The sequence below is a fragment of the Pseudomonas sp. FBCC-B35 genome, assembly GCF_059133755.1.
On the sequence record NZ_CP101439.1, the window covers coordinates 573,857 to 629,677 of the forward strand.

Here is a 55,821-nt window from a genome sequence, read left to right on the forward strand (position 1 = left end):
GGGCGACAGCAGCCTGCGCTTGACCCCCTGGCAGAGCCTGGTGCTGCCCAACCTGGCGCCCGGCGGCCTCGACCAGGCGCAGCGCAGCCTGATGACGGTCGGGCTGCTCTGCCACGCGGCCGAGCCCCTGGTGCGCATCAGCGCCTGCACCGGCGCCAGCGGCTGTGCCAAGGCCTTGAGCGAGACGAAGGCCGACGCCGCGGCATTGGCCGCATTATTGGGCCCCGGGGCGCCTGCCAGCGTGCATCTCACTGGCTGCCCCCGGTCCTGTGCCCTGGCCCATACCGCCCCGGCCACGCTGCTGGCCCGCGCGCCCGGGCGCTACGATCTTTACCAGCGTGATCCCCGCCTGCCGGGGTTCGGCGCCCTGCGCGCCACTGACATTACCTTGAATGAAGCAGGCGCCATGCTCGACCTGCCGACGGAGCACCTTGATGATTGACTACATCCGCGATGGTCAGGAGATCTATCGCAATTCCTTCCGGATCATTCGTGAGGAAGCCCGACTTGAGCGGATTCCCGCAGACCTCGAAAAGCTTGCGGTGCGCGTGATCCATGCCTGCGGCATGGTCGATGCGATCGATGGCCTGCAATTCTCCGAAGGCGCCGGCCAGGCGGGCCGCCAGGCCTTGCTACGTGGCGCACCGATCCTGTGCGATGCGCACATGGTCGCCGAGGGCATCACCCAGGCACGACTGCCGGCGAACAACCCGGTGATCTGCACCTTGCGCGACCCGAGCGTACCAGACCTTGCCAAGGCCGCTGGCAACACCCGCTCCGCCGTTGCCCTGGAGCTGTGGCGCCCACACCTTGAAGGCAGCGTGGTGGTGATCGGCAACGCGCCGACGGCGTTGTTCTACCTGTTGGAAATGCTCGATGCCGGCGCGCCGCGTCCAGCGCTCATCCTGGGGTTTCCCGTCGGCTTCGTTGGCGCTGCCGAATCCAAGGCCATGCTGGCGGCCGACAGCCGTGGCGTGCCCTTCGTGATCATGCAGGGGCGGCTGGGCGGTAGTGCCATGGCCGCCGCGGCCGTGAATGCCCTGGCCACGGAGGTGGAGTGATGGCCCCGCGTGGACGCCTGATCGGCCTTGGCGTAGGGCCGGGTGACCCTGAACTGATCACGCTCAAAGCCCTGCGCCTGCTGCGCGAGTCGCCCGTGGTCGGCTACTTCGTCGCCAAGGGCAAGCGCGGCAACGCATTCGGCATCATCGAAGCGCACCTGCAACCCGAGCAGACGCTGCTGCCGCTGGTCTATCCGGTGACCACCGAAGCCTTGCCCGCCCCCCTGTCCTACGAGCAGGTGATCAGCGATTTCTATGACGAAGCCAGCGTACAGGTGGCCGAACACCTGGACGCAGGGCGTGATGTGGCGGTGATCTGCGAGGGTGACCCGTTCTTCTATGGCTCCTACATGTACCTGCACGACCGCCTGGCACAGCGCTATGAAGCGCAGGTGATTCCTGGCGTGTGCTCCATGCTCGGTGGAGCCTCGGTGCTGGGTGCACCGCTGGTCTATCGCAACCAGAGCCTGTCGGTGCTCTCTGGCGTCTTGCCGGCCGAAGAACTCAAGCGCCGCCTGGCCGACGCCGATGCGGCCGTCATCATGAAACTGGGGCGCAATTTCCCCAAGGTGCGGCAGGTGCTCGGTGAGCTGGGCCTGCACGCGCGTGCGCTGTATGTGGAACGCGCCACCATGGCCAACCAGAAAATCGTACCGCTGGACCAGGTTGACCCACAGTCCTCGCCGTATTTTTCGCTGATCATCGTGCCGGGGGAAAAATGGCAGGGCTGAACACGCAGGTAGCACCGGCCATCGTCATCCTGGGACAGGGCAGCCTGGCCACTGCCCGTTGCCTTCAGCAGGTCTACGCCCAGGCCACGATTCACGGCCTGCAAGGGCGCGTTCAGGGTGCAGACCAGGATTACAACGCCTTTGGCGATCTGCTGCGCAGCCTTTACCAGCGCGGTACGCCAATCATCGCCTTGTGCGCTGCGGGTATCGTGATCCGCAGCCTGGCCAGCCTGTTGGGGGAGAAGGGCAGCGAGCCGCCGGTGCTGGCCGTGGCAGAAGACGGCAGCGCCGTGGTGCCCCTGCTCGGTGGCCTCAGTGGCGTCAACCAGATGGCACGGGACATGGCCTCGGCGCTGGGTGTGTCAGCGGCCATCACCACCAGCGGCGAGTTGCGCTTTGGTACGTGCCTGCTCAACCCGCCCCAGGGTTACGCTTTGGCGGACCTGGAACAAGGCAAGCGCTTCGTTTCCGACCTGCTGGCCGGGGAGCCGGTTCGCATCGAGGGTCAGGCGCCGTGGCTGGCGCAGGCACAGTTGCCTGCCAGTGATGCCGCGCAGCGCACCATCCATGTAGGCCATCTGGCGCGTCCCGCCAGCCGAGACGAGCTGTTGATTCATCCCCGCTCCGTCGTGGTCGGTGTCGCAAGCGGCGATCTGCAGATGATTCGTGACGCGCTGCAGCAGGCCGGTATTGCGCAGGCGTCACTGGCCTGCGTGCTGGCCGATGAGCGGGCCATGGCGGACACCCGGTTGCAGGCTGCCGCGCAGGCGCTGGGTGTCGAATTGCGCTTTGCCGCAAGGCCCGACGATGTGGCTGGCATGGTGGGCGCTGCACTGCCCGATGCGCGGTTGCAGTGCCAGGGTGAGGTGGTCATCGCCGTGGCACCTGCGCCGATCGAAGTGGCTCAGGTTGGCCGTCGCCGCGGGCGGCTGGCGGTCATCGGTCTGGGGCCAGGCGCAGCGGAGCTGATGGTGCCAGCGGTCAAGGCTGAGCTGGCCCGGGCCGAGGATGTGCTGGGCTACGAAACCTATGTACGAATGGCAGGGCCGTTCCGGGACGATCAGGTGCTGCACTGCACCGACAACCGTGAGGAGATGCAGCGCGCCCGGCACGCATTCGAACTGGCCGCGCGTGGCCGTTCGGTGGTGGTGGTGTCATCGGGGGACCCAGGCGTATTCGCCATGGCCGCTGCGGTGCTCGAGGCGTTGCACGCGTCCACGGACGCTGCCTGGCACGCTGTCGACCTGGAGATACTGCCTGGTGTATCGGCCTCCTTGGCAACGGCTGCACAGGCTGGCGCGCCGCTGGGGCATGACTTCTGCGTGATGTCGCTGTCGGACAATCTCAAGCCCTGGTCGATCATCGAGAAACGCCTGGACCTCGCTGCCCAGGCCGATCTGGTGCTGGCCTTCTACAACCCGATTTCCAAAGCACGGCCGCACCAACTTGGGACCGCGCTGGACGTCGTACGCCGGCACCGTGGTGCTGATACACCTGTAGTCCTTGGCCGTGACATTGGTAGGCCGGGGCAGACTTTGCGCGTCGTCTCTTTGGCCCAACTGGTGCCAGAAATGGTCGATATGCGCACCATGGTGCTGGTGGGCTCATCGACCACGTGCACGTTCGAACGCCCAAATGGTGGGCAGTGGGTCTACACGCCGCGGTGGTATGGCGCCAAGCCCTGAAGCACGGTAGCTCGATCCGAGGGGGAAGCGTTTCGGCGCAGGATGAGCAGCGTCGAGCGGTTAGGTTCAAGGCCGAAGCCACCTGGTTTCGACCGGACCTAACTGGAGCCTTTGACATGACCACCAACAAAGAAAACCTTGAACTGCAAGTCTTGCCTGACATGAACCTGTTCGTGTTCCCCGACACCATGAGCGAGGCCAACCGTACTGCGGCCAAGGCCTGCCACGCCCTGGCTACCCAAGGCGCCAACAAGCAGCACCACCCGATCCAGGAAACCCAGGCCTGGTTCAACCAGTACGTGTTCCTGATGTCGAAGATGGGCTGGACACCCACGCGCGTTGATGTTCAGCGCATTACCCAGAGCGACAGGCACCTGGAAATCAGCAACCTGGTTGGCAAGGGGCTGCAAGCTGCCTATGGCGCCTTTACTGGTGACGTGGCCTCGGCGCTGGAAGGGTTGGGCAAGACCGTCGTTTCCGCACTGGCTGCCAGCACCAAGAATGTCGAACTGCTGGACCGCAAGTCCGTGGAGGATGACCGCAACAGCCTGAGCCTGAACAAGTGTGAGCAGACCGGTGCTGGCCAAGTCGCCATGATGGTGAGCGCAGTCCAGACCGATGCCAAGCCTGACAAGAAAGCCAACTACCTGTTGGCCAAATGGGAGAGCAGCGGCACCACCAACTATGCCTGCGGTGCCGTGCTGAACCTTGATCAGCGCCAGTACGAGAAAGTACGCGCCGTTGTTGAAACCAAGCTCGACGACAACGCCCTGGAAGTGTTGCTGGCCCTCGAAATCTAACCTGTCGGTATGGCTCACCGGAGCCTTGGCTTCGGTGAGCCTGGAGGGTGCATCAATGTCAAATAACTACAGCGTGTGGCGCAATGGCAACAGCCTGGTGCTCGTCGACAAGACCATCAGCGAGTCCTGCAGGCTCGACATGCTCAATATCCAGCTGGCGGCCTACCTCGCCGCGTGCAATGGCGGGGTCTCAGGGGTTGATGGGGACAGCTGGCTCAAGGAATACATACGTGTGCAGAGCGGTTTCGGCTGCACGCTAGCCACGCTACGGTCGCAAACGACATCCATGGTGCCGGTTGCCGCTTTCAGGCCTTGGACCATGCTTTGCGACAGCCTTCTCCAGGCTACGCCTCACCACCTTCGCGAAGCTGTCGCGCAGTGTCTGGAAGCCTGCGCAAGCAGTGAAACATGTGATAACCGGATAGGGGGGCGCTGTGACCTTGGCAATCCCCTTGGCGACACCTGCCTGAACCACGCGCATGCCGAGGTTCGGCTGGTGCTGCCTGACTATTCCATCATCAGCACTCAATTGAACCTTGGAAGTCGAGCGCCGCTTGATACTGACTGGCTCTGGCAATCGTTCGACCCTCCGGCGGTGCAGGCGTGCTGGCAGTTCCAAGGGCAGTATTTGATCGATTCCAGGCGTATGAACCTCATCGGGCCGGGGCTTGCAAAAAAACTTCAGGCCAAGCTGGCCCTTCATCGCAGCGAAGTCAGCGTGCAGGAGCCGAACCATGACTAACACCGACGCATCATCTATCGCCGGCCAGCTGGTACACAGCAGTGTGCTGGTCTTTTTGCCAGGCGTATGCCCGCAAGCACGTTCAGACATACTGCTGGCCAACGCCTTTGCTCAGCAGGTGGCATGGGGGGATTTGAAAGACGGTCTCGAACCTGACTGGTTCAGGAATTACTGGCGCAACCTCGCTGCCCTGGGCTTCGATGGCAAGCTGGCGCCAGCAGGGCGGCGGCCGGGGCCTGACCGGGGCAGCCTCGCTGCGCAGGCAATCGAGCACATCAGCCAAGCGGGCTCTGCCCGGCTGGGCGAAGCGGCCAACCAGGCGCTGGAGGCCTTACGTCGTGATGACAAGGCGCTGAAACTGTTCAGCGCTCATTCGATCGTGGGCACTCAAGCGCGTGTGCAGTTGTTGCCCTGCGCCCAGCAATCCAATGGCTTCATCGACATGGTGCTGCTGCACATGGATGTCTCGATGGAAAAAAGCACCAGCGACTTCCTGTTCATGGGCGCGAGCAATGGCATCAGTGTGAGAGACCTGCGACTGGAAGTGATCCATTTCAATCTGCAAGGGTTTCGAGAGGATTATCGGCGCCGGGCAGAGGCCAGTGTTGCGCGAACGGCCGAGCGCGTCATCAGGGATTTGGTGCTCTAGTTGCGCGGCGAGCTGCCGTCCGGACCCAGGCCCTGATCGGCATTGGCCGGCTGCTGGCTGGCCCAGTATTGAATCAACTCTCGCAGTTGCGACAATTCGACGGGCTTGGCCATGTGGCCGTCCATGCCGGCTTGCTTGGCGCGGTCCTTGTGCTCGGCAAGGATATGCGCGGTCAGCGCAACGACGGGCGTGTGCGCGCGCTGGTTGGCGGCTTCCCATTCGCGCAGGCGCCTGGTTGCCGAGAAACCATCCAGAACTGGCATTTCGCAATCCATGAGCACCAAGTCATAGCGCTTGGCTTTCATCGCTTCAAGAGCTTCTTCGCCGTTGGACGCGGTATCGGGCTGCAGGCTCAGCTTGCCGAGCATACCGCGGATGACCTTGGTCGAAATGGTGTTGTCCTCTGCGACCAGCACGCTGAAATGCGGGGGCAGGTCGAGCGCCTGGGGCTGGCCGGGTGCAGCCGCCGGCAGCGCCTGCTCGCGGCCGCGTTGAGCCAGTTCTTCGGCCAGGGTGGTCTTGAGTGTGTAGCCAGCCACCGGTTTGGCCAAGATCCGCTTGATCCCGGCGTTGCGCGCGATGATCTTGCTGGGCGCGTTGCTGATACCGGTCAGCATGACCACCAGAATGTCGTGATTGAGGCTGGGGTCTTCCTTGATCTTGGCGGCCAGTTGCATGCCGGTCATGCCGGGCATGTTCTGGTCCAGGAGCACCGCGTCGAAGTAATCGCGAAGATGAGCCTTGGTACGCAATAGGGCCAGGGCCTCCTTGCCCGAAGGCACTGCGCTGACATTCATGCCCCAGGCGCTGCACTGTTGGACCAGCACCTTGCGGCACGTGTCGTTGTCGTCCACCACCAGTACCCGCGCGTCGCGCAGCGGTCCGTCCAGGTCGGTCGGAGGTTGCTCGAGGCAGGCTGGGTCCAGCGGCAAGGTCAGCCACAAGGTATTGCCGGTGCCGGTGCTGCTCTTGATGCCGAATTCCCCATGCATAAGGCCAATCAGCTGCTTGGCGATCACCAGCCCCAAGTGGCCGCCCAGCCGATTGCTGGACAGGAAATGCCTGCTGTGCAGTTCTGCCTGCAACAGCGCCTCGCGATCGGCTGCCGGCAAGGGGTCGCCGCTGTCCTGTACGGCGATGCGCAAGCGGGGCACCTCGCCGCGCTGGTCCAGTGCTACGACGAGCAGGATTTCCCCCTGGTCGGTGTTCTTCAGTGCGTTTTCCATCAGGCTCGACAGCGCCTGACGCAAGCGGGTGGGGTCGCCACTGACCACGCGGGGCACCTGGGGCTGGGTGAAGCTGATCAGCTCGATGTTCTGCTGCTCGGCCTTGGCCCGGAAGATGTTCAAACAGTCTTCGATCAGCGCGTTGAGGTCGAACTGGACGTCGTCGAGTTCGATCTGGCGGGACTCGAGCTTGGAGATATCGAGTATCTCGTTGATCAATGTGAGCAACTCGTTGCCCGCGCTGTGAATGGTCTGGACGTAATCGCGCTGCTTGACCGATAACGGCGTGCCCAGCAGCAGTTCGGTCATGCCCAGCACGCCATTCATGGGGGTACGTATTTCGTGGCTGATCTTGGCCAGAAACTCGGCCTTGGCGTTGATTTCGGCGTCACTGGCCGCCAAGGCGCGGCTGACACTGAAGCGCTCTTCGTTGATACGCCGCAGCCGGTCGCTGACCGCCAGGTTCAACAGCAGCCCGCTCGCCACCGCCAGCCCCAACAGAATGCACAGCAACCAAGGCGTGGAGGTGCGGGTAAGCCCAAGCAAGGCAGGCAGCAGCACCAGCCCGCCAACGTTGAAGATGATCATCGCCAGACCGAACAAACGGGCCGGTGCGTAACCTCGGTACCAATGGTAGCTGCTGACCACCAGCATCGTGACGCTGCCCAGTGCCATCAAGGCATAGGTCATGAGATTGAGCGGCAAGGTATCGATGAACAGCAGCACGATCCCGCTCACTCCCACCAGCAGCATCTCGCCGCTCAACAGCCGGTTAAGGCGCGGCGTGTTGCGCGGTGCGAAGAAGTGCTGGGTGAAATACAGCCCAGCCAGCCCCGCCAGTACCAGCGTAAGGTACGCCGCTGGCGTCTGGGCGCTGTACCACACATGCCACCATGGGCCGCTGAGGTTCAGCAGGATCAGGCCACTGAGCAACATCAGGCCATGGTAGAACGCCAGGATCAGCGCAGTGCTCGAGCGGCTGTAGATGAAGCGAATCAGGTTATGCAGGATCAGCATCACCAGGCCACCGAACAGCATGCCGAACAGCAACGGCTGGGTCTGGTTGGCGGCGGCTCGCGCAGCAGGCTCCAGGCTGATGGCCGGGCGCAGTTGGTGTTCCGATACCAGGCGCAGGTAGATATCCAGGCCTTGCTTGCTGTTGGGCAACGGCAGCACGTGGTCGCTGCCGCGCAATGTGGGGTTGGCACTGCCGGCTTGGCGGCCGTGATGCAGGTGGCGTATCAGCTTGTCGCCTTGCAGCGCATACAGGTCCAGACCCGACAGATCAGGTGCGAAGACGCGCAGCAATTGTTCCTGCTCACCAGGCTCTAGCCGATAATGCAGCCACAGGGCCTGGTCGGGGGGCGCCGCATCGAGTTCTGCCAGCTCCAGCGGGCTGAACTGGTTGCGATAACGGTCCGAGCGCACGTCGCTCAGTTGCAGGTTGCCTTGTTCGTCGAGCAGCAGGGCCCAGCCACTGTCATGTTCCGCCATCGCGGGGAGCATGCAGATCAGGGTCAGCAAGCTGACGATCAACGCTGAGGCAATCCGGAGCCGGCGCACTACGAAATCCCTTCTTGGCCCATGTGCGGGGTGCTAACTATGCGCGGCGTGCCGAGTTGAAGGCAAGGCCCGCGGGCACGCCGACAAGACGGTTGCCGTGCGCCCGGCTGCACGGGCCCGGGCGCCTCGACATTACAGCGGTGAAGCGGTTATTGCTCGCCACGTTCCCGGGCAATGGCCCGGTAGCCGATATCGGTACGGTAGAAGCTGCCGTCCCAGGTGATCTGCTCGGCCAGGCGATAGGCTTGCTGCTGGGCGGACTCGACGGTTTCACCCATGGCGGTGGCGCACAGCACGCGACCCCCAGCGGTCACCACGTCACCGTCCTTCAAGGCAGTGCCTGCATGGAACACCTTGCCTTCGAGCTTCGCAGCCGCCTCCAGGCCCGAAATGGCTGCGCCCTTGGCGTAGTCACCCGGGTAGCCGCCTGCGGCCAGCACCACGCCCAGGCTCGGGCGTGGGTCCCACTGCGCTTCGACCTTGTCCAGGGCCTTGGCGAAGGCCGCTTCGATGAGCAGCACCAGGCTCGATTCCAGGCGCAGCATGATCGGCTGGGTTTCCGGGTCGCCGAAGCGGCAGTTGAATTCGATGACCTTGGGGTTGCCCGCCTTGTCGATCATCAGGCCAGCATACAGGAACCCGGTGTAGACATTGCCTTCCTCGGCCATGCCGCGCACGGTCGGCCAGATCACCTGGTCCATGACCCGCTGGTGCACGTCGTCAGTGACTACCGGGGCAGGGGAGTAGGCACCCATGCCGCCCGTGTTCGGGCCGCTGTCCTGGTTGCCGACGCGCTTGTGGTCCTGGCTGGTGGCCATGGGCAGCACGTTGTGGCCGTCGACCATGACGATGAAGCTGGCTTCCTCGCCATCGAGAAATTCCTCGATGACCACGCGTGAACCCGCTTCCCCAAAGGCATTGCCCGCGAGCATGTCACGCACGGCGGCTTCGGCTTCTGCCAAGGTCATGGCGACGATCACGCCCTTGCCAGCGGCCAGGCCATCGGCCTTGATGACGATCGGCGCGCCTTTTTCCTGCAGGTACGCCAGGGCCGGTTCGATTTCGGTGAAGTTCTGGTAGTCGGCCGTCGGGATCTTGTGGCGGGCCAGGAAATCCTTGGTGAACGCCTTGGACCCTTCCAGCTGGGCAGCGCCCTGGGTCGGGCCGAAGCAGTCCAGGCCACGGCTGCGGAACAGGTCGACCACACCGATGACCAGGGGCGCTTCCGGGCCGACGATGGTCAGGTCGACGTTCTTCTCGGCAAAATCAGCCAGTTGCTCCAGGGCGCAGACGTCGATCGCGACGTTCTCGCACTTGGCCTCGATGGCGGTGCCAGCGTTGCCCGGGGCCACGAAGACTTTTTCGACGCGTGGGTCCTGGGCGACTTTCCAGGCCAGGGCGTGCTCACGGCCGCCGCTGCCGATGATCAAAACTTTCATGTCAAAACCTCTAGATCTGTCGAGCGAGAGGCCCTGCCTCTCGCTGTGCCAGGTCGCACCGCGGCAGTTGCCTGCCTGGGTGCGGCCGATTGCCGTGAATCAGTGGCGGAAGTGGCGCATGCCGGTGAACACCATGGCGATACCGGCTTCATCAGCGGCAGCGATCACCTCGGCGTCACGCATCGAGCCACCTGGCTGGATGACCGCGCTGATGCCGACCTTGGCCGCATTGTCGATGCCGTCACGGAACGGGAAGAAGGCGTCCGAAGCCATGACGGCACCCTGCACCTGCAAGCCGGCATGCTCGGCCTTGATGGCGGCGATACGGGCGGAGTTGACCCGGCTCATCTGGCCCGCGCCCACGCCGATGGTCTGGCGCTGCTTGGCATAGACGATGGCGTTGGATTTGACGAACTTGGCCACTTTCCAGGCGAACACCAGGTCGTGGATCTCTTGCTCGGTCGGTGCACGCTGGGTGACGATCTTCAGGTCATCGGCCGTGATCATGCCGATGTCACGGCTCTGGACCAGCAGCCCGCCGTTGACTCGCTTGAAGTCCCAGCCGGCAGCCCGCTCAGCTGGCCACTCGCCACATTCGAGCAGGCGCACGTTCTGCTTGGCTGCAACCACATCGCGGGCAGCCTGGGAGATCTTCGGTGCGATGATCACCTCGACGAACTGGCGCTCGACGATGGCCTTGGCGGTTTCGCCGTCCAACTCGCGGTTGAAGGCAATGATGCCGCCGAAGGCCGATTCGGTGTCGGTGGCGTAGGCCAGGTCGTAGGCTTTGCGGATACCGCCTTCGTCTTCAGGCACCACGGCCACGCCACACGGGTTGGCATGCTTGACGATGACGCAGGCCGGCTTTACGAAGCTCTTGACGCACTCGAGCGCCGCGTCGGTGTCGGCCACGTTGTTGAAGGACAGCTCCTTGCCTTGCAGCTGCACGGCAGTGGAAATGCTGGCTTCGCCTTTCTTGGCTTCCACGTAGAACGCCGCACGCTGGTGCGGGTTCTCGCCGTAGCGCATTTCCTGGGCCTTGACGAACTGGGTGTTGAAGGTGCGCGGGAAGTCGCCGCGTGCTTCGGTGCTCAGGGTTTCCTTGGCCTGGTCCACGGTGCCCATGTAGTTGGCGATCATGCCGTCATAGGCTGCGGTGTGCTCGAAGGCCTTGAGCATCAGGTCGAAGCGCTGGGCGTAGGTCAGGCCGCCGGCCTTCAGGCCCTCGACGACGCTGGCGTAGTCACCGGCGTTGACCACGATGGCCACGTCCTTGTGGTTCTTGGCAGCCGAGCGGACCATGGTCGGGCCGCCGATGTCGATGTTCTCGATGGCGGTCGGCAGGTCGCAGCCAGGCTTGGAGATCGTGGCTTCGAAGGGGTACAGGTTGACCGCCACCAGGTCGATGGGCTTGATCCCGTGCTCGTTCATGATCGCGTCGTCGGTGCCGCGGCGACCGAGGATGCCGCCATGGATCATCGGGTGCAGGGTCTTGACCCGGCCATCCATCATTTCGGCGAAGCCGGTGTAGTCGGCCACTTCCACCGCGTTGACACCGTTGTCCTTGAGCAGCTTGTAGGTGCCGCCGGTGGACAGTATCTCGACGCCGAGCTGTTGCAGCTCACGGGCAAATTCGAGGATACCGGTCTTGTCGGAGACGCTGATCAGGGCGCGGCGGACTGGCAGGCGGGTAGTCTGGTCGGTCATTTCGGGTTCCAATAACGCGGTGGAGTCAGCAAAAAAGGCGTCTGTGTTGAGACAGGCGCCTTTTTCGATCGGGATTCTGGCTTACAGCAAGTCGTATTGCTTGAGCTTCTTGCGCAGCGTGCCTCGGTTCAAGCCGAGCATCTCGCTGGCTTTGGTCTGGTTGCCCTTCACATAGCTCATCACGCTTTCAAGCAGCGGCGCCTCGACTTCGGAGAGCACCAGGTTGTACACGTCCGTGACGGTCGCGCCTTCGAGGTGGGCGAAGTAGTTGTGCAGCGCCTTCTCGACGCTGTCGCGAAGGGTCTGGCCCTCTTCGCTCGGCGTGTTCAGGTGCTGTTTCAGGTTGGCGTTGTCGCTCACGGGCGTTGTTCCACTCACAAATGTTTCGGTCATCATCGTCATGCGGCCACCCCTTGTCCGTCCTCTGTCTCAAGGCTCTGTCGACGTTCACTGAAAAACGCGCGAACGTTGGCGCACTGCGCTTGTGTGTCTTCCAAAGCGTTGAACCGGGAGCGAAACTCCTTGCCGCCGGGTCGTGTCGCCAGGTACCAGCCCACGTGCTTGCGGGCGATCCGCACACCCATGACATCGCCGTAGAAGGCGTGCAGGGCGGCCAGGTGCTCCAGCAGGATGCGTTCCACCTCGTCCAGCTGCGGCGCTGGCAACTGCTCGCCAGTGCGCAGGTAATGCTCGATCTCGCGAAAGATCCAGGGCCGGCCTTGAGCGGCCCGGCCGATCAGCAGGCCATCGACGCCCGTGGCGTCGAGCACTGCCTTGGCCTTTTGCGGCGAGGTAATGTCGCCGTTGGCGAAGACCGGAATGGACACCGCTTGCTTGATAGCGGCGATGGTGTCGTATTCGGCTTCACCGGTGTACAGGTCGGCGCGTGTGCGGCCATGCACCGCAAGCGCCTGGATGCCAGCCTGTTCGGCTATTTTCGCCACGTTCAGGCCATTCTTGTTGGCCCGGTCCCAGCCGGTGCGGATCTTCAGCGTCACCGGAACATCCACGGCGCCCACGACGGCCCGCAGAATGTCGCTGACCAAGGCTTCATCTCTCAATAAAGCAGAGCCTGCCGCCTTGTTGCAGACTTTTTTTGCCGGGCAGCCCATGTTGATATCGATGATCTGGGCGCCCGCGGCGACATTGGCCTGTGCAGCCGCCGCCATCATCTGTGCGTCGCCCCCGGCGATCTGGACCGAGCGCGGCTCGGGATCGCCTTCGTGGATGCGGCGCAGGCTCGACTTGCGGCTGTTCCACAGGGACAGGTCGCTGGAGACCATTTCCGACACCACCATGCCTGCGCCCATGCGCTGGCAAAGTGTTCGGAACGGCTGGTCCGTGACCCCAGCCATGGGTGCGAGGATCAGGTTATTGCGCAGTGTATAAGGGCCGATGCGTACCGCCGACATAGGTGTTCCCTGTTGTGGGGCCGAATCTTGAGGTTCGAAAAAGGGTTGGCATGATACCCGCTCTGGATGACCGGATAAAGATGGATTTGGATAAAATCTGAACAACTGAGGGTTGCCGCCCCTGCACCCTGGGCTCCGGGTCGTCAGACCCCGGACAAGCGGCATCATGGCCGGCGCAGCGGCAGCGTACCGGGTTGGCCGTCAGGGTTTATTCCGGCGAGCGGAAGCTCAGGCTGTAGTTCACCGCTCGCTGACCTGGGTCAAGAATATCCAGCGCGATGTGGATTGGCGTCTGGCTGGGCATTTCGCCGCGTCCGGCCAGCTCCCCGGACAGGTATTCGGCCGGCTTGAAACGGCGACTGGCGATCAGCTGGCCATTGAGGTCCGAGAAGCGCAGTTCGAGCAGTGGAAAGGGTTGGGCGAAGGGGGCACGGTTATAGATGATGGCGTCCACGATCAGCGCACCTTTGAAGTCCGGATGGCTGCGCACCACCAGGTTGCTGCTCTTGATCCGGTTCACATCGACACGAGAGGGGACCTGGCAGCCCACGGCCGGACACACCTGCTCGAACAGCGGGCGGTACTGGTCCTGTCGGGACAGCTCGTCGAAATGGAACCAGACGTACTGCAAGGCGAGCATGGCAGCAGCGATCAGCGTCAACCCACCCCACAGCAGGCGCTTGCCCCAGGCCGGGGCCGGCTTCTCCCAGCCCAGTTGCAGCGGGTCGTCCACCACATCCACCAAGGGTTCCTTGCGCCTTGGGCGTTCGGCCTTGTCAGTGACCTCAGGCTCCATGCGCCCCATGGGCAACGGCGCTTCGTCGTGTTCATCGTCGGCGCGCAGGCTGGTTGCCAAGGGTTCGTCGTCGTGCGCGGTGAGGCCGGCAATCGACACCTCGTCATCGTCTTCGGGTCGCAGTGACGCTCCCAGTTTTGGCTCATCCTCATCCGTCACGATGCTGCCCAGCGGCGGCTCATCTTCTGCGTCTGCGTCCAGGCCGGCGGTGAAGGTCGGCTCGGTACGCGCCTCGCGCCGCGAATCTGCCTGGGGAGCAGGCTCGAGTACGGGGGCAGCAGCAGCCTGTTCCGGTTCAAACGGCTCGCCTGCTGCAGTGCCGAACACTTCGTCCAGGTGTTCGTCCGCGTCCTCCTCGTGACGCCGTGCCTGCAGCATGGACGCCTGATCGGCCTCACGCACCTGTACGGGCGCGTGGCGGCGCTCCAGGCGCTCCAGTTCCTTGTCCAGGTCGAGCTCGTCCAAGGCCTGGGCGGTCTGGGCCCAGGCCTCGTCGTCCGGCGCGATGGGGTGCACGTGCGCGGGGGTGGGCGCGGCAGGCGCCGGCGCTGCCTCGGTGGCCGGCAGCGGGCTCGGCGGGAGGGGGGCGCTGCGGTTCTGCTCCAGTAGCTGCTTGGCGGCATTGAACACTTGCAGGCACTGGCCGCAACGCACCACGCCACGGGCCACGCTCAACTGGTGGTGGGTGACACGAAAGCTGGTCTGGCAATGCGGGCACTGGGTGACGAAACTGTCGGTCATGCGGCAATCCGGAGGCTGTGCTGAGGGCTATTCTAGGTTCGACTAGCGGCGGCGACCACTGATTCGCACCCAGCCATCGCGAACGACGATAGGGTCCAGGTCGAAATCGGCAGCGTAGGCGGCGGCCACTTCTTCGCCTTGTTCAGCGAGAATGCCCGACAACGCCAGCAGACCGCCCGGGCGGACCAGGCCGCTGAGCTGCGGTGCCAGCGACACCAGTGGCCCGGCCAGGATGTTGGCCACCAGCACGTCGGCCTGCATGGCAGGCATGTGCTCGGGCAGATACAGCGCGAACAGCTCGTCGGCAATGCCGTTGCGTTGGGCATTGTCGCGAGAGGCTTCGATCGCCTGCACGTCGATGTCCGTGCCTACCGCTTCGCGCGCGCCCAGCAACAGTGCAGCGATCGCCAGAATGCCCGAGCCACAGCCAAAGTCCAGTACCTGGGTGCCCTGCAACTGCTGACCGTCGAGCCACTCAAGGCACAGCGCCGTGGTGGGGTGCGTGCCCGTGCCGAACGCCAGCCCAGGATCGAGCAACAGGTTCACGGCGTCCTTTTCCGGAGCATCGTGCCAGCTCGGCACGATCCACAGCCGGCGGCCGAAACGCATCGGCTGGAAATTGTCCATCCAGCTGCGTTCCCAGTCCTGGTCTTCGATCACTTCGGCCTGGTGCTGGGGCAGCTCGACGCCCGTCAGCAGGCGCAGGTGCGCGAACACCTGTTCAGGGTTGGTGTCAGCCTCGAACAGGGCCAGCAGGTGGGTGTGCGACCACAGCGGCGTGGTATTGAGGTCTGGCTCGAAGATGGGTTGATCTTCGGCGTCCATGAAGGTGACCGACACCGCGCCGACTTCCAGCAGCGCGTCTTCGTAGGTTTCGGCTTGTTCCGGGCTGATGGCCAGACGTACTTGCAGCCAGGGCATGGCGTGTACCTTTGATAGATCCAGAAGGGCAGCCCAAGGCTGCGCGGAGCCTGGCAGTTTACGCGAGTGCGTAGGGTTTGTAGAGACGCCTGCGCCTGTCAGGTGCCGGTGCCTAGACAAAGCACAGGGACAGGGATTCAGCCCGGTAGGCGGGCTTGTCCTCGTCTTTTATCTCCAGCGTGGCGATGGCCTTGAGCAACCATTGGCCGGGGCGCTTTTGCTGCACATCGGCCAGCTCGACATGCAGGCGCACCTGGCTGTCGACCTTCACCGGCTGAATGAAGCGCACGCTGTCCAGGCCGTAGTTGACGACCATCTTCAGCCCCTGCGGCAAGACCAGGATGTCCTCGATCAGCGCAGGAATCAGGGACAGGGTCAGGAAGCCATGGGCGATGGTGCCGCCGAACGCGGTTTGCGCAGCTCGCTGCGGGTCAACGTGGATGAACTGATGATCGCCAGTCGCCTCGGCGAAACGATCGATACGCTGCTGGTCGATGGTCAGCCAGGCCGAGTGGCCGAGGGACTTGCCGACGTATTGGGTAAGCGCGGTGGCCGGCACTAGCGGCATGGTAATCCTCCTGGGTATGAAATGGCACGCGCGTGCAAGATCAGCATGCTTGGCCAGGCCGGTCAAGTTGCGCTCGGCGCGGGCAGCCTGCCCATGCTTATAATGAGCCGCACGCCTGAAGGAGAACGTTATGCTGTTGCGGGGTTTGACCTGGCTGGTGCTGTTCCAGCTGTTGGGGACGGCAGTCAATCATCTGTTGGTTCCCGTCCTGCCGGGGCCGATCATCGGCCTGTTGCTATTGCTGGGTTTTCTGATGGTGCGCGGCGAGGTGGGTGCGCCCCTCAACGAAGCTGCCGGCAGCCTGCTGCGCTACTTGCCGCTGTTGCTGGTGCCTCCGGCCGTGGGGGTGATGGTGTATGCCCGTGACATCGCCGCCGACTTCTGGGCCATCGTCGGTGCGCTGTTGATTTCCTGCCTGCTGACGCTGGTGGTGGTGGGCGTGCTGATGCAGAAACTCATTCATCGTCAGGCCCGGCGCGAGGACCAGCCATGATGCTCGATTGGCAAGGCGCATTGGATGCAGTGGTCCACCACCCATTGTTCGGCATTGGCGTGACCCTGGGGGCCTACCAGCTGGTGCTGGCCGGGTATGAGAAGACCCGCTGGATCTTCCTGCAGCCGGTGCTGGTGTCGATGGCCCTGGTGATCGGCGTGCTGCTGCTGTGCGGCATCGACTACGCCGAATACCGCAAGAGCACCGAAATCATGAACATCCTGCTGGGCCCTGCCACCGTGGCCTTGGCGGTGCCGCTGTTCCTGAACCTGCGGCGCATTCGCCAGTTGTTCTGGCCGACCTTGACTACGCTGGTACTCGGAGGCCTGTTCGCCACGGTGTGCTGCCTGTTGCTGGGATGGTGGTTTGGCGCCGAGCACATGATCCTGATGACCATGGCGCCCAAGTCCGTCACCTCGCCCATCGCGATGCTGGTAGCCGAGCAGATCGGTGGCGTGGCGGCGCTGGCTGCGGTCTTCGTGCTGATTACCGGGGTGATCGGGGCCATTTTCGGGCCTGCCTTGTTGAGCCGCTGCGGTGTGCTCAGCCCCGAAGCGCGGGGCATGTCCCTGGGCATCACGGCCCACGCGGTCGGCACCTCGGTGGCCTTGCAGGAAAGTGACGAATGCGGCGCCTTCGCCGCGCTGGCGATGAGCCTGATGGGCGTGGCAACGGCAGTGTTCCTGCCGCTGGCCGTCAGCCTGGTGGCTTGAGGAGTGATGATGATGCTACCGCTGTTTCCCCTCGACACCGTGCTGTTCCCAGGGTGTTTTCTCGACCTGCAGATTTTCGAAGCCCGCTACCTGGACATGATCGGGCGTTGCATGAAACAAGGCGAAGGCTTTGGCGTGGTCTGCATCGTGGAGGGCGAGCAGGTCGGCAAGGCGCCGCCCGTGGTGGCGTCCATTGGCTGCGAAGCGGTGATCCGCGATTTCGTCCAGCAGGACAATGGCCTGTTGGGTATTCGCGTCGAAGGGGTGCGGCGTTTCGATCTGCAGGCCACCGAGGTGCAAAAGGATCAACTGCTGATGGGGCAGGTGCAGTGGCTGCCTGAGCTTGACGACAGCCCCTTGCAGGAAGCGGACGACGACTTGCTGGCCCTGCTGCTGGCCTTGGGCGAGCACCCGATGGTCGAGGCGCTCGACATGCCCCGGCCTGTGGACGGGCGTCAGGCGCTGGCCAACCAACTGGCCTACCTGCTGCCCTTCGCCGAGCAAGACAAGCTGGACTTGCTGGCCCAGGACTCGCCCGAGCAGCGCCTGGGCGAGATCCACAGGTTGCTCGAGCGCATCCAGGGTGAGCTGTTTGCCTGAATAGCGCCTGGCGTCAGTACTGGTACCTGAGCAGGGCGTGGGGCAGAGCGTGGGTGGCAAAGAAGGCCAGCAAGGCGATGCAGGCCGGCAACACCAGCCACCAGACCTTCAGGGGCAGGGCCGGCAGGGTCTGACGGTACTGGGACAACGTCAGGCTGATCGCGCAGACGCAGCAGGCCAGCAGGGCGCCGGCCAGGATGTCGGTGGGCCAGTGTGCACCCAGGTACACTCGCGACAGGGCAATGGCCAATGCCGGAATGCAACCTAGCATGATCCAGGTCAGGCGCATGCGCGGTGGCTGGCCGCGGCCGGCGAGCACCGCTAGCACCAGAAAGAACGCAAACGACGCCGAACTGTGGCCGCTGGGCATACTGTAGCTGGTCAGCGGGTCGGTCAGCACTTCCGGCCGGGCCCGGGCGAACAGCCACTTGAGCGTGCCATTGGCGATGGCGGTGCCCATCAGCGCCCCAGCTGCGAAGAAAGCGTGCCGCCACTGGCGTACCACCAGCAGCAAGCCTGTCAGCAGCCCGCCGAGGAAGAACTGGGTGCGAAAATCCCCGAGCCGCGTCACCACCACCACGGCGCCGTCGATGGCCTGGCTGCGATGCTCCTGGACCAGCGTCATCACCCCGTCGTCGAAGGCGTGCAGGTAGGGCCAGCCAAGAAATACCCCGGCCAAGGCCAGCAGGCACAGGGCACCAATCAGCCGTGTGCCGTGGCGACGGTCGCGGATGCTGGTGCTCAGGCTAAGGCCGATGATCACCGCCAGCGTGCCGAAAATGATCCCGGCCTGGGGCCAGAAGCCTTCGGGCAGGGGCAGGCGCATGGCCGCACCGGTGGCCCAACCGGGCAGCAGGTAGGCGATCGACCACCCTGCGGCTGCCACCAGGCTCACGGCGATGAACCGCAGTAGCGGCATGTCGAACATGCCGGCGACCATTGGCAGCATGGGCCGCAACGGGCCGATGAAACGGCCTACGAGCAGGCTGGCGATGCCATAGCGCTTGAAGTAGGTTTCGGCGCTGCCGATCCATTCCGGGTGGTGCCGCAACACCGGCAGGCGGCGAATGTTCTGGTGGAAATGCTTGCCGATCATGTAGGACAGCGCGTCACCCAGTAACCCGCCCAAAAAGCCCAGCAGCAAGGTTTCGCCAAGGCCCAGCACACCGCTACCTGCCAGCACGGCTACCGCAAACAGCAGCACCGTGCCTGGAACGATGATGCCGGCGATGGCCAGGCATTCGATGCACGCGACCAGGAAGATTGCGACGCCAAGCCACTGTGGGTTGGCACCCAGCCAACCGGTCAGGCCGTCGAGCCATTGTTCCATGGTTCAGCTCTCTTGTTCGATGATGGAGAAGTCACGGCCTTCGACCTGGCCGCGCCGCAATGGGTTGCGTGTGCAGAACCGGGCGTATGCGGCGTCGACGAAGCGGTACGGCAGGTGCTCGTCACGCCCGTGGGGAATGCCCAGACGGGCTGCCTGGATCACCCGCGGCACCGGGTTGGCGCAGTCGTCCACATACAGCCGCTGCGGGTCGAAGCGCTGCGCATCCCAATGTGGCACCTTGAGGCCCAGCGCCCGGCACAACAGCGTCTGCCCCGCGCACAGGCGCTCGGCGGAGCGCAGGTTGCCGCTGGCGTCGGGGTTGTTCAGGTGCATCTGCGCCAGGCTGTCGGGCCCTGAGAGGGCGTCCTGCCACGGGTAGGCGGACTTGATGAGCACCGCATTGCCGGGGCCCTGGGCGCTGAAGTTCAGGGAGTCGCCGCCGCGGGCGTAGTACATATAGATGTGCCCGCCATCGAGAAACAGCGCCTTGCGCTTCTCGGTGTAGCCCAGCGACGCATGGCTACCCTTGTCGGTGAGGTAATAGGCCTCGGTCTCGATGATGCGGGCGGCAAGCCACAAGTTGCCCTGGCGGTGGCGAATGACCTTGCCCAGCAGGGCTTTGGCCAAGGTTTGGGCGTCGCGGTCGAAAAAGCTGTCTGGCAGTGCTGGCATGCAAGGGCTTCGCAGGCTAAAGGCATGAGGGTAACAGGCGCTACCTTAACCGAATCTGAAACCTTCGAACATGTGACGGCGCAGGGCAGAGATTTCCACAGAGTTCTGCTTCCTTATGGATAAGACCGGTTACATCTTTCCTACAGATTTGCCACAGCTTTTTCTACCATCCGCCACCCACCGCTGGGCGTACACCTGCGCGACAGTTATAATCAGCCGTTTCCCCACCGCCAAGACACCGAGCCCATGACTGAGTCCGTTCTTGACTACATGACCCGCCTGGGTCGCGCAGCCCGTGAAGCCTCCCGGGTAATCGGCCGTGCCAGCACCGCGCAGAAGAACCGTGCCCTGCACGCTGCCGCCGACGCGCTGGATGCAGGCCGTGACGCGCTGATCGCAGCCAACGAGCAGGACTTGGCCCATGGCCGTGCCTCTGGGCTGGAAGCCGCGTTGCTCGACCGCCTGGCCCTGACCCCGGCGCGCATCGACGGCATGATCACCGGCCTGCGGCAGGTCGCCAGCCTGCCGGACCCGGTCGGCGCCATTCGCGACATGAGCTACCGCCCATCGGGTATCCAGGTCGGCAAGATGCGCACGCCGCTGGGCGTCATCGGCATCATTTACGAATCACGCCCGAACGTCACCATCGACGCAGCCAGCCTGTGCCTGAAGTCAGGCAATGCCACGATTCTGCGCGGCGGCTCCGAAGCCATCCACTCCAACCGCGCGATTGCCGCCTGTATCCAGCGCGGCCTGGCGGCGGCGGGCTTGCCCGCCGCCGTGGTTCAGGTGGTGGAAACCACCGACCGCGAGGCGGTGGGCGCGCTGATCAGCATGCCCGAGTTCGTCGATGTCATCGTACCGCGCGGTGGCCGGGGCCTGATCGAGCGCATCAGCCGCGACGCACGGGTACCGGTCATCAAGCACCTCGACGGTATCTGCCATGTCCATGTCAGCCAGCATGCCGACCTGGACAAGGCCTGGCGCGTGGCGTTCAACGCCAAGACCTACCGCTACGGTATCTGCGGGGCGATGGAAACGCTGCTGGTGGACCAGCTGGTCGCCGAGCGCTTCCTGCCCGAAATGGCGCGCCGTTTCCAGGAGAAAGGCGTTGAGCTGCGCGGTTGCGAGCGTACCTGTGCGCTGATCGACGCGCACGCGGCCAGCGAGGACGACTGGCACACCGAGTACCTCGATGCCGTACTGTCCATCCGTGTGGTGGACAGCCTGGATCAGGCCATCGAGCACATCAACCATTATGGTTCGCATCACACCGACTCGATCATCACCGAGCATCAGGGGGAGGCGCGCCAGTTCATGGCTGAAGTGGACTCGGCCTCCGTCATGCTCAACACCCCGACGTGCTTCGCCGACGGGTTCGAATATGGCCTGGGTGCCGAGATCGGCATTTCCACCGACAAGCTTCACGCCCGTGGCCCGGTCGGCCTCGAAGGCCTGACGTGCGAGAAATACGTGGTGATCGGCGACGGTCAACTGCGCGGCCAGGAGTCCTGCTGAGTTGAGTCAGGCCCAGGCAGTTCGCCGCGTCGGCATTCTTGGCGGCACCTTCGACCCGGTCCACATCGGCCACCTGCGCAGTGCGCTCGAAGTCGCCGAGTTCATGGCCCTGGACGAGCTGCGCCTGTTGCCCAATGCTCGCCCGCCGCACCGAGACACGCCGCAAGTGGCCGCGCACGATCGCCTGGCCATGGTGCAGGGCGCCGTCGCGGGCGTTGCAGGCCTGAGCGTGGACGCGCGTGAACTGGCACGGGACAAGCCGTCGTACACCATCGATACGCTGGAGTCGATCCGTGCCGAGCTTGCCGCTGACGACCAGTTGTTTCTGGTGCTGGGCTGGGACGCCTTCTGCGGACTGCCCGGCTGGCACCGCTGGGAAGAACTGCTGCAACACTGCCACATCCTGGTGCTGCAACGCCCGGATGCGGATGTAGACCCCCCCGACGAACTGCGCAACCTGCTGGCTGCCCGTTCGCAGAGCGATCCCACCGCCATGTCCGGCCCGGCGGGAAACATTTCGTTCGTCTGGCAGACACCGCTTGCGGTGTCAGCTACACAGATCCGACAGCTGCTGGCCAGCGGCAGGTCGGTGAGGTTCCTGGTGCCGGACGCCGTACTGGCCTACATCGAGGCGCACGAACTGTATCGTGCGCCCAACTGACGGTGCCCCTGGCACCTCATCCTACGAGTTGAACGAGTTTTATATGACCAAGCAGAAAATTTACGGCGACGAACTGGTCGCAGTGACCACGGCAGCGCTGGAAGACGTCAAGGCCCAGGATATCCAGGTCATCGACGTGCGTGACAAGCACAGCCTGACCGATTACATGATCATCGCCACCGGTACCTCCAACCGTCAGATCAACGCCATGGCCGAGAAGGTCCGCGAGGCAGTCAAGGCCAAGGGCGCCCAGCCTCTGGGTGAGGAAGGCAAGGGCGACAGCGACTGGGTGCTGCTGGACCTCAACGATGTCATCGTGCACATGATGACTGCGGCTGCACGCCAGTTCTACGACCTCGAACGCCTGTGGCAGGGCGCCGAGCAGAGCCGCGCCGCCGATGGCAAGCACCACAGCCCGGACCATGTCCACGAGTACTCCGACAAGCTCAAAGATCGCGAATAAGGAAAGCGCCGTGCGTCTGCGCCTGATCGCGGTTGGCTCGCGCATGCCGAAGTGGGTCGAGGAGGGCTGGCATGAGTATGTCAAGCGCCTGCCGGCCGAACTATCGCTCGAGCTGGTGGAAATACCGCTGAACACCCGCGGCAAGAATGCCGACGTCGCCCGCCTGATTCGCCAGGAGGGCGAAGCCATGCTCAGCAAGGTGCAACCCGGGGAGCGCGTCGTAACCCTGGAGGTCCATGGCAAGCCGTGGAGCACCGAACAGCTGGCAGGTGAACTGGACCGCTGGCGCCTGGATGCGCGCACGGTGAATCTGATGGTGGGTGGGCCCGAAGGGCTTGCGCCGCAAGTGTGCGCCCGCGCCGATCAGCGCTGGTCCCTGTCGCCGCTGACCTTGCCGCACCCGCTGGTCAGGATACTCATCGGCGAGCAGGTCTATCGGGCCTGGACGGTGTTGTCCGGGCATCCCTACCACAAATGAGCCTGTAAGCAGCCCGATGTCGCAGCCGATCCGCCTCAAGGACCACGAAAAAGACGCCCGTCTGGTGCGCAACCGCGTCGTGGTCGGCGCCGTGGCGGTCATGCTGCTCATCTGCGTGCTGATTGCGCGGCTGTATTACCTGCAGATCATCCAGTACGACTACCACTCCACGCTGTCTGAGAACAACCGGGTGCACGTGCAGCCGATTCCGCCGACACGCGGGCTGATCTTCGACCGCAACGGGGTAGTGATCGCCGACAACCGGCCCAGCTTCAGCCTGTCCATGACCCGTGAGCGTGCGGGAGACTGGCAGCAAGTGCTGGACAGCATCGTCGAGATACTGGAACTCACTCCAGACGACCGCGCACTGTTCGAAAAGCGCATGCGCCAGGGACGCAGGCCGTTCGAGCCGGTACCCATCCTGTTCGAACTCAACGAGGAACAGATCGCCCGTGTGGCGGTGAACCAGTTCCGCTTGCCAGGGGTGGAGGTGGTCGCCCAACTGGTGCGTCACTATCCACAAGGGGCGCATTTCGCGCATTCGGTGGGCTACGTCGGGCGTATCAACGAGAAAGAGCTCAAAACCCTGGACCCTGTGAACTACAGCGGCACGCACCACATCGGCAAGACTGGTATCGAGCGGTTCTACGAGGCCACACTACACGGCCAGGTCGGCTACGAAGAAGTCGAGACCAACGCCCGCGGCCGTGTGCTCAGGGTGCTCAAGCGTACCGACCCCAAGCCTGGCAAGGACATCGTGCTGAGCCTGGACATCAGGTTGCAGGAAGCGGCCGAAGCCGCCCTGGCCGGGCGCCGTGGTGCGGTGGTGGCGCTCGACCCACGTACCGGCGAAGTGCTCGCCATGGTGAGCCAGCCCAGCTTCGACCCCAACCTGTTCGTCACCGGCATCAGCTTCAAGGCCTATGCCGAACTGCGTGATTCGATCGACAGGCCGCTGTTCAACCGCATCTTGCGCGGCCTTTATCCGCCCGGTTCGACGATCAAGCCAGCCGTGGCCATCGCCGGCCTGGACAGCGGCGCGGTGACCCCGAGCAGCCGTGTGTTCGACCCTGGGTACTACCAGCTGCCCAACTACGATCACAAATACCGTAACTGGAACCGCTCGGGTGACGGCTGGGTGGACCTGGACACCGCCATCATGCGCTCCAACGACACCTACTTCTACGACCTGGCCCACAAGATGGGCATCGACCGGTTGTCCAGCTACATGAACAAGTTCGGCATCGGTCAGCGGGTGTCGCTGGACATGTTCGAAGAGTCCGCAGGGTTGATGCCGTCGCGGGAATGGAAGCGGGCTACGCGCCGGCAGGCCTGGTTCCCGGGCGAAACCCTGATCCTGGGTATCGGCCAGGGCTATATGCAGGCCACGCCTCTGCAACTGGCCCAGGCGACGGCGCTGATTGCCAACAAGGGTGTATGGAACCGGCCGCACCTGGCCAAGACCATCGAAGGGGAACCGCCGGTGGATGAAAACCCGATGCCGGACATCGTGCTGCGCGACAAGGCCGATTGGGCGCGTGTGACCCACGGCATGGAGCAGGTGATGCACGGCGCGCGCGGTACCGCCCGCAAGGCTGCCATCGGTGCCCAGTACCGCATCGCCGGCAAAAGTGGTACCGCACAGGTGGTGGCCATCAAGCAGGGCGAGAAGTACGACCGCAACAAACTTCAGGAACGTCACCGCGACCACGCCTTGTTCGTGGCCTTCGCACCGGCAGAAGACCCCAAGATCGTGGTGTCGGTCATGGTCGAGAACGGCGAGTCGGGCTCTGGGGTGGCCGCGCCTGTGGTGCGCCAGATCATGGATGCCTGGCTGCTGGACGAAAACGGCCGGCTCAAGCCTGAGCTTGCGCCGGTTACCGCTACTCAGGAGTCGCCGCTGTGATGAACAATTTCGATCGCATGCTCTCCAGCGAGGATGTGATGCGTCGGCGCGCCAGCTTCCTGCAGCGCATCCACGTCGATGGTCCCCTGCTGATCATCCTCCTGACCCTGGCCGCGGGCAGCCTGTTCGTGCTGTATTCGGCCAGCGGCAAGAACTGGGACCTGTTGCTCAAGCAGGCCACCTCGTTTGGCATCGGCCTGGTATCGATGTTCGTCATCGCCCAGCTCGAGCCACGGTTCATGGCGCGCTGGGTGCCACTGGCGTACCTGACCGGGGTATTGCTGCTGGTGGTGGTGGACGTCATGGGCCACAACGCCATGGGTGCAACGCGCTGGATCAACATACCCGGGGTGATTCGCTTCCAGCCCTCCGAGTTCATGAAGATCATCATGCCGGCGACCATCGCCTGGTACTTGTCCAAGCGCACCCTGCCGCCGCACCTCAAGCATGTGGCCATCAGCCTGGTACTGATTGGCGTGCCTTTCATTCTGATCGTGCGCCAGCCGGACCTGGGGACGGCGTTGCTGATTCTGGCCTCCGGTGCCTTCGTCCTGTTCATGGGCGGCCTGCGCTGGCGCTGGATTCTCAGCGTGTTGGCGGCAACGGTGCCGGTGGCGGTGGCCATGTGGTTTTTCGTGATGCACGACTACCAGAAGCAGCGGGTGCTGACCTTCCTCGACCCGGAGAGCGACCCGCTGGGCACGGGCTGGAACATTATCCAGTCCAAGGCGGCGATTGGGTCTGGCGGCGTATTTGGCAAGGGGTGGCTGCTGGGCACGCAGTCGCACCTGGACTTTCTGCCTGAAAGCCACACCGACTTCATCATCGCCGTGCTGGGCGAGGAGTTCGGCCTGGTGGGCATTTGCCTGTTGCTGATCGTGTACCTGCTGCTGATCGGGCGTGGCCTGATGATCACGGCGCAGGCACAGACATTGTTCGGCAAGCTGCTCGCTGGCAGCTTGACCATGACGTTCTTCGTATACGTATTCGTCAATATCGGGATGGTAAGTGGCCTTCTGCCCGTCGTCGGCGTGCCCTTGCCCTTCATTAGCTATGGCGGAACTTCATTGGTGACGCTGCTGTCAGCGTTTGGCGTTCTGATGTCGATCCACACGCATCGAAAGTGGATCGCGCAGGTTTGAATAAGGTGAACAATTACATGCAAGCAGTGCGTAACTGGGCTACCCGTTGTGCGCCGTGGTTTGGTGCGGTGAGCCTGTTTGGCGCTGTACAGCTGGCCGAGGCCGGCGACTACGACAACTCGCCCCAGGTGGCCGAATTCGTTGGCCAGATGAGCCGCGACCATGGTTTTGCCCCAGAACAACTGATGGGCGTGTTCCGTGAAGTGCAGCGCAAGCAGTCGATCCTCGATGCGATTTCGCGGCCAGCCGAACGGGTCAAACCCTGGAAGGAATACCGCCCGATGTTCCTCACTGACGCGCGCATTGCGCGGGGCGTGGACTTCTGGCGCCAGCACGAAGCCGTGCTGGCGCGGGCCGAGCAGGAATATGGGGTGCCGGCACAATACATCGTGTCGATCATTGGCGTTGAAACCTTCTTCGGGCGCAACACGGGCAACTTCCGAGTGCTTGATGCGTTGTCCACCCTGGGCTTCGATTATCCCCCACGCGCCGAATTCTTCCGCAAGGAACTGCGTGAGTTCCTGCTGCTGGCCCGTGAAGAACAACTCGATCCCCTGACCCTCAAGGGCTCCTATGCCGGGGCCATGGGGCTGCCGCAGTTCATGCCCAGCAGCTTTCGCAACTACGCCGTGGACTTCGACGGTGATGGGCACATCAACATCTGGACCAACCCCGATGATGCCATCGGCAGCGTGGCGAACTACTTCAAGCGCCATGGCTGGATGGCCGGGCAGAGCGTGGTCAGCCGCGCCACCGTGCAGGGCGAGCGCGCCGATCAAGGCCTGACCACCGGTATCGAGCCGGCCAGCACGGTCGGGGAGTTGCGTGCCCTTGGCTGGTCGGTTCATGATTCGCTGCGCGATGATCTGCCCGTCACGGCCTTCCGCCTGGAGGGTGAGAACGGCCCCGAGTACTGGGTGGGCTTGAAGAATTTCTACGCGATCACTCGCTACAACCGCAGCGTGATGTATGCCATGGCGGTGCATCAGCTTGCGCAACAGCTGGTCCAAGCACGGGGCGTCAACTAATGCGCGCAATTTTCTCTACCACTTCCTTCAAGCTGGTCACCTGCGCCGCCATCGGCCTGGCGTTGGTCAGTTGCTCCTCCAGCCGCCCGGCGCCCAAGAGTTCCAGCGGCGCGAGCGTGGTGCGCAGCCAGCCCGGCCTGGACATCAACCGTGCCCACAAGGACGGTGCGCCGTGGTGGGATGTGGACGTCAACAAGATCCCCGATGCCACGCCCACCCTGCACACCGGCAACTACAAGGCCAACCCCTACACCGTCCTGGGCAAGACCTACTACCCGATGCAGGATGCGCGCAACTACCGCGCCGAGGGCACGGCGTCGTGGTATGGCACCAAGTTCCATGGTCAGAACACCGCCAACGGCGAGCTGTACGACCTGTACGGCATGAGTGCCGCGCACAAGACGCTGCCATTGCCCGCCTATGTAAAGGTGACCAACCTGGCCAACGGTCGCAGCGTCATCCTGCGGGTGAACGATCGCGGCCCGTTCTATTCCGATCGCATCATCGACCTGTCGTATGCGGCGGCGAAGAAGCTGGGCTACGCCGAGATCGGTACTGCCCATGTGCGCGTCGAAGGCATCGACCCCCAGCAATGGTGGGCTCAACGCGGCCAGACGCCGCCCATGGTGCTCAAGGAGCCCCAGGTGGCCCAGACCCAGGCGATCCCGGCCAGCTCCGGTCGGGTAGAGCAGTGGACGCCACCGCCGCAGCAGCATGCGGCGCCGGTGGTGCCGGTGCAGGTCGGTGGCAACAACGTGCCTGCCGGCACTGGCGGCAGCTTCCTGCAGGTCGGCGCATTCGCCAACCCCGATGCGGCCGAGCTGCTGCGCGCCAAGCTCAGCAGCATGGTCAGCGCACCGGTGTTCATCAGCTCGATCGTACGCAACCAGCAGACGCTGCATCGCGTACGCCTGGGGCCGATCAACAGCGAGGGTGAAGTCCAGCAGGCGCAGAACAGCATCCGCCTGGCGAACCTGGGGCAGGCCAAGTTGGTCACAGCTGACTGACCAGGCGTCCCGACAGGGTGACTGACCCCTCGCGCACGCTATGAACAGCCTGCGGGTGGGGTCCACCTATGGACAAGAGCGGTGCAAAGTGGCGGTTTTGTCATGAATTGACAGGCCCAGCCATGTACAATGCCGGTTTTGCCCGCAGCGGCACCCTGTCGCACGTTGCCGGGCCAGGCCCCAGGCCAATAACTAGACTGACCGGTGCTGGGCCGTGTGCTTGCCCAGAAAACATCTCCAGACCATTAGCGATTTTCGAGAGACGGATGAACATCACCAACCTTGCCAAACGACTTTGCTTGCCCGTATTGCTCCTGCTCACCCCGGTGGCCTTCGCGGCCGAGCAGATGACGCCCGCGCCGCCTCAACTGGCAGCCAAGTCCTACGTACTCATGGACGCGTCCAGCGGCAACGTGCTGGTCGAGAACAACGGTGACGAGCGTCTTCCGCCAGCCAGCCTGACCAAGCTGATGACCGCCTACATCGCCACGCTGGACATCCGCCGTGGCCAGATCGGCGAAAACGACCCGGTGACCGTCAGCGAAAACGCCTGGCGCACCGGCGGTTCGCGCATGTTCATCAAGGTGGGCAGCCAGGTGACCGTCAGCGACCTGCTGCACGGCATCATCATCCAGTCCGGCAACGATGCTTCCGTCGCCCTGTCCGAGCACATCGCCGGCAGCGAAGACGCTTTCGCCGACATGATGAACAAGACCGCTGCCGACCTGGGCATGACCAACAGTCACTTCATGAACCCCACTGGCCTGCCGAACCCGGAGCATTATTCCTCTGCTCACGACATGGCGATCCTGGCCCGTGCGATCATCAACGTCGACCCGGCTCACTACGCCATCTATTCGCAGAAAGAGTTCTTCTGGAACAACATCAAGCAGCCTAACCGCAACCTGCTGCTGTGGCGTGACAAGACCGTGGACGGTCTGAAGACCGGCCACACCGAAGAGGCTGGCTACTGCATGGTGGCATCGGCCGTACGTGACGGCCAGCGCCTGATCGCCGTGGTGTTCGGTACCAACAGCGAGCAGTCCCGCGCTGCCGAAACCCAGAAGCTGCTGACCTACGGCTTCCGCTTCTTCGAAACCCAGACCTTCTATCAGAAGGGCACCGAGCTGACCAAGGCTCCTGTGTGGAAAGGCGCCACCAGCGAAGTCAAGGCCGGCCTTGCCGAAGACCTGACCATGACCATGCCCAAGGGCCAGCTCAAGCGCCTGCAGGCTTCGATGACCATGAACCCGCAACTGACCGCCCCCATCGCCAAGGGTGACGTGATCGGCAAGGTTGAAGTCAAACTGGACGACAAAGTGGTTCACAGCGCCGACCTGATCGCCCTCGATGGCGTCGAGGAAGGTGGTTTCTTCCGCCGTATGTGGGATAGCATCCGTCTATTCTTCTACGGGTTGTTCAACTGACACGTGACCTGCACGCCCCCGCGTGATCGCGGGGGTGTTGTTGTTGCCACGGCTTGCGAGGCCGTTTCCGCCATGAGCGAACCAGACGTCAAGTCTCACAAAATCGAATTTCCCTGTGCCGATTATCCGATCAAGGTCATCGGTGACACCGGTGTCGGCTTCAAGGACACCGTGATCGAAGTGCTCAGCAAACACGCCAAGGTCGATCTTTCCACGCTGGCCGAACGCCAGAGCAAGGAAGGCAAGTACACCACTGTGCAATTGCACATCGTGGCCGAAAGCGAAAATCAGCTCCACGATATCAACAGCGCCCTGCGTGCCACCGGCATCGTGAAAATGGTGCTCTGATGCCCGGCTGCCTCGGTGTCCGCGAACTTGGCCTGCAGCCCTATGAACCGGTGCTCGAGGCCATGCGGCGTTTCACTGAGCAGCGCACTGCCGATACCCAGGATGAAGTCTGGCTGGTCGAACACCCGCCGGTCTTCACGCAAGGGCAGGCTGGCAAGGCCGAGCACCTGCTGGTGCCGGGCGATATTCCCGTGGTGCAGACCGACCGGGGTGGCCAGGTGACCTATCATGGGCCAGGCCAGCTGGTGGCCTATCTGCTGCTGGATGTACGCCGCCTGGGCTTCGGCGTACGCGACCTGGTCAGCCGCATCGAGCGCAGCCTGATCGCCCTGCTCGATGGCTACGCGGTGCAGGCCGCTGCCAAGCCCGATGCACCGGGTGTGTATGTAGACGGCGCGAAGATCGCTTCGCTCGGCCTGCGTATCCGCAACGGCCGCTCCTTTCATGGCCTAGCCTTGAACGTGGACATGGACCTGGCGCCCTTTTGCCGAATCAACCCCTGCGGTTATGCGGGGCTGGCGATGACCCAGCTGCGTGACCTGGCAGGCCCGATCGAACTCGACGAGGTCAGGACAAGGCTGCGCGAACAGCTGGTCAAGCACCTCGACTACGCAGAGCAGACGACCCTCACGGGCGGAATCGACTGAATATGACTACTGTGCAAGAAGCCGTGCCGAACCTGATCCCAACCCAGGACGCTACTGCGCGTTCCGCCCCCAAAAAGGTCGAAGCCGGGGTCAAGCTGCGAGGCGCCGACAAGGTCGCGCGCATCCCGGTCAAGATCATCCCCACCGACGAGCTGCCCAAGAAGCCTGACTGGATCCGCGTGCGTATCCCGGTCTCGCCCGAGGTAGACCGCATCAAGCAACTGCTGCGCAAGCACAAGCTGCACAGCGTCTGCGAAGAAGCCTCCTGCCCGAACCTGGGCGAGTGCTTCTCGGGCGGCACCGCCACCTTCATGATCATGGGCGACATCTGCACCCGCCGCTGCCCGTTCTGCGACGTGGGGCATGGCCGTCCCAAGCCGTTGGACCTGGACGAGCCGAAGAACCTTGCGGTGGCCATTGCCGACCTGCGCCTGAAGTACGTGGTCATCACCTCGGTTGACCGTGATGATCTGCGCGATGGCGGCGCCCAGCACTTTGCCGACTGCATCCGCGAAATCCGCGCCTTGTCGCCAGGCGTGCAGCTCGAAACCCTGGTTCCGGACTACCGGGGCCGTATGGACGTGGCGCTGGCGATCACGGCCCAGGAGCCGCCGGATGTGTTCAACCACAACCTTGAAACCGTGCCGCGCCTGTACAAGGCCGCTCGCCCGGGTTCGGACTACGACTGGTCGTTGGACCTGCTGCAGAAGTTCAAGCAGCTGGTACCGCATGTGCCCACCAAGTCCGGCCTGATGCTCGGGTTGGGCGAGACCGACGAAGAAGTGATCGAGGTCATGCACCGCATGCGCGAACACGACATCGACATGCTCACCCTGGGTCAATACTTGCAGCCATCGCGCAGCCACTTGCCAGTGCAGCGCTTCGTGCACCCCGACACCTTTGCCTGGTTCGCCGAGGAAGGCTATCGCATGGGCTTCAAGAACGTCGCTTCCGGCCCATTGGTGCGCTCGTCCTACCACGCCGACCAGCAAGCGCACGAAGCCAAGATCAAGCTCTGATCTGACCGTGAAAATAGAAATGCCGATGCGCCGCAAGGCTGCATCGGCATTTTTTTTTCTGCCAGCCAACCCGTAAGCTGTCCGGGACAAGCCGTATGGAGTTGCCCGATGAAGTGCGTTGAACCTTCTGCCTTGCCACTGCGCAAGGCCATTGCGCCCGATGCCTGTTTTGCCGTGGTTGCCCCGGCAGGCCCCGCGCGTCTGGATGTGCACAAGGCGACCCGGTGGTTCGCCGAGCGCGGCTACCGCTGCCGGGTCTATCCGGGTGCGACCCAGGCCGAGGGCTACCTGGCAGGCGCCGACGCGCAGCGACTACAGGACCTGCACGACGCCTTCCGGGACCCGTCCATCGACGCGGTCCTGTGCATGCGTGGCGGCTACGGCAGTATGCGCCTGCTGGACAGGCTCGATTTCGAGCTGTTGCAAAACCACCCCAAGCCCTTGATCGGCTACAGCGATATCACCGCCTTGCATGCGGCGCTCTACCGCCATACAGGGATGATCAGCTTCCACGGGGCCATGCTCAACGCCGACCTGTTGGGGGGCAAGCAGGCACCGACCGAATCGTCGCTGGTGGCGCAGCTGAGCGGGCACCTGGCAGCCGGTGACCCGATCACACACCCGGCGCAGTTCCCCTTGAACACCGTCATCCCCGGCCTTGCCAGTGGCCCGCTGATGGGGGGGAACCTGTCGATGCTGGGTGCAACCCTGGGGACCTTGGCAGAGCTGGATACCCAGGGCTGCATCCTGTTCATCGAAGATGTGAACGAGCCGTTGTACCGGGTCGATCGTCTGCTGACGCAGTTACGGCTGGCCGGCAAGCTGGAAGGTATCAAGGGTGTGCTGGTAGGGGACTTCGCTGGCATTACCGCGTCGGCGCTGGCACCGCTGCTGCGCGACACGTTCGGCCCCTTGGGCGTACCAGTACTGGCCGGGTGGCGCAGTGGACACTGTGACCCCAATATCTGCCTGCCGCTGGGTGCCCGAGTGACGCTGAACAGCGAACGGCAGCGCCTGGTGCTTGAGCAGGCGCTGTTCCAGGCGTGAGCCTGGCGCCAAGGCCACCCCAGGCAGACGATTACCGTTGCTGGGGTAGCTGACCCGTACCATCGCCAGTAAGCGTAAGCCTACGGCTACCGTAGGCTCTCCAGGAGCTTGTGCGTCGGATAACCATCGGCTGGCCAGCCCAGGCCCTGTTGGGCGTTACGGATGGCCTTGCGGGTGTTGGCGCCAATGATCCCGTCGGCGTTACCCGCATCAAAACCCTTGGCATTGAGCAAGTTCTGCAACTCCATGCGCTCGCTGCGGCTCAGGGGCGTGTCGTCCTTGGGCCAGCTGCCAGCGATGAAGCCCCAGCCGGTGAAGCGATCGCTCAGGAGGCTGACGGCCAGCGCGTAGGCCGATGAGTTGTTGTACTTGAGAATGGCGCGGAAGTTGTCGAGAACCAGAAATGCTGGGCCTCGCGCACCAGCGGGCAGCAACAGGGCGGCTGGCAGCTCATTGCTACCGGCTGGCAACTGCGTACCGGCAGGCAGTGTCAGGCCCATGGCCAACCATTCGGCGATAGGCTTGCGCGAGGTCCCGTCAGCTTGCCAATAATCGAAGCCTGCCGGTACCTGCACCTCGAACCCCCAGGGTTGGCCACGCTTCCAGCCTGAGCTTTGCAGGTAATGTGCGGTGGAGGCCAAGGCATCGGGCGTGCTGTTCCAGATATCGCGGCGGCCATCGCCGTCGAAATCCACGGCATGGGTGTTGTAGGTGGTCGGGATGAATTGGGTCTGGCCCATGGCGCCGGCCCAGGAGCCGCGCATCGCGTCGGCTTGGATATCGCCGTGCTGGATGATCTGCAGGGCGGCAATCAGCTGGTCATGCGCAAACTGTGGACGTCGCCCTTCATAGGCCAGGGTGGCCAGGGAGCGGATCACTGACTTGCTGCCCTGGAACTGGCCGAAGTTGCTTTCCATGCCCCATACCGCGACCAGGATCTGGCGATCGACGCCATAGCGCTGTTCCAGACGGGTCAGCAGCTCGGCGTTCTGCTCCAGCAGCCTTTTGCCGTTGCGTACGCGCAGGGGCGACAAGGCACCTTCCAGGTATTCCCAGACTGGCCGGGTGAATTCTGGCTGGCTTCGGTCAGCCTTGATCACGTCCATGTCGGGGGTAACGTCGAGAAACGCCTTGTCGAAGACGTCGGGGGCAATGCCCGCTTGCAGGGCCTGCTGGCGGAAACCTGCTTGCCACTGGGCGAAGGTTTGGGACGGCTGGATATCTGGGTTGCTGTCTGGCGCCTTGCCAGGTGCATTTACGACGGGGGCCGGCTGCGCCTGGGCGAGGGGCAATGCATCGGCTGCCGTGGGTTTTTCCGCACAGGCAACGAGCAGGATGAAGCTGGAGGCCGCAACGAGCTGGCGGGTTTCCCAGCGAGGAAAAAGACGGTAGAGCATGCACAGGTCCAGGTCTGCAGGTCAGGTGATGACCATATCATGCCTGCGCTACGGATGCCTTCATGCCGCCAAAAAGTAAGAAGCCTCCCAATCTCTCGATTGGAAGGCTTCGCGGCGGTAGCTGCCCTTGCCTTTCTCCGGTCGTTCCTGACGGCAACGGAACAGGGGCTGGGCGACGATGGACTTGGCCTTGTTGTGGCCTTGCTTGTTCGGCTTTTTGCTCATGAAGGCGGTTCCTGTGTTCGGACATTGCAGGCTGGATTGTGCAGGGTTGGCCGGGGTCAGGCCAATTGATTGTTTATAGGGTGAGCGTGATCTGGCCGTTTCATGAGGTGGCGTGCCGGCGGTGGCCAACAAGCGCGTGCGCTACAGGCAGGGCACCGGCTATTGGGCAGGCAGTGCCAGGCGCTGGCCGGCCATCAGCAGCGCCAGGCGCGCCAGGCCCGTCCAGGGTGAACCCTGTGCCTGGCCCTTGATCTGGGCGTCGATACGCTGAGCGTCCTGCAGCAGCTGTGGCCAGCGTTGCGCAGGTAACCGCTGCAGGGCCTTGCTGACCAGGGGGCGGCGTTTGTCCCAGATCGGCGGGCGTGCCTGGCTGAAGGCTTTGTCCAGGGGAACGCCTTGACTGAACAGTTGGGCCAGGCCCGCCAGTTGCCGCAGTTCACGGGCCAGGGCCCACAGAATCACCGGCGGCTCCACCCCTTCGCCGCGCAGGCCTTCGAGCATGCGCAAGGCATGGGCGGCTTCACCCTTGAGAATGGCGTCGACCAGCCCGAAGACGTCAAAGCGCGCGCTGTCCGCCACCGCAGCCTGGACGGTTTCCAGGGTGATGACATTGCCCTCGGCCAGCAGCTTGAGCTTTTCGATTTCCTGCGCGGCAGCGAGCAAGTTGCCCTCCACGCGCGCAGCAATCAGGTCCACGGCATCACGCTGGGCGCTCAGGCCTGCCTGTTGCAGCCGCTGATTGATCCACTGAGGCAGCTGATGCGCGTCCACGGGCCATATCTGGATGAACTGGCAGTGATCACCCTCGACCAGTGCCTTGCCCCATTTGGTCTTCTGCGCGCTGGCATCGAGCTTTGGCAAGCTGATCAGCAGCAGCGTGTCTTCGGCAGGGCGGGCGCAGTATTCCAGCAATGCAGCAGCACCCTTGTCGCCCGGCTTGCCCGAGGGCAGGCGCAGTTCCAGCAGGCGTCGCTGGGCGAAGAGCGACAGGCTCGCACCCGCTTGCAGCAGGGTGCCCCAATCGAAGTTGGCATCGGCACTGAACACCTGGCGTTCGTCGAAGCCTTGCTGGCGGGCGGCGCTGCGGATCGCGTCGGCCGCTTCCTGGCACAGCAACGGATCATCGCCGCTGACCACGTAGACGGGCGCGAGCGAGCCTTGCAGGTGTTTGGTGAGTTGAGCGGGGGCGAGTTTCATGGCATTGGGGGGCAGGGCGCCTGGCGGCGCCCTGCACGGGCTCAGTTGCCCGGCACTTCCAGTGGCGACTGCTGAGGTGTCTCGGCCTGCTGGCGACGCGCAGCTTCAAGCGCATCCGCTTCGGCCTTGGCACGCTCATCGGCCTTGCGCTGCAGCTCATCGAGCTGGGCAGGGGTGAGGTTCTGCAGGCGCACGATCATGGCATTCACCAGGTCGCGGCGCATCTCGTCACGGGCGCGCTTGGCATCCTGCTCGGAACCGGTGATGTTCGAGGCGTCGCGCACATAGATCTTGCGCACTTCGACCTTGTCGCTGGTCAGCTCCAGGTTGTTCAGGCCCTGAATGCTATAGTCCAGCTCGGTGGTCAGCTCGAATTCTGCCGTGCGGTTGCCGCTGTTGTAGGTAACGGCGCGCTGGCGCTCCTGTTCGTTGGTCAGCACCAGGCGGTACGGTGCGCCTGCGTGAACGTTCACGCCGCTGCGCTCGAGCACTTCGCGCAGTTGAACCACGGTCGGGCCGTAGGCATTGCGCGCGCTGACGTCCATCTCCTTGACGCTCAGTTCGCTGGTGCCCGTGCCGCGCAGCTGGAACCCGCAGGCGCTGAGCATGACCGCCAGGCCGACTACCAGCAGATTGCGTTTGATCATGTTGTTGCTCCCTCGTGAGCCTGTTCCGCCCGTGCGCAGAGCCTGCGAACGGGCGTTGCCATCAGTTGGCGACGATATTGACCAGTTTGCCCGGCACCACGATGACCTTGCGGATGGCCAGGCCATCGATGAAGCGCAGGACATTCTCGTTGCTGCGCGCGGCGGCTTCGACTTCTTCACGGCTGGCTGCGGCCGGCATCTCGATCTGGCCACGCAGCTTGCCATTGACTTGCACCACCAGGGTCACGGTGTCCTGTACCAGCGCAGTTTCATCCACTGCAGGCCAGGCGGCATCGATGACGGCCTGGTCATGGCCCAGTTGCTTCCACAGCTCGTGGGAGATGTGCGGCGTGATCGGAGCCAGCAGCAGGGTGACGGCTTCGAGGCCTTCGTGCAGCAGGGCACGGTCTTGCGCGGTGGCCTGCGGCGCTTTTTCCAGCACGTTCATCACGGTCATCACCTGGGCGATGGCGGTGTTGAACTTGTGGTACTGGCCTACATCGGTGCTGGCTTGCTTGATGGCGGCGTGGATGGCGCGGCGGATCACTTTCTGCGCGTCATTCAGGGTCGCAACCTCCAGCTTGCCAGGCAGGCCTTGGGCGACATGAGCCTGGGCCAGGCGCCAGACGCGGCGCAGGAAGCGGCTGGCGCCCTCTACGCCGGAGTCGGACCACTCCAGGCTCATGTCGGGCGGCGAGGCGAACATCATGAACAGGCGGCAGGTATCGGCGCCGTACTGCTCGATCATCGACTGGGGATCGACGCCGTTGTTCTTGGACTTGGACATCTTCTCGGTGCCGCCGATTTCAACCGGCAGGCCATCGGTCTTCAGGCGTGCGCCGACGATCTTGGCCTTGGCGTCGCGCTCGACTTCGACATCGGCGGGGTTGAACCAGTCCTTGCCGCCGTTGCTGGCGACCCGGTAGTAGGTTTCGGCCACGACCATGCCCTGGGTCAGCAGGTTCTTGAACGGTTCGTTCGAAGTGACCAGGCCTTCGTCACGCATCAGCTTGTGGAAGAAACGCGCATACAGCAGGTGCAGGATGGCGTGTTCGATGCCGCCGATGTACTGGTCGACCGGCAGCCAGTGGTTGGCCGCTTTGGGGTCTACCATGCCGCCTTCGTAGTTGGGCGAGGCATAGCGCGCGAAGTACCACGAGGACTCGACGAAGGTATCCATCGTGTCGGTTTCGCGTTTGGCCGCAGTGCCGCACTTGGGGCAGCTGCATTCGTAGAATTCGGGCATGCGTGCCAGCGGCGAGCCTGCACCGTCTGGCACCACATTTTCAGGCAGGGTAACCGGCAATTGGTCTTCCGGCACCGGCACATCGCCGCAGGACGGGCAGTGGATGATCGGAATCGGGCAGCCCCAGTAACGCTGACGGCTGATGCCCCAGTCGCGCAGGCGGAACTGGGTGCGGGACTTGCCCAGGTCTTTGCGCACCAGCGCCGCTTCGATGACGTCGAAGGCGCCGGCGAAATCCAGGCCGTCGAACTCGCCGGAGTTGATCAGCTGGCCATGCTCGCCATAGGCGGCCTGCCACTCTGCGCCCACTTCGTCACCTGCACTGGTACGCACCACGGCCTTGATCGGCAGGTCGTACTTGCGGGCGAACTCGAAATCGCGTTCGTCGTGGGCTGGCACGGCCATGACGGCACCGTCGCCGTAGTGCATCAGCACGTAGTTGGCGACCCAGACCGGCAGTTTCTCACCGGTGAGCGGGTGCTCGACCAGCAAGGACGTGGCCATGCCTTTCTTTTCCTGGGTGGCCATGTCCGCTTCGGCCACGCTGCCGCCCTTGCACTCGTCGATGAAGGCCTGCAGCGCCGGGTTGCCCTGGGCCGCCTGGGTGGCCAGCGGGTGCTCGGCGGCGACCGCCACGTAGGTGGCGCCCATCAACGTGTCCGGGCGAGTGGTGAAGACCTTCAGCGTGCCGGTGTGGCCAATGCTGGCCTGATCGTACGGGAACTGCACTTCCATGCCGCGGGACTTGCCGATCCAGTTGCGCTGCATGGTCTTGACCTGTTCAGGCCAGCCCGGCAGCTCGTCGAGGCTTTCCAGCAGCTCATCGGCATAGTCGGTGATGCGGAAGTAGTACATCGGGATTTCGCGCTTTTCAATCAGCGCGCCGGAGCGCCAGCCGCGCCCGTCGATGACCTGTTCGTTGGCCAGCACGGTCTGGTCAGCCGGGTCCCAGTTAACGGTGCCGTTCTTGCGATAGATGATGCCCTTCTCGAACAGGCGGGTGAACAGCCACTGCTCCCAACGGTAGTAGTCGGGCTTGCAGGTGGTGACCTCGCGGGCCCAGTCGATGGCAAGGCCCAGGCTCTTGAGCTGGGTCTTCATGTAGTCGATGTTTTCGTAGGTCCACTTGGCCGGGGCGACGTTGTTCTTCATCGCCGCGTTTTCGGCGGGCATGCCGAAGGCGTCCCAGCCCATCGGCTGCAGGACGTTCTTGCCCAGCATGCGCTGGTAGCGGGCAATCACGTCGCCGATGGTGTAGTTGCGCACGTGGCCCATGTGTAGCTTGCCGCTCGGGTACGGGAACATCGACAGGCAGTAGTACGTGTCCTTGCCTGGCTGTTCGGTAACAGCGAACGATTGTTGCTCGTCCCAGAACGTCTGGGCGGCGGCTTCGATATCACGGGGCGTGTATTGTTCGTGCATGGCTACTTTTGGCTGAGAGAGAGGAGACCTTTCCAGGCAGCGAACCTCGCTGCGTCCGGCACTCCGGTGTCATCGGGAGTGAACGCCGTAGCATACAGCAGCGCCGCGCATCGTGGGAAACGTTCGTTGCGAATGGCCGCTGGTCGCAGCGCCGGGCTGCTTTTCGCAACGACGCTAAGCTCTGGGGTGGGGGAGATAATCGTTATCTTCAATGAGGTGAACGAATGGGAGAGTCGCAGCTACCTGCAGTAAAACCAGAACTCTATGAGCGCCTGATCGATAGGCTGGGCCTTGCCCTGGATACGGCCAGAACGTCCATGCGGCTTCGGGACGAGGCGCTGACCGAGTTGGAATTGCGTGGCTTGAGCCGCGCTGAGTTCGATGTGATCAAGGCGTATCTGGATACTTTCCAGAAGCGCGCTAACGAGGCGGCATGCCCTAGGCCGCAGGCTGAGCCTGCGTCGGCCAGGATCATCTGGCTCAAGGACATCAAGCGCACCGTGCGCACGCCACGCACACGCAAGGCCTCCCGCCGCTAGGGGTTGCGCGGCGCATGTCCAGGGTTTGCACATTTATCCGACCTTGATCGACGCCGGCCATGTTGTTGGCCGGCGCCGATGCTTTTAGTCTGCACACCTTCGAAGGAGGTGTGCATGCCCATCCGCTATTTCATCAAGCAATGGTTGTTACCCCCCGGTGTGCTGTTTCTGCTGCTGCTTGCAGCCTGGTGGCTGCGCAGGCGTCGCCCCCGGCTGGCCGCTGTGTGCTTTGTGGCAGGGCTGGGCGGGCTGTGGATGACCAGCTTGCCCGTGGCCGTGCAGTACCTGGCAGAAGCGCTGGAAACCGAGCCTGCGTTAGCCGGGCAGGACTGGCCTGGCCTCAAGCGTCGGGCCGATGCCATCGTCGTGCTGGGCGCAGGGCGTGAACGGGGCGACCCTGCCTGGGCGGGTGTCGACCAGCCGACGCCCACGGCCCTGGAACGGCTGCGCCTTGCCGCTCGCCTGGCCAAGGCGTCCGGGCTACCGGTGCTGACCAGCGGCGGGCTGCACTACGGCACACCGCCCAGCGAGGCGCAGCTGATGGCTGACAGCCTGCATGAGGACTTCGACGTTGAGGTGACGTGGTTGGAGCAGGCCAGCCGCACCACTTGGGAAAATGCCCAGTACTCGGCGAGCGTGCTTCAGCCGTTGGGGATACGCCGCGTCGTGGTAGTGACCCAGGCCTGGCACATGCAGCGCTCGCGCTGGAGCTTCGAGCAGGCAGGTTTCGAGGTGGTACCCGCGCCGGTCGGTTTCCTCGGCCGTGATCCCGCGCGGCCATTCGGAGGTTGGCTGCCGGAAAGCCGGGCGATGTGGCAGAGCGGGCAGTTGCTCAACGAGGTGGCAGGGCTGGTGGGGTATCGGTTGTTCTACTGAAGGGGGGCTGCGAAGCAGCCCCTTGCAACGTCAACTGCAAGGCCGCATCACACGGCCCTGGCCACACGCCCGGCCATCAACGCCCAGGCCAGCAGCAACCCACACAGGATCGCAAGCGGCCACGAACGCCATTGCAGATAAGGCGTCAGCTGCTGCATCGGCACGACCTCGCCGTACATCACCGCCTGCTGGAACTGAGGCACCTGGGTCGTGATGCGACCGAACGGGTCGATCAAGGCCGTCACGCCATTGTTGGTGGCGCGGATCATCCAGCGGCCGGCTTCAAGGGCACGCATCTGAGCCATCTGCAAGTGCTGCAGCGGGCCTATGGAAGTGCCGAACCAGGTATCGTTGCTGATGGTCAGCAGCAAGTCGCTGCGTGCTGCCAGGCCGGCGGCAAACTCGGGGTAGACCACCTCGTAGCAGATGTAAGGCGCGATCTGATAACCCTTGGCCTGGAGCAGCGGTTGGTCCTCAGGGCCCCGGGCGAAATCCGACATGGGCAGGTTGAAGAACTCGATCAGCCCTCGCAGCATGTCTTGCAGCGGGACATATTCGCCAAAGGGCACCAGCTTCTGCTTGAGGTAGGTGCCGTCCCCTTCGCCCGTGACGGTGATGCCGTTGAAGTAACGACGCTGACGGTGCACCACCTCGCGAACCGGCACGCCGGTGATCAGGGCTGAATGCCGCTCTGCGGCGAAGCGGCCCATGACGTCGATGTAGCCTTGGGCCTGGTCCTTGAGCACAGGTACCGCGGTTTCCGGCCAGATCAGCAAGTCGGCAGGCTTTGAACTGAAACTCAGGTCGCGGTACAGGGCCAGCTGGGCGTCGATATGCGCCGGGTCCCACTTCACGTCCTGTTCGACGTTGCCCTGAATGGCAGCGACCTTGAGCGGCTCGCCTGCGGGGGTGGTCCAGGCATGCCCTTTGAGCGCCAACCCCACTGCCCAGGGGGTAAGCAGCAGCACGCAGGCGATGGCAAGAAAGCCGGGGCGGGCACGCAAACGGTTGAGGTTGCACAGCAGCGCAGCCGTCAGGGCCAACGCAAACGACACCAGCCACACCCCACCCAGAGGCGCCAGGCCGGCCAGCGGGCCGTCCAGTTGGCTGTAGCCTGCGTACAACCAAGGGAAGCCGGTGAGGAACCAGCCGCGGAACGCCTCTTGCGCCACCCATAGGGCAGCAAAGCCCAGCGCATCGGCCAGGGGCGCCTCGCTGCGCCGCAACCAGCGCGCCCACAACCAGGTGGGCAGCGCGAAGAACCAGGCCAGGGCCGCAAAGAACGCGACCAGCAGCGCAATGGCCAACAGCGGCGAGGCGCCGCCGTAGTTGGTCATGCTGACGTAGATCCACCAGGTGCCGGCGCCGTAAAGGCCAAAGCCGAACCACCAGCCACGCCACAGGGCCTGGCGCGGGCCAAGCTCGCGCAGGCCCAGGTAGAGCATGGCGATGGACAGCAGCGCCAGTGGCCACAGATCGAATGGCGCCAGGGCCAGGAGGGTAGAAGCGCCGGCCGCCAAGGCCAGCAGGTTACCGGGCCAGCCGGGGCGGGTGATCCAGCGCATGTCGTTCCTTAACGGTTGATCGGGGTCAGGCGCAGCAGGTGTATCCGGCGGCTGTCGGCGTTGAGCACGCGGAACTTGTACGCACCGATTTCGGTGGTTTCGTTGCGCTTGGGCAAATGGCCGAACGCACTCATCACCAAACCGCCGACGGTGTCGAACTCATCGTCGGAGAACGCGCTGTCGAAGGACTCGTTGAAGTGCTCGATCGGCGTCAGTGCCTTGACCAGGAAGTCGCCGTTAGGCAGCGGCTTGATATAGCTGTCCTCTTCGACGTCATGTTCATCTTCGATATCGCCGACGATCTGTTCGAGCACATCCTCGATGGTCACCAGGCCAGCCACGCCGCCGTATTCATCGATGACGATGGCCATGTGGTTGTGGTTGGCGCGAAACTCGCGCAGCAGCACGTTCAGGCGCTTGGACTCGGGCACGAACGTGGCCGGGCGCAGCAGCGTCTTGATGTCGAAGTTGTCGCCGTTCTCCTTGAGAATCAGCGGCAGCAGGTCCTTGGCGAGCAGGACACCGAGCACATCGTCATGGCTTTCGCCGATTACCGGGTAGCGCGAGTGCGCTGCGTCGATCACCGCCGGCAGGAACTCGCGTGGTGACTGGCCAGCCTTGATGCTGTTCATCTGCGAGCGTGGCACCATGATGTCACGCACCTGAAGGTCCGCCACCTGGATGGCCCCTTCGACGATGGTCAGCGCCTCGCTGTCGAGCAGCTTGTTCTGATGTGCTTCGCGCAGCAGCTCCAGGAGCTCCTGGCGGTTTTTCGGCTCATGGGCAAAAGCCTGGGTCAGTTTACCCAGCCAGGACTTCTGCCCGTTGCTCGATCGATCTTCGCTCATGGCGGTTCTCGTGATCCTTGGTCTATCAGTGTGGGGTTGATTCGGTTTCGTCATCGGCGTATGGGTCCGGGTGACCCAGTTGCGCCAGCAATTCTCGTTCCAGGCTTTCCATTTCCTCGGCTTCCTCATCCTCGATGTGGTCGTAGCCAAGCAGATGCAGGCAGCCGTGAATGACCAGGTGTGCCCAGTGCGCCTCCAGCGACTTGCCTTGCTCGGCCGCCTCGCGTTCAACCACCGCGACGCAGATCACCAGGTCGCCCAGCAAGGGAATATCGAGCAGCTCATCTGGCACGTCGGCCGGGAAGGACAACACGTTGGTCGCGTAGTCCTTGTGCCGATACGTGTGATTGAGCTCGCGTGCTTCCGCTTCGTCGACAAGACGAATGGTCATCTCCGAGTCGGCCTTGCGTTGCTGCAAGGCCAGCTCGCACCAGCGGCGAAAGTCGGCATCAATCGGGGCGAGCGCCTGGGTCGCCCGTTGTATGTCCAGTTCAAGCATTTTTGCCGGGTGCCTCGGGGGTGGCTTGGCGGGCTTCGAAGCGGTCATAGGCCTCGACGATACGCTGCACCAAGGGGTGACGTACCACGTCCTTGGGCTGGAAGTGGGTGAAACTGATACCCGGCACGTCCCGTAGCACCTCGATCACATGCGCCAGACCCGACTTGGTGCCCCGGGGCAGGTCGACCTGGGTGATGTCGCCGGTGATCACCGCCGTGGAGCCAAAGCCGATGCGGGTGAGGAACATCTTCATCTGCTCGAGCGTGGTGTTCTGGCTTTCGTCGAGAATGATGAAGCTGTTGTTCAGGGTGCGACCGCGCATGTAGGCAAGCGGCGCAATTTCGATGACCTGGCGTTCGATCAGTTTGGCCACGTGCTCGAAACCCAGCATTTCATAAAGGGCGTCGTAAAGCGGGCGCAGATAAGGGTCGATCTTCTGAGCAAGGTCGCCCGGCAGGAACCCGAGCTTCTCGCCAGCTTCAACGGCCGGGCGCACCAGCAGGATACGGCGAACCTGTTCACGTTCCAGCGCGTCGACGGCACAGGCCACGGCCAGGTATGTCTTGCCGGTACCGGCCGGGCCGATGCCGAAGTTGATGTCGTTGGCCAGGATCTCCTTGACGTAGCGCTGCTGGTTGGCGCCCCGTGGTCGGATATTGCCCTTGCGCGTGCGCAGCGAGACGCTGACCTCGTTTACCGCCGGGTTGTCGATGTGCTCGACGGCCGATTCCTGAAGGTACAGGTGCACGGTTTCCGGCGACAGCTCGGTGGCCTGGGTCTCACGGTAGAGACGGCGCAGCAGTTGCTCGGCAGCATGGGTGGTCTTGGATTCGCCGATCAGTTCGAACTGATTGCCGCGGTTGCGGATCTCGATGGCCAGGCGCTGTTCGATCAAGCGCAGGTGCTCGTCGAATTGGCCACACAAGTTGGCGAAACGGTGGGCCTCGATAGGTTCGAGGATGAAACGATGGGGTTCGATGGGTGCGTTCAAGGTCGTTTATAGCCGCCCGACGGCAATGAGTGTGAACTCAAGAATAACCCTTGAATGGCAGTGGCGAAAGTCCTGATGGGTTCAACGGCGTTATGCCCAGCAAAGCCCAGGCTCTGCGTGAAAAGCCTTGATACTCGGTGATTGAAAACAGCCTGGAGCGCCAGCCCGGTCGGAATGCTCATTTACAACCCGTAAACTCCGCTTCCTCGGCCGTTTTCGCCTTGCCTGACCTTCGTCTCAAGACTTTTCACACAGAGCCTAGGGCAGCGGGGAGAACGGCGAGCGTCCCTCGGCGTTCTGCAGCTCCAGCAGGTACTTGCGGAAGATCTGGCCGAGCACCTGCGTCGCATGCTCCAGGTCGTCCCTGGGCATCTGCTCTGTCACTTCATCTGCCATGTCCAGGGCATCTTCAGCGCCATTGACTGCCGCCATCTTCAAGAGAATGTAGGCTTGCACGTTGTTGGCCTTGACCCCTTCGCCGCGGAAAAACATCGACCCTAGGCGGTACTGGGCCTCGGCGTGGCCTTGCAGGGACGCTTTCTGGTACCAGTCCAGTGCCTTGTTGAGGTTCTTTGGCGCTTGCGCATAGAAGTACTCGCCCAGCTCGAACTGTGCCTGGGCATCGCCGGCATCGGCCACCTGTTCACAGCTCTTGAGTGCGCTTGCCAGGTCCTGCGGCTGCACGTTCAAGGTGCAGCGACCCGTCGTCGGGATGAGCAACGAGTTACCGCCCTCCGCCAGGGCCAGCAGGGGCTGGAGAAGCAACAGGCAGCCCAGGGTGAGGGCGCGGCCGGTGCGGTTCATGGGGATCGACTTACCTCTGCAAAGCTGCGGCCAATGTCTCTGGTGGCACATTATGGGATAAGCAGCGCCAACCTTACAAAGTTTTACTCGAATTTATGTCGGCGTGGCGAAACAGGCTGATGGCAAGAGTCCTTCGTTACCCGTATGGCCTCATCGAACGTGCGCCCGTTCACACGGCGTACGCCCCTGGCGATGGCCGGTACAACCACCGTGATAGCGGGTTCTACCGGCGATCACGGTGGGGAAGCGCCGGGTTACTTCAGGGCTGCGAAGGCCTTTTCAGCGGCATCCAGGGTGATCTGCAGCTCGTTGTCGCCATGAGCGATCGAGGTGAAGCCAGCTTCGAACGCGCTCGGCGCCAGGTACACGCCACCGTCGAGCATCAGGTGGAAGAACTGCTTGAAGCGACTGGCGTCACTGGCCATTACGTCATCGAAGGTGACGATGTCGTCGGCCCCGCTGAAGTACAGGCCGAACATACCGCCAGCCTGCGTGGTCACGAACGGCACGCCGGCAGCGTCGGCGCGCTGTTGCAGGCCGTCGAGCATGCGGCTGGTGTAGTCGGTCAGCTCGGCGTGGAAGCCTGGACGACTGATCAGCTTGAGCGTGGTCAGGCCGGCGGCCATGGCCAGCGGGTTGCCCGACAGCGTACCCGCCTGGTAGACCGGACCCAGCGGGGCGATGCAGCCCATGATTTCGCGCTTGCCGCCAAAGCAGCCGACCGGCATGCCGCCGCCGACGATCTTGCCGAAGGTGGACAAGTCGGGGGTGATGCCGTAGTGCGCCTGCGCGCCGCCCAGCGAAACCCGGAAACCGGTCATCACCTCATCGAAGATCAACACCACGCCATGCTTGTCGCACTGCTCGCGCAGGCCTTCGAGGAAGCCCGGCGCCGGCGGTACGCAGTTCATGTTGCCGGCAACCGGCTCGACGATGATGCAGGCCACGGTCTGGCCCACCTCAGCCAGCGTCTTCTCGACGGCGGCGATGTCGTTGAAGGGCAGGGTCAGGGTGTGCTTGGCGAAGTCGGCCGGCACGCCGGCCGAGCTGGGCACGCCTTGGGTCAGCAGGCCGGAGCCGGCCTTGACCAACAGGCTGTCGGAGTGGCCGTGGTAGCAGCCCTCGAACTTGATGATCGCGTCACGGCCGGTGTAGCCACGGGCCAGGCGGATGGCGCTCATGGTCGCCTCGGTACCCGAGCTGACCATGCGCACCATTTCCATGGAAGGCACCAGCGAGCACACCAGGTCTGCCATTTCGGTTTCCATGGCGGTCGGGGCGCCATAGGACAGCCCGTGTTCCAGCTGGCGACGTACCGAGTCCAGCACGTCAGGGTGGCCATGGCCCAGGATCATCGGGCCCCAGGAGCCCACGTAGTCGACGTAGCGCTTGTCATCTTCGTCGACGACGTAGGCCCCCTCGGCATGCTTGAAGAACAAAGGCGTGCCGCCCACGCTCTTGAACGCGCGCACGGGCGAGTTGACACCACCGGGGATGTGCTTCTGGGCTTGGGCGAAAAGTGCTTCGGAACGGGACATGGAAAATTCTCTCGAATCAGGATGCGAACAAGGCGTTGAAGGCGCGGGCGCGGCGGGTGACTTCCTGCGCGCTATCGGCACCGAACAAGCCGTGGATCACCGCCAGCAGGTCGGCACCGTGGTGCACCAGTGCAGCGGCATTGTCGAGGGTGACCCCGCCGATGGCGGCGATCGGCAGGTTCACCTGGGCGCGCGCCTGCGCCAGAAGACGGACGTCGGCAGCCGGGGCGCCGGGTTTGGTGCTGGAGGTGAAAAAGCGGCCGAAGGCGACGTAGCTGGCGCCTTCGCGGGCTGCCTGGGCGGCCAGGTCCAGGCTGGCATGGCAGGTCGAGCCAATGATCGCCGCGCTGCCCAGCAGGGCGCGTGCAGGGGTCAGCGGCCCGTCGGTTTGCCCCAGGTGGACGCCCACGCCCAGGTGCCTGGCCAGTTCGGCATCGTCGTTGATGATCAGCTGGGTGCCGTAGCGCTCGCACAATTGCTGGAGCGCCTGGGCTTCTCGCAAGCGCCGCGCGGCGTCGTCGCTTTTGTCACGGTACTGCAGAAGGCATACGCCCCCTTCGAGCGCTGCCTCCACATGAGACAGGAATCGGCCGGCCAGCAATTGGCTGTCGGTGATGGCATACAGGCCGCGTAGCGTCATGAGCACCTCGAGTCAGGAGCAGAAATCCAGGGGCAGGCGCCGAGGCACGAACTGGCCTCGTCCCAACTGCTCCGCATCGCGCAGGGTGCGCCAGGTGTAGTCCAGGGCCGTGCGCACGGCGCTTTCCAGGTGCTCGCCCAGGGCCAGTCGGCCCGCCAGGGCGCTGGCCAGGGTGCAGCCCGATCCGTGGTAGCTGCCCGGCAGGCGTTGGCAGGTCGAGGTGCTGCGGTGACCGTCGCGGCTGTACAGACGGTTGTGGATTTCCACCTCGTCGCCGTGTCCGCCCGTGATCAGCACGTGCTCGCAGAACTCCAGCAGCCTGGCAGCGCACTCGTCGGCGCTGCCGTCGGGCAGCTCGGCGAGAATGCGGGCTTCGGGCAGGTTCGGCGTGGTGATGGTCGCCAGCGGCAACAGGCGTTCACGCAGGGCGTAGCCTACTTCGTCCTTGCCCAGCCGGCCGCCGCCGCCTGCGCGCAGCACCGGGTCGCACACCAACGGCAGGTGCGGGTGCGCAGCCAGCAGCTCGGCCACGGTATCGACCATGTCGATCGAGCCGAGCATGCCCAGCTTGACCGCGGCCACCGTGGAGTCGGTGAGCACGGCATTGGCCTGGGCCAGCACCCACTCACGGTCGAGCACGCGGAAGTCGGAGACATTGACGGTATCCTGCACGGTCAGGGCGGTCACCGCGGGCGCGGCATGACAGCCTTGTGCAAGCAGGGCTTCGATATCTGCCTGCAAGCCGGCGCCGCCACTGGGGTCGTGGCCGGAGAGACAGAGGACAACGGGGCGGGAGGCGTAGGTATTCATGGTCGGCGAGCTTACCACCAAACCTGTTTGTGCGGACCTTGCGCGTGCAGGTCGGTGCGTTTTCCGAAGAACGGTATGCGCACCTGAATGCCGCTAAGGCCCGTTCCAGAGCGGTCCTGTGGGTTTTGTGCCGCCGCTCGACGCAGCTTGAGGCTGTGCTAGAGTGCGCAGATAAATCGATAAACAGGTTCTGCAGGATTTCGTCGTCTCAAACGGAAAGGGGGCAACCGCGACGCGACCGGACAGGCCTTGCTGGGGCTGTATGCGCTATTTGCTGATTGTGCTCATGGGTTTGCTGCCCACATTCGCCGAAGCGGTGGACATCACCGCGGCCACCCGTCACCTGCCTCTGGGCAAGGTCATGCAGGTTTATGAAGACCCGGACGGCAGCGCCAGCATCACGGATGTCAGTGCGCCCGACTTCGCGCAGCGTTTTCGCCCCCACCCTGAAGACGTCCTCAATGCCGGGTTTTCCACGTCGGTGTTCTGGCTCAAGCTCGAACTGCACCCTGACCCGGCGCCGGGCATGCCCCTGCACTGGTTGCTGGAGCTGGCCTACCCACCCCTCGATCACCTCGACCTTTACCTGACAGGCCCGGACGGGCGCTTTCGCCTGGCCCAGCGCACGGGTGATGCGTTGCCTTATTCAAGCCGGGAAATCCGTCAGGACAACTACCTGTTCAACCTGCAATTGCCACCTGGCCAGGTCACCACCGTCTTTATGCGGCTGCACAGCCAGGGCTCGGTGCAGGCGCCGCTGGCCCTCTGGTCGCCCCAGGCTTACCTGGAAGCCCAGGCCACGCGCCTGTACGTGCTGGGGATGATCTACGGGGTACTGTTGGTGATGCTGGTGTACAACCTGTTCCTGTACCTGAGCGTGCGGGACGTCAGCTACCTGTACTACATCCTCTATATTGCCTCCTTCGGCCTTTACCAGGTCTCGGTCAACGGCGCCGGCATCGCTTACCTGTGGCCTGACAGCCCCTGGTGGGCCAATGCCTGCACACCGTTGTTCGTCGGCGCAGCTGCGCTGTTCGGCTCTCAGTTCGCCCGGCATTTTCTGCAGCTTCGCCATAACAGCCGTGGCTTTGACCGGTTGCTGCAGGCGCTGATGCTGGGCGGTGCCGTGGTGATGGTGCTGTCTGTGAGCGTGCCCTATGGCCTCGCCATGCGCCTTGCCACCGCCTTGGCGCTCGTGTTCAGCCTGGGCGTTTTCTGCGCAGGGCTCGACGCCTGGCGGCGCGGCCTGCGCGTGGCGCGCTGGTTCATCATCGCCTGGACCGCGTTTCTGGTCGGGGGGCTGGTCAATACGCTGATGGTGCTGGGCTACCTGCCGAACATGTTCCTGACCATGTATGCCAGCCAATTGGGCGCTGCGCTGGAGGTGGCGTTGCTATCGCTGGCCTTGGCAGACCGCATCAAGACGCTGCGCGACGAGCAGGCCCGCACCCTGCGTGAGACGGGGCAGCAACTGGAGGTGCTCAACCAGCAACTGGCCAACAGCAACCGGCTCAAGGATGAGTTTCTGGCCTGCGTCACCCATGAACTGCGCACCCCGATGAATGGCGTGATCGGGTCCCTGGAGCTGATGCATACCCTGCCGATGGACGCGGAAATGGCCCGCTTCCACCAGACTGCGGTGGGCTCGGCTCAGGGCATGATGCACATGGTCGACGACATCCTGACCTTGTCCGAATTGCAAGCAGGGCGGCTGCGAGCGCAGCCAGCGCCCTTCGACCTTCGGACATTGCTGCAAGGCTTGCGCGCTACGTATGCCGGCCAGGCGCTGGGCAAGGGCCTGTACTTGAGTGTGGACATGCCGGCGGACCTGCCCGACCGGCTGGTGGGGGATGGGCCGAAGCTGGCCCGCTGCCTGGGGTGCCTGGTGGACAACGGCCTGAAATTCACCCACCAGGGCGGTGTGATGATCCAGGTCCGGGGGCAGCACAGGGGCCCTAATCAACTGGCCTTGACGTTTACCGTGAGCGACACGGGTATCGGTTTCGAAGACCTCGACCAGTCGATTCTTTATCAGCGGTTCTTTCAGGTGGATGGCTCCATGACCCGGCGCTATGGCGGGTTGGGCATTGGCCTTGCCATCTGCAGGCAGATGAGCGAATTATTGGGGGCACGGCTATCGCATCAATCGGCGCCTGGCGTGGGCAGTCGGTTCGAGATGAGTCTGGAGTTGGCGATTTCGCAGGGGCAGGTGGCTGTGCAGGGGCATGCGGGGCGGCGTTGGCGGTAAGCATCGGTAGGTTAGGACGATGTGCTGTTAGCTATGTGCGCAGCGAGATACCGTGGACGTGGGATTCACGGCATCAAAGAAAGTAAGAGCCTATGATCAACCAGCTGAACGCGACAGTGTTTAGCCATGAGGAAATTACTATCCGCTTTTTCATGGATGATGGAAATTGCTCATAATCCTGTGCATCAAGCATGCCTCGTCGAATACTTGATTTTGGATACTTTATGATCCCGGCGACCATGAATGTCACCAACATTCTCGCACGCAGAGTCTTTTCACCCCAAGGGGTGACAATAAAGGGTAAGCACGCACTGCGCTGCAGGGCCCCGATCATGACTTTGTATTCTTTGGAGCCTGCGATACGCAGATCCATGGCGAGGCCGGTCAGTCCGAGGGCAAAGGGAGTGGCAAGAAAAAGTAATTGAAACGTAATGTCAAAATTCTTGATCACTCTCAAGGCCTCGAAAATTTTCGCTTAATTGCATGCACGAAGGCTTCCCGTCAGAGGCGCTGTTGCAGGGGTCGAGATGCCATATGCAGCGCCGTCAAGGCAGTTCTTCGGGAAGGAATAAGTATCACTTCATTAGCTACTTTGGCCCCCGACCATTTTGGGCAAGCCAAAATCGTCAGGCTCAGTAAATAGTGTTCTTCAACATGGCTTTGTATTCCCGTCCGCCGTGCGAGCTTCGAGTACCTGGCCTACTTGCCAGCTCGCCCAGATGCGTCGAATACCCAATCATCAGCGTGGATCCATGGTGCTTGTAATGAGTAAACAGTTTCACCTTGGTAGTAGGAAAAAGTAACCGACTGTTAGCCAAGTGAACGCTATTGTGTTCAGCCAGGATGCGGTGTTGATCTTCTTTTTAAGGGAGGCTGGAAAATTCTGATAATCGAGTGGATCAAGCGCACCTTTGCGAATGTGGTAGGTTGGAAATGCTATGAGCCCACCCACCATTGAGATCACCAATAACCGTGCGCGTATGCTTTGTTCTCCCCAGAGTGTTGTAATAAACTCTAAGCAAGCACTGCGCTGGAGCGCTGCGATCATGACGTCGTATTCTTTTGAACATGCAATGCGCAGGTCCATGGCCAGTGAGATAAAGCCTATGATGAAAGGGGAAGTGAGCAAAAACAACTTCAGCTTTATGTCAAGGTGGTCAATCATTCTGCAAAGCCTCGGAGATTACCTCTCCTGCGTGTTCGTCGATGTCCATTCCAATTCATTCAGACCAGTCGCAGCTCCAATGCCAGTAAGCACTTCTGCATCAACTCATACCTGAGGCCGTCCCGTCACCAAGATTAGCGGCATGCAGCAAGTATGGGTCGGTAACGTTGTTATCCGTAGATCAAACAAATTACAAAAAGCCAGAAGCCGGCTATGGTATTAAGCCAGGACGCTGTGATGATCTGTATTTTCAAACGAGATGGAAATTGATCATAGTCTCGGGGATCAAGCGCGCCTTTACGGATGCTGTATTTTGGAGAGGTTATGGCGCCCGCTACCAAAAAAATCACGAGCATTCTTGCACGCACGCTTTTATCGCCCCATGTTGCGACAAAAACAGCTAAGCATGGACTGCGCTGCAGAGCTGTGGTCATGGTTGCATATCCTTTGGAACATGCGATGTGCAGGTCCATTGCGAGCGCGGTGAAGCCCAGGACAAATGGGGAGGCCACCCAAAATAATTTCAGCGTATTGTCGAGATCATTCATCAATTAGCATCTCGAAGATGACTTCGCCTACGGTTTCGCCGCCTATCATGCCTCCTTGGCTCCCTGCCCAAGCGCCTGCTCCTGCAAACACCACATTACAAATGAGCGTTCCTGGCCCCGTCCGCCAGCAAACCCTGAGCGCTGCCCTACTGCCAAGCTTTGCACCTATCCACCCACCTCCCAAGCCACCCGAAAAATTACCAGCCTCAGTAAAACGCATTTTTCTACATGCTTTGGTATTCCCCACCCGACACGCATCGGCAATATTCATCGCTGATCCAATGCCCCCGAGCGTAATGCCCACTGCCCCTCCAGCCTTCAAGTACTTGGCCATCTTCGCCAGTCTATCCAAGTGAGTCGAATACCCCGGTATGCCCGTGGGCCCGCCTGCTTTGCTCCAATGGTGCACCAGGCTTTTCGAGGAGATACCCAAGTCTCGGCGCAGTCGTGAGTAATCCCCAAGATTGAGCCTCTTGTTGAGAAGGGTGGCCTTTAAACCGGCACTCAACTGATTGAACAGGTGCTGGCGCTGGGCGAAGAAGTCTGGGTGGCGAAGGTGCCCGTGCTTGGTAAATTGCGCTTTGTGCAGGTCTTCGATTTTGCGCAAGAGGCGGGTGATTTCATCCAGTGACTTACCCGCCACCGTCTCGGCTACGCCCATGGCCAGACTGGTATCACCAAACAGCGCGGCGATCTCGGCCTGGTACTGCATCATGAAGCCGGCTTCCTCCTCGGTGAGGTCCGCCAATGCAGCACGCGCCTGCTCCGCCGCACCCATGACCGACATTTCTTGGCGGGTACACATGGAGTACCCCGATTCTTCACCCACTACGAACAGTTCGCCCGGTTTGAATCCGTTTCGCGAGGTGGGGTTAAGCCGTTCCAATGCTGATCGGGACAAGTGAGCGTGTGGGGCACCGAGTTCTATCAGCACCTCGTCATACGACATGCTGCGCGGCACGATGTAGAAACCCGGTTCATTAACGGGCTGAGCCACTGAAGGCGCAGCGTCCCGGAACCGCTCCGGATCGATCGTCCTAGCGCGGGCGTCGGGGTTTCGCACGGCGTCATTGACCGGTTCAGGTGCAGATGCCCTGGACGTTGCAAGGGCCGCAGATCCGCCCGCAATCACGCGGTTGCTGCCTATAGGACACCCACACGCCACCAATGCGCCGTCCAGGACCGTGGGTATGCCGTCCTGACTCCAATAGGGCTCGCCCTCCACCAGCGTGCCGGGTTGCCCGCAGCCGGGGCAGGGCGTGGTCTTGTCGCCTTGCAGCAGCCAGTTACGGCCATGGACGCGCCCCCTGGCTTGCCCGGCAATGCAAATGGCGCCGGTGGTGGTTTCATCGCTGTCCAGGCCTTGGTACCGACCCAGGATGCTGATTCGCATGCTCATGGCTTGCCTGCTGATCAAGAAAGAACTCGCAACCTAGCAGGCGGCATCCGCTTTATAGGCGCTTGATTCAGCTTCTAGGAAGACTCCCACGGACGATTGGGAACTGGATTACAAGTTCCTGAAGGCCTCACCGGTTCGGGCGTCGAACGAACACGCCGCTGACGATCCCGATGAAGCCGGCCGCCTAAGCGCCGCTCATCACGCACCCCTGCGATTAGTCAGGAATGCCCCTTTGTCCACCGACCAGACAGTGCTTCACTGGGAACCTCACGCCTGCCCGGATTCAGGAGTACCTCCATGAACCTGCACCAGTTCGCTGAAACCCACGAGGTCACCAACCAGCCGCCACCGCTGGACGGGGCCAACCTGTACCGCCTGGACCTGCCGCTACAGGAGTGGTCCAGGCGCTTTGGTGCCGACTGGGCGCAGTCGCGGATCGATGCGTACGGCGCGCTGGCCGGTGGGCCGTTGATGCAGGCAGGCTTTCTGGCCAATGCGCACAAGCCTGTGTTCAGCAGCCATGATCGCTATGGCCATCGCATCGACCTGGTCGAGTTTCACCCCGCCTATCACCAGTTGATGCGCACCGCCGTCGAGCATGGGCTGCCGTCGCTGCCCTGGGCCGAGCCGCGCCCGGGCGCCCATGTGGCCCGCGCGGCGATGACCTACCTGCACAGCCAGGCCGAGGCCGGGACGGGCTGCCCGCTGACCATGACCTTCGCTGCGGTGCCGGCCCTGCGCCTGCAACCCGAGATCGCCCACTACTGGCTGCCCAAGGCGCTGTCGCGTGAGTATGACCCGCGCAACGTCGGCGACCGGCACAAGGCCGGCGTCACGTTGGGCATGGCCATGACGGAGAAGCAGGGTGGCACGGACGTGCGCGCCAATACCACCCGTGCCTACCCAGTCGGCGCGCTGGGGCCCGGCCAGGCCTACGAGCTGGTGGGTCACAAGTGGTTCTGTTCGGCGCCCATGTGCGATGCCTTCCTGGTCCTTGCCCAGACCGAGCACGGCCTGAGCTGCTTCCTGCTGCCCCGCCACCGCCCGGACGACACCCGTAACCAGTTCTATATCCAGCGCCTGAAGGACAAGTTGGGCAATGTCTCCAACGCCTCCAGCGAAGTGGAGTTTCGCGGTGCGCTGGCCTGGATGATCGGTGAGGAGGGCCGGGGCGTACCGACCATCATCGAGATGGTGGCCATGACCCGTTTCGACTGCATGGTCGGCTCCAGTGCCCTGATGCGCCAGGCGCTGACCCAGGCCCTGCACCACTGCGCGCATCGGCAGGTGGCGGGCCGCCTGTTGACCGAGCAGCCGCTGATGCAGAACGTGCTCGCCGACCTGTCGTTGGAAAGCGAAGCGGCATTGGCCCTGAGCCTGCGCATGGGCCACGCCCTCGAGCAGCTCGACGACCCCCAGCAGGCGCACTTCGCGCGCCTGGTCACGGCGGTAGGCAAGTACTGGATCTGCAAGCGTGCCCCGGCCATGATCAACGAAGCGGCCGAGTGCCTGGGCGGGGCTGGGTATGTGGAGGACAGCATCCTGCCGCGGCTTTACCGCGAGGCGCCCGTCAACTCGACCTGGGAAGGTTCGGGTAATGTGCAGTGCCTGGATGTGCTGCGCGCCTTGTCCAAGGAGCCGGGTGTGCTGGAGGCGTTGTTCGCCGAACTGGGGGACGGACACGGCGACAAGCGCCTGGCCACCTGCATCGTCAACCTGAAGGATGCGTTCCTCGACACGGGCGACATCCAGTACCGGGCGCGGCAACTGACCGAGACCATCGCCCTGGCATTGCAGGCCAAGTTGCTGCTGGAGGCCGGCCATTGTGCGGTCAGCGATGCGTTCATCGCCAGCCGCCTCACAGGGGCAGGGCGCGCTTATGGCACGCTGCCGCGCGGTGTGGACGTACAGGCCCTGATGGCGCGGGCCATGGCCAGCTGACCGGCTCGGCCCAGCTGCGCCGCCTTGCATCATCAAGGGGATGAATTTACCCGAGAAGGCAGGCAAGATGGTTCGCATGCATGTCCAGACAGGAAGCACAGTGTGAGCCACGCGTTTGAAGTCGTTGATACTCCCGAACAGGCCGTCGATCGTCTGGCGGCCTTGCATGAGCAGGCCACCGGTGCCCTGAGCCAGGCCCTCAAGCGTTACCTCAAGGACCGCACCGAGCCCGATGCCCAGCAGCGAGACCTGTTCCGCTACCCGGCGCTGCGCCTGACCTACCACAGCAATGGCGAAGTCGCTGCCACCACGCGGGCCTACGCCAAGGTCCAGGTGGCGGGCACCTACAGCGTCACCATCACCCAGCCGGCTGCTTTTCGCGGCTACCTGCTGGAGCAATTGCGCCCGTTGATGCACGACTACACCGTCACGGTCGAAGTGGGGGTGAGCGAGCAGCCCATTCCTTATCCGTACGTGGTCGACCAGGGCGACGAGCTGGCCGGCAGCGGCATCACCGCCGCGCAGCTGGCGCGGGTATTCCCCAGCACCGACCTGTCCTCGGCCACCGACAACATCGCCGATGGGCTCTACGACTGGGACAGCACCGATACCTTGCCCCTGGCGCTGTTCGATGCCGCGCGCGTGGACTTCTCGCTGCGGCGCCTGGTGCACTACACCGGCAGTGACTGGCGCCACGTGCAGCCCTGGATCCTGCTGACCAACTACCACCGTTACG

Annotated in this window: 55 protein-coding genes (2 of these 55 only partly in view); 28 read left to right on the plus strand and 27 right to left on the minus strand. The window is 63.2% G+C overall.

Annotated elements, in window-relative coordinates; genetic code table 11:
* The 7 genes from cobG to NMB38_RS02505 form a co-directional block, all read left to right on the plus strand.
* Window positions 1-442, plus strand: partial view of a precorrin-3B synthase gene (cobG, locus tag NMB38_RS02475; RefSeq protein WP_140174797.1) — the 3' portion only. Its footprint begins 872 nt before the window's first position; the window shows 442 of its 1,314 coding nt (coding positions 873-1,314); its start codon lies beyond the left edge, outside the window; it ends in the stop codon at window positions 440-442.
* Window positions 435-1,061, plus strand: coding sequence for a precorrin-8X methylmutase (locus NMB38_RS02480; protein WP_494354884.1), 627 nt, complete (start codon window positions 435-437; stop codon window positions 1,059-1,061). Before cobG ends, NMB38_RS02480 begins: the two co-directional genes overlap by 8 nt.
* Complete coding sequence (locus tag NMB38_RS02485; protein ID WP_104925741.1) at window positions 1,061-1,792, plus strand: precorrin-2 C(20)-methyltransferase; 732 nt, start codon at window positions 1,061-1,063, stop codon at window positions 1,790-1,792. The genes NMB38_RS02480 and NMB38_RS02485 overlap by 1 nt, the downstream gene beginning before the upstream one ends.
* Window positions 1,780-3,477, plus strand: coding sequence for a precorrin-3B C(17)-methyltransferase (gene cobJ, locus NMB38_RS02490; protein ID WP_027915278.1), 1,698 nt, complete (start codon window positions 1,780-1,782; stop codon window positions 3,475-3,477). The genes NMB38_RS02485 and cobJ overlap by 13 nt, the downstream gene beginning before the upstream one ends.
* Window positions 3,478-3,593: 116 nt before the next feature.
* The gene (locus NMB38_RS02495) at window positions 3,594-4,277 is read left to right on the plus strand and encodes a hypothetical protein (RefSeq protein WP_027915277.1); all 684 of its coding nucleotides are present in this window, start codon (window positions 3,594-3,596) and stop codon (window positions 4,275-4,277) included.
* Window positions 4,278-4,311: 34 nt separating this feature from the next.
* Window positions 4,312-5,019 carry a hypothetical protein gene (locus NMB38_RS02500; protein ID WP_345956535.1) on the plus strand — a complete coding sequence of 236 codons (708 nt, stop codon included), beginning with the start codon at window positions 4,312-4,314 and terminating at the stop codon, window positions 5,017-5,019.
* Complete coding sequence (locus NMB38_RS02505) at window positions 5,012-5,668, plus strand: hypothetical protein (RefSeq protein ID WP_111475499.1); 657 nt, start codon at window positions 5,012-5,014, stop codon at window positions 5,666-5,668. Before NMB38_RS02500 ends, NMB38_RS02505 begins: the two co-directional genes overlap by 8 nt.
* Here the strand turns inward: NMB38_RS02505 and NMB38_RS02510 are convergent.
* The 8 genes from NMB38_RS02510 to NMB38_RS02545 all read right to left on the minus strand — a co-directional run bounded on the left by NMB38_RS02510 (window position 5,665) and on the right by NMB38_RS02545 (window position 16,041).
* Entirely contained in the window at window positions 5,665-8,457 is a 2,793-nt protein-coding gene (locus NMB38_RS02510) for a hybrid sensor histidine kinase/response regulator (protein ID WP_042139369.1), read from the minus strand. The genes NMB38_RS02505 and NMB38_RS02510 overlap by 4 nt on opposite strands.
* A 149-nt stretch (window positions 8,458-8,606) precedes the next feature.
* Entirely contained in the window at window positions 8,607-9,896 is a 1,290-nt protein-coding gene (purD, locus tag NMB38_RS02515; protein WP_125922144.1) for a phosphoribosylamine--glycine ligase, read from the minus strand.
* A gap of 99 nt (window positions 9,897-9,995) precedes the next feature.
* On the minus strand, window positions 9,996-11,603 hold the full coding sequence (purH, locus tag NMB38_RS02520) for a bifunctional phosphoribosylaminoimidazolecarboxamide formyltransferase/IMP cyclohydrolase (protein WP_027915274.1): 1,608 nt from the start codon (window positions 11,601-11,603) through the stop codon (window positions 9,996-9,998).
* An 81-nt stretch (window positions 11,604-11,684) separates the two neighbouring features.
* Window positions 11,685-12,005 (minus strand): DNA-binding transcriptional regulator Fis, encoded by a 321-nt coding sequence (gene fis / locus NMB38_RS02525; protein ID WP_023534526.1) that lies wholly within the window; start codon window positions 12,003-12,005, stop codon window positions 11,685-11,687.
* Window positions 12,002-13,015 carry a tRNA dihydrouridine synthase DusB gene (gene dusB / locus NMB38_RS02530; RefSeq protein ID WP_027915273.1) on the minus strand — a complete coding sequence of 338 codons (1,014 nt, stop codon included), beginning with the start codon at window positions 13,013-13,015 and terminating at the stop codon, window positions 12,002-12,004. The genes fis and dusB overlap by 4 nt, the downstream gene beginning before the upstream one ends.
* A gap of 208 nt (window positions 13,016-13,223) precedes the next feature.
* The gene (locus NMB38_RS02535) at window positions 13,224-14,552 is read right to left on the minus strand and encodes a DUF3426 domain-containing protein (protein WP_027915272.1); all 1,329 of its coding nucleotides are present in this window, start codon (window positions 14,550-14,552) and stop codon (window positions 13,224-13,226) included.
* Window positions 14,553-14,594: 42 nt separating this feature from the next.
* A complete protein-coding gene (gene prmA / locus NMB38_RS02540; protein WP_027915271.1) occupies window positions 14,595-15,473 on the minus strand; it encodes a 50S ribosomal protein L11 methyltransferase in 879 nt (292 codons plus the stop codon).
* 112 nt (window positions 15,474-15,585) lie between these two features.
* The gene (locus tag NMB38_RS02545; RefSeq protein WP_027915270.1) at window positions 15,586-16,041 is read right to left on the minus strand and encodes a MaoC family dehydratase; all 456 of its coding nucleotides are present in this window, start codon (window positions 16,039-16,041) and stop codon (window positions 15,586-15,588) included.
* Between the two features lie 130 nt (window positions 16,042-16,171).
* Here NMB38_RS02545 and NMB38_RS02550 point away from each other — a divergent pair, with 130 nt between their 5' ends.
* From NMB38_RS02550 to NMB38_RS02560, 3 genes are read left to right on the plus strand one after another with little or no spacing between them, the layout of a single operon-like run.
* Window positions 16,172-16,534 (plus strand): CidA/LrgA family protein, encoded by a 363-nt coding sequence (locus tag NMB38_RS02550; protein WP_023534554.1) that lies wholly within the window; start codon window positions 16,172-16,174, stop codon window positions 16,532-16,534.
* Entirely contained in the window at window positions 16,531-17,247 is a 717-nt protein-coding gene (locus tag NMB38_RS02555) for an LrgB family protein (RefSeq protein WP_027915269.1), read from the plus strand. The genes NMB38_RS02550 and NMB38_RS02555 overlap by 4 nt, the downstream gene beginning before the upstream one ends.
* 9 nt (window positions 17,248-17,256) lie before the next feature.
* Window positions 17,257-17,847 (plus strand): LON peptidase substrate-binding domain-containing protein, encoded by a 591-nt coding sequence (locus tag NMB38_RS02560; RefSeq protein WP_027915268.1) that lies wholly within the window; start codon window positions 17,257-17,259, stop codon window positions 17,845-17,847.
* A 13-nt stretch (window positions 17,848-17,860) separates the two neighbouring features.
* Here NMB38_RS02560 and NMB38_RS02565 read toward each other — a convergent pair whose 3' ends face one another.
* Together NMB38_RS02565 and NMB38_RS02570 are read right to left on the minus strand one after the other, a co-directional pair.
* Entirely contained in the window at window positions 17,861-19,177 is a 1,317-nt protein-coding gene (locus NMB38_RS02565) for a bifunctional DedA family/phosphatase PAP2 family protein (RefSeq protein WP_027915267.1), read from the minus strand.
* 3 nt (window positions 19,178-19,180) lie between these two features.
* The gene (locus NMB38_RS02570) at window positions 19,181-19,849 is read right to left on the minus strand and encodes a DNA-3-methyladenine glycosylase (protein WP_027915266.1); all 669 of its coding nucleotides are present in this window, start codon (window positions 19,847-19,849) and stop codon (window positions 19,181-19,183) included.
* A gap of 246 nt (window positions 19,850-20,095) precedes the next feature.
* Here NMB38_RS02570 and NMB38_RS02575 point away from each other — a divergent pair, with 246 nt between their 5' ends.
* The 13 genes from NMB38_RS02575 to NMB38_RS02635 all read left to right on the plus strand — a co-directional run bounded on the left by NMB38_RS02575 (window position 20,096) and on the right by NMB38_RS02635 (window position 32,540).
* Window positions 20,096-21,367: a glutamate-5-semialdehyde dehydrogenase gene (locus NMB38_RS02575; protein ID WP_027915265.1), complete on the plus strand. Its 1,272-nt coding sequence runs from the start codon at window positions 20,096-20,098 to the stop codon at window positions 21,365-21,367.
* A 1-nt stretch (window position 21,368) separates the two neighbouring features.
* Window positions 21,369-22,028, plus strand: coding sequence for a nicotinate-nucleotide adenylyltransferase (gene nadD, locus NMB38_RS02580; protein WP_027915264.1), 660 nt, complete (start codon window positions 21,369-21,371; stop codon window positions 22,026-22,028).
* 43 nt (window positions 22,029-22,071) lie between these two features.
* Window positions 22,072-22,491: a ribosome silencing factor gene (rsfS, locus tag NMB38_RS02585; protein ID WP_027915263.1), complete on the plus strand. Its 420-nt coding sequence runs from the start codon at window positions 22,072-22,074 to the stop codon at window positions 22,489-22,491.
* Window positions 22,492-22,501: 10 nt separating this feature from the next.
* Window positions 22,502-22,969 (plus strand): 23S rRNA (pseudouridine(1915)-N(3))-methyltransferase RlmH, encoded by a 468-nt coding sequence (gene rlmH, locus NMB38_RS02590; RefSeq protein ID WP_027915262.1) that lies wholly within the window; start codon window positions 22,502-22,504, stop codon window positions 22,967-22,969.
* 16 nt (window positions 22,970-22,985) lie between these two features.
* Window positions 22,986-24,875 (plus strand): penicillin-binding protein 2, encoded by a 1,890-nt coding sequence (gene mrdA, locus NMB38_RS02595; RefSeq protein WP_027915261.1) that lies wholly within the window; start codon window positions 22,986-22,988, stop codon window positions 24,873-24,875.
* A 38-nt stretch (window positions 24,876-24,913) separates the two neighbouring features.
* On the plus strand, window positions 24,914-26,017 hold the full coding sequence (gene rodA / locus NMB38_RS02600) for a rod shape-determining protein RodA (protein WP_042139378.1): 1,104 nt from the start codon (window positions 24,914-24,916) through the stop codon (window positions 26,015-26,017).
* Window positions 26,018-26,034: 17 nt separating this feature from the next.
* A complete protein-coding gene (gene mltB, locus NMB38_RS02605) occupies window positions 26,035-27,045 on the plus strand; it encodes a lytic murein transglycosylase B (protein ID WP_027915259.1) in 1,011 nt (336 codons plus the stop codon).
* Window positions 27,045-28,052, plus strand: a complete 1,008-nt coding sequence (locus tag NMB38_RS02610) for a septal ring lytic transglycosylase RlpA family protein (RefSeq protein WP_027915258.1) — start codon at window positions 27,045-27,047, stop codon at window positions 28,050-28,052. The genes mltB and NMB38_RS02610 overlap by 1 nt, the downstream gene beginning before the upstream one ends.
* A gap of 266 nt (window positions 28,053-28,318) precedes the next feature.
* Window positions 28,319-29,479, plus strand: a complete 1,161-nt coding sequence (locus tag NMB38_RS02615; RefSeq protein WP_023534573.1) for a D-alanyl-D-alanine carboxypeptidase family protein — start codon at window positions 28,319-28,321, stop codon at window positions 29,477-29,479.
* A gap of 72 nt (window positions 29,480-29,551) precedes the next feature.
* Entirely contained in the window at window positions 29,552-29,827 is a 276-nt protein-coding gene (locus NMB38_RS02620; RefSeq protein WP_027915257.1) for a DUF493 domain-containing protein, read from the plus strand.
* Window positions 29,827-30,474, plus strand: a complete 648-nt coding sequence (lipB, locus tag NMB38_RS02625; protein WP_027915256.1) for a lipoyl(octanoyl) transferase LipB — start codon at window positions 29,827-29,829, stop codon at window positions 30,472-30,474. Before NMB38_RS02620 ends, lipB begins: the two co-directional genes overlap by 1 nt.
* Before the next feature lie 2 nt (window positions 30,475-30,476).
* Window positions 30,477-31,493, plus strand: coding sequence for a lipoyl synthase (gene lipA / locus NMB38_RS02630; RefSeq protein WP_027915255.1), 1,017 nt, complete (start codon window positions 30,477-30,479; stop codon window positions 31,491-31,493).
* Between the two features lie 108 nt (window positions 31,494-31,601).
* Window positions 31,602-32,540, plus strand: coding sequence for a S66 peptidase family protein (locus NMB38_RS02635; RefSeq protein ID WP_490805810.1), 939 nt, complete (start codon window positions 31,602-31,604; stop codon window positions 32,538-32,540).
* An 86-nt stretch (window positions 32,541-32,626) separates the two neighbouring features.
* Here the strand turns inward: NMB38_RS02635 and NMB38_RS02640 are convergent, their stop codons facing one another.
* The 5 genes from NMB38_RS02640 to leuS form a co-directional block, all read right to left on the minus strand.
* A complete protein-coding gene (locus NMB38_RS02640) occupies window positions 32,627-33,937 on the minus strand; it encodes a lytic murein transglycosylase (RefSeq protein WP_027915253.1) in 1,311 nt (436 codons plus the stop codon).
* Window positions 33,938-33,997: 60 nt separating this feature from the next.
* Window positions 33,998-34,162 carry an alternative ribosome rescue factor ArfA gene (gene arfA / locus NMB38_RS02645; RefSeq protein ID WP_027915252.1) on the minus strand — a complete coding sequence of 55 codons (165 nt, stop codon included), beginning with the start codon at window positions 34,160-34,162 and terminating at the stop codon, window positions 33,998-34,000.
* 159 nt (window positions 34,163-34,321) lie between these two features.
* Entirely contained in the window at window positions 34,322-35,359 is a 1,038-nt protein-coding gene (gene holA, locus NMB38_RS02650; protein ID WP_023534580.1) for a DNA polymerase III subunit delta, read from the minus strand.
* Window positions 35,360-35,400: 41 nt separating this feature from the next.
* Window positions 35,401-36,006 carry an LPS-assembly lipoprotein LptE gene (locus tag NMB38_RS02655; protein ID WP_027915251.1) on the minus strand — a complete coding sequence of 202 codons (606 nt, stop codon included), beginning with the start codon at window positions 36,004-36,006 and terminating at the stop codon, window positions 35,401-35,403.
* Between the two features lie 61 nt (window positions 36,007-36,067).
* Window positions 36,068-38,674, minus strand: a complete 2,607-nt coding sequence (leuS, locus tag NMB38_RS02660) for a leucine--tRNA ligase (RefSeq protein ID WP_345956539.1) — start codon at window positions 38,672-38,674, stop codon at window positions 36,068-36,070.
* Between the two features lie 224 nt (window positions 38,675-38,898).
* On the opposite strand from leuS, the gene NMB38_RS02665 reads away from it, so the two are divergent.
* Window positions 38,899-39,213 carry a hypothetical protein gene (locus NMB38_RS02665; RefSeq protein WP_028687153.1) on the plus strand — a complete coding sequence of 105 codons (315 nt, stop codon included), beginning with the start codon at window positions 38,899-38,901 and terminating at the stop codon, window positions 39,211-39,213.
* A gap of 114 nt (window positions 39,214-39,327) precedes the next feature.
* Window positions 39,328-40,089: a YdcF family protein gene (locus tag NMB38_RS02670; RefSeq protein WP_110607088.1), complete on the plus strand. Its 762-nt coding sequence runs from the start codon at window positions 39,328-39,330 to the stop codon at window positions 40,087-40,089.
* Window positions 40,090-40,136: 47 nt separating this feature from the next.
* Here the strand turns inward: NMB38_RS02670 and lnt are convergent, their stop codons facing one another.
* The 8 genes from lnt to NMB38_RS02710 all read right to left on the minus strand — a co-directional run bounded on the left by lnt (window position 40,137) and on the right by NMB38_RS02710 (window position 47,784).
* The gene (lnt, locus tag NMB38_RS02675; protein WP_027915247.1) at window positions 40,137-41,654 is read right to left on the minus strand and encodes an apolipoprotein N-acyltransferase; all 1,518 of its coding nucleotides are present in this window, start codon (window positions 41,652-41,654) and stop codon (window positions 40,137-40,139) included.
* An 8-nt stretch (window positions 41,655-41,662) separates the two neighbouring features.
* The gene (locus NMB38_RS02680; RefSeq protein ID WP_023534628.1) at window positions 41,663-42,502 is read right to left on the minus strand and encodes a CorC family transporter; all 840 of its coding nucleotides are present in this window, start codon (window positions 42,500-42,502) and stop codon (window positions 41,663-41,665) included.
* A gap of 25 nt (window positions 42,503-42,527) precedes the next feature.
* A complete protein-coding gene (gene ybeY / locus NMB38_RS02685) occupies window positions 42,528-43,001 on the minus strand; it encodes an rRNA maturation RNase YbeY (protein WP_027915246.1) in 474 nt (157 codons plus the stop codon).
* Entirely contained in the window at window positions 42,994-43,992 is a 999-nt protein-coding gene (locus tag NMB38_RS02690; protein WP_027915245.1) for a PhoH family protein, read from the minus strand. The genes ybeY and NMB38_RS02690 overlap by 8 nt, the downstream gene beginning before the upstream one ends.
* 258 nt (window positions 43,993-44,250) lie before the next feature.
* Window positions 44,251-44,796 carry a tetratricopeptide repeat protein gene (locus NMB38_RS02695; RefSeq protein WP_027915244.1) on the minus strand — a complete coding sequence of 182 codons (546 nt, stop codon included), beginning with the start codon at window positions 44,794-44,796 and terminating at the stop codon, window positions 44,251-44,253.
* 254 nt (window positions 44,797-45,050) lie between these two features.
* A complete protein-coding gene (hemL, locus tag NMB38_RS02700; RefSeq protein ID WP_027915243.1) occupies window positions 45,051-46,334 on the minus strand; it encodes a glutamate-1-semialdehyde 2,1-aminomutase in 1,284 nt (427 codons plus the stop codon).
* Window positions 46,335-46,350: 16 nt separating this feature from the next.
* Entirely contained in the window at window positions 46,351-46,974 is a 624-nt protein-coding gene (gene thiE, locus NMB38_RS02705; RefSeq protein WP_027915242.1) for a thiamine phosphate synthase, read from the minus strand.
* A 12-nt stretch (window positions 46,975-46,986) separates the two neighbouring features.
* Window positions 46,987-47,784, minus strand: coding sequence for a hydroxymethylpyrimidine/phosphomethylpyrimidine kinase (locus NMB38_RS02710; protein WP_027915241.1), 798 nt, complete (start codon window positions 47,782-47,784; stop codon window positions 46,987-46,989).
* Between the two features lie 262 nt (window positions 47,785-48,046).
* Here NMB38_RS02710 and NMB38_RS02715 point away from each other — a divergent pair, with 262 nt between their 5' ends.
* Entirely contained in the window at window positions 48,047-50,032 is a 1,986-nt protein-coding gene (locus NMB38_RS02715; protein ID WP_286885612.1) for a sensor histidine kinase, read from the plus strand.
* Window positions 50,033-50,105: 73 nt separating this feature from the next.
* On the opposite strand, the gene NMB38_RS02720 is transcribed toward NMB38_RS02715, so the two are convergent.
* The 4 genes from NMB38_RS02720 to NMB38_RS02735 all read right to left on the minus strand — a co-directional run bounded on the left by NMB38_RS02720 (window position 50,106) and on the right by NMB38_RS02735 (window position 53,144).
* Window positions 50,106-50,483: a hypothetical protein gene (locus tag NMB38_RS02720; protein ID WP_088523399.1), complete on the minus strand. Its 378-nt coding sequence runs from the start codon at window positions 50,481-50,483 to the stop codon at window positions 50,106-50,108.
* 327 nt (window positions 50,484-50,810) lie between these two features.
* On the minus strand, window positions 50,811-51,197 hold the full coding sequence (locus tag NMB38_RS02725) for a hypothetical protein (RefSeq protein WP_128610960.1): 387 nt from the start codon (window positions 51,195-51,197) through the stop codon (window positions 50,811-50,813).
* Between the two features lie 170 nt (window positions 51,198-51,367).
* Window positions 51,368-51,745, minus strand: coding sequence for a hypothetical protein (locus tag NMB38_RS02730; protein ID WP_176417782.1), 378 nt, complete (start codon window positions 51,743-51,745; stop codon window positions 51,368-51,370).
* Window positions 51,738-53,144, minus strand: coding sequence for a PAAR domain-containing protein (locus NMB38_RS02735; protein ID WP_132578055.1), 1,407 nt, complete (start codon window positions 53,142-53,144; stop codon window positions 51,738-51,740). Before NMB38_RS02735 ends, NMB38_RS02730 begins: the two co-directional genes overlap by 8 nt.
* Before the next feature lie 297 nt (window positions 53,145-53,441).
* Between NMB38_RS02735 and NMB38_RS02740 the strand changes: the two genes are divergently transcribed.
* Both NMB38_RS02740 and amn read left to right on the plus strand, forming a co-directional pair.
* Window positions 53,442-55,085 (plus strand): acyl-CoA dehydrogenase family protein, encoded by a 1,644-nt coding sequence (locus tag NMB38_RS02740; RefSeq protein ID WP_088523403.1) that lies wholly within the window; start codon window positions 53,442-53,444, stop codon window positions 55,083-55,085.
* Window positions 55,086-55,187: 102 nt separating this feature from the next.
* On the plus strand, window positions 55,188-55,821 hold the start of the coding sequence (amn, locus tag NMB38_RS02745; RefSeq protein ID WP_049696675.1) for an AMP nucleosidase. Its footprint extends 830 nt past the window's final position; only the first 634 of its 1,464 coding nucleotides appear in the window; the start codon lies at window positions 55,188-55,190; its stop codon lies beyond the right edge, outside the window.

Coding starts and splice junctions, on each gene's coding strand:
- NMB38_RS02480 (WP_494354884.1), top strand. CDS start 435: ATGATTGACTACATCCGCGATGGTCAGGAGATCTATCGCAATTCCTTC.
- NMB38_RS02485 (WP_104925741.1), top strand. CDS start 1,061: ATGGCCCCGCGTGGACGCCTGATCGGCCTTGGCGTAGGGCCGGGTGAC.
- cobJ (WP_027915278.1), top strand. CDS start 1,780: ATGGCAGGGCTGAACACGCAGGTAGCACCGGCCATCGTCATCCTGGGA.
- NMB38_RS02495 (WP_027915277.1), top strand. CDS start 3,594: ATGACCACCAACAAAGAAAACCTTGAACTGCAAGTCTTGCCTGACATG.
- NMB38_RS02505 (WP_111475499.1), top strand. CDS start 5,012: ATGACTAACACCGACGCATCATCTATCGCCGGCCAGCTGGTACACAGC.
- purD (WP_125922144.1), bottom strand. CDS start 9,896: ATGAAAGTTTTGATCATCGGCAGCGGCGGCCGTGAGCACGCCCTGGCC.
- purH (WP_027915274.1), bottom strand. CDS start 11,603: ATGACCGACCAGACTACCCGCCTGCCAGTCCGCCGCGCCCTGATCAGC.
- fis (WP_023534526.1), bottom strand. CDS start 12,005: ATGACGATGATGACCGAAACATTTGTGAGTGGAACAACGCCCGTGAGC.
- dusB (WP_027915273.1), bottom strand. CDS start 13,015: ATGTCGGCGGTACGCATCGGCCCTTATACACTGCGCAATAACCTGATC.
- NMB38_RS02535 (WP_027915272.1), bottom strand. CDS start 14,552: ATGACCGACAGTTTCGTCACCCAGTGCCCGCATTGCCAGACCAGCTTT.
- prmA (WP_027915271.1), bottom strand. CDS start 15,473: ATGCCCTGGCTGCAAGTACGTCTGGCCATCAGCCCGGAACAAGCCGAA.
- NMB38_RS02545 (WP_027915270.1), bottom strand. CDS start 16,041: ATGCCGCTAGTGCCGGCCACCGCGCTTACCCAATACGTCGGCAAGTCC.
- NMB38_RS02550 (WP_023534554.1), top strand. CDS start 16,172: ATGCTGTTGCGGGGTTTGACCTGGCTGGTGCTGTTCCAGCTGTTGGGG.
- NMB38_RS02555 (WP_027915269.1), top strand. CDS start 16,531: ATGATGCTCGATTGGCAAGGCGCATTGGATGCAGTGGTCCACCACCCA.
- NMB38_RS02560 (WP_027915268.1), top strand. CDS start 17,257: ATGATGCTACCGCTGTTTCCCCTCGACACCGTGCTGTTCCCAGGGTGT.
- NMB38_RS02565 (WP_027915267.1), bottom strand. CDS start 19,177: ATGGAACAATGGCTCGACGGCCTGACCGGTTGGCTGGGTGCCAACCCA.
- NMB38_RS02570 (WP_027915266.1), bottom strand. CDS start 19,849: ATGCCAGCACTGCCAGACAGCTTTTTCGACCGCGACGCCCAAACCTTG.
- NMB38_RS02575 (WP_027915265.1), top strand. CDS start 20,096: ATGACTGAGTCCGTTCTTGACTACATGACCCGCCTGGGTCGCGCAGCC.
- rsfS (WP_027915263.1), top strand. CDS start 22,072: ATGACCAAGCAGAAAATTTACGGCGACGAACTGGTCGCAGTGACCACG.
- mrdA (WP_027915261.1), top strand. CDS start 22,986: ATGTCGCAGCCGATCCGCCTCAAGGACCACGAAAAAGACGCCCGTCTG.
- rodA (WP_042139378.1), top strand. CDS start 24,914: ATGCGTCGGCGCGCCAGCTTCCTGCAGCGCATCCACGTCGATGGTCCC.
- mltB (WP_027915259.1), top strand. CDS start 26,035: ATGCAAGCAGTGCGTAACTGGGCTACCCGTTGTGCGCCGTGGTTTGGT.
- NMB38_RS02610 (WP_027915258.1), top strand. CDS start 27,045: ATGCGCGCAATTTTCTCTACCACTTCCTTCAAGCTGGTCACCTGCGCC.
- NMB38_RS02615 (WP_023534573.1), top strand. CDS start 28,319: ATGAACATCACCAACCTTGCCAAACGACTTTGCTTGCCCGTATTGCTC.
- NMB38_RS02620 (WP_027915257.1), top strand. CDS start 29,552: ATGAGCGAACCAGACGTCAAGTCTCACAAAATCGAATTTCCCTGTGCC.
- lipB (WP_027915256.1), top strand. CDS start 29,827: ATGCCCGGCTGCCTCGGTGTCCGCGAACTTGGCCTGCAGCCCTATGAA.
- lipA (WP_027915255.1), top strand. CDS start 30,477: ATGACTACTGTGCAAGAAGCCGTGCCGAACCTGATCCCAACCCAGGAC.
- NMB38_RS02635 (WP_490805810.1), top strand. CDS start 31,602: ATGAAGTGCGTTGAACCTTCTGCCTTGCCACTGCGCAAGGCCATTGCG.
- NMB38_RS02640 (WP_027915253.1), bottom strand. CDS start 33,937: ATGCTCTACCGTCTTTTTCCTCGCTGGGAAACCCGCCAGCTCGTTGCG.
- arfA (WP_027915252.1), bottom strand. CDS start 34,162: ATGAGCAAAAAGCCGAACAAGCAAGGCCACAACAAGGCCAAGTCCATC.
- holA (WP_023534580.1), bottom strand. CDS start 35,359: ATGAAACTCGCCCCCGCTCAACTCACCAAACACCTGCAAGGCTCGCTC.
- NMB38_RS02655 (WP_027915251.1), bottom strand. CDS start 36,006: ATGATCAAACGCAATCTGCTGGTAGTCGGCCTGGCGGTCATGCTCAGC.
- leuS (WP_345956539.1), bottom strand. CDS start 38,674: ATGCACGAACAATACACGCCCCGTGATATCGAAGCCGCCGCCCAGACG.
- NMB38_RS02665 (WP_028687153.1), top strand. CDS start 38,899: ATGGGAGAGTCGCAGCTACCTGCAGTAAAACCAGAACTCTATGAGCGC.
- NMB38_RS02670 (WP_110607088.1), top strand. CDS start 39,328: ATGCCCATCCGCTATTTCATCAAGCAATGGTTGTTACCCCCCGGTGTG.
- lnt (WP_027915247.1), bottom strand. CDS start 41,654: ATGCGCTGGATCACCCGCCCCGGCTGGCCCGGTAACCTGCTGGCCTTG.
- NMB38_RS02680 (WP_023534628.1), bottom strand. CDS start 42,502: ATGAGCGAAGATCGATCGAGCAACGGGCAGAAGTCCTGGCTGGGTAAA.
- ybeY (WP_027915246.1), bottom strand. CDS start 43,001: ATGCTTGAACTGGACATACAACGGGCGACCCAGGCGCTCGCCCCGATT.
- NMB38_RS02695 (WP_027915244.1), bottom strand. CDS start 44,796: ATGAACCGCACCGGCCGCGCCCTCACCCTGGGCTGCCTGTTGCTTCTC.
- hemL (WP_027915243.1), bottom strand. CDS start 46,334: ATGTCCCGTTCCGAAGCACTTTTCGCCCAAGCCCAGAAGCACATCCCC.
- thiE (WP_027915242.1), bottom strand. CDS start 46,974: ATGACGCTACGCGGCCTGTATGCCATCACCGACAGCCAATTGCTGGCC.
- NMB38_RS02710 (WP_027915241.1), bottom strand. CDS start 47,784: ATGAATACCTACGCCTCCCGCCCCGTTGTCCTCTGTCTCTCCGGCCAC.
- NMB38_RS02715 (WP_286885612.1), top strand. CDS start 48,047: ATGCGCTATTTGCTGATTGTGCTCATGGGTTTGCTGCCCACATTCGCC.
- NMB38_RS02725 (WP_128610960.1), bottom strand. CDS start 51,197: ATGATTGACCACCTTGACATAAAGCTGAAGTTGTTTTTGCTCACTTCC.
- NMB38_RS02730 (WP_176417782.1), bottom strand. CDS start 51,745: ATGAATGATCTCGACAATACGCTGAAATTATTTTGGGTGGCCTCCCCA.
- NMB38_RS02735 (WP_132578055.1), bottom strand. CDS start 53,144: ATGAGCATGCGAATCAGCATCCTGGGTCGGTACCAAGGCCTGGACAGC.
- NMB38_RS02740 (WP_088523403.1), top strand. CDS start 53,442: ATGAACCTGCACCAGTTCGCTGAAACCCACGAGGTCACCAACCAGCCG.